The organism is Parafrankia soli, from assembly GCF_001854695.1.
Taxonomy (GTDB): Bacteria; Actinomycetota; Actinomycetes; order Frankiales; family Frankiaceae; genus Parafrankia; species Parafrankia soli.
Window position 1 is genome coordinate 1 of record NZ_MAXA01000058.1, and the last position, 57,671, is coordinate 57,671.

A 57,671-nucleotide genomic window follows, 5' to 3' on the forward strand; every position below is an offset into this window, starting at 1 on the left:
CCACGGGGTGGTCCGGTCGACCTTCTCGGCGCCCGTCGGCATGCGCCACCCCGGGGCGCGGGACAGCCGGATGCGGGCCGGGGTGGTGGTCATACTGCCTCCAGGTCGTGCTGCGCGACGTCGTACCTGACGGAGGGGAAGCGCATCAACGTCATGCCCGACTCCGCTGAGGTGACCACACAGCAGGCGGCTGACTTCCTGACCGTGTCCCGGCCCTATTCGATCAGGCTGTTGGAGTCCGGCGAGATCCTGTTCTGTCTGGTCGGTACCCATCGGCGGGTCAGGTTCCGTGACCTCCACGAGTACCGGAGCCGCGACGACCTGGAGCGCAGGGGTGCGGCCGACGACCTGACCGGGCTGACCCAGGAGCTGGGGATGTACTGACCGATGGCCTTCACGGTGGTCTACGACGCCAGCGTGCTCCACCCGAACACGTTGCGCGATCTGCTGATCCGGATTGCTGGGAGGGAACAGCCGGGCTCACTGCCACCCGGACTTCCACCCCCGGCAGACGCTGGCTGTCAAGGGCCACCGAGAAGGCGATTCTGCTCGCCAGCACCTATCGGGATCAACCGGCCGTCCTGAAGGTACTCACCGACCAGGCACAGCCGTGGCGGGAACGGTTCGCCCGCGAAAGCGCCGCCTACGAGGCGTTCACCGCCGCGCCGCCACCGGTGCACGTCCCGCCGCTGATGCGCTCCTGCGCAGTTCCCCGTTTCACACCTGACTGCGGCAAGTATCGGTGGAAGTGGAAGCCCTGCAACAATGACTTCCTCCCCGGCATTCAACGACTCCACGCTCTTCTCCGACCTTCCGAACGCAACACTGCCTTCGGAATCAGCGGTTATGGAGTGTGGGCGCCCTCAATCAGCATGCCGACCAGGAAGGTCGCGACTGTTTGCTCAAGTGCCTCGGCGAAAGGAACGTGCATGAATGCCAGGCTCGGATCGGCGTCGTAGGCGGCGAGGACGGCGGGGGCGGGATGACTGTGGGTCCACAGGGCTCCCACGAGGATTATGATCATGCTGGCTGCTCGGGCGGAACGTTCTTCCTTGAGCTCGGGGAGTAGGCGTTGGAGGAGCGTGGCAAGTCCGACCAGGCTGTCGCGTGCACCCTGCTTGTACCGGGTTGCGACCTCGATGGAGACGTTGCGCTCCAGCACTCCGGCCTGTGCGCTGAGCAGTTCGCAGAGCATCGGGTGAGTTGCAAACGAGGTGGCGAGTGCGCTGGCCATGGATTGGGCTCTGCTGTGCGGCGGGGCGGATGGGTCGACGTTCGACTGTAGTGCCTCGTCGATCTCTGCCAGGAGTTCGGCGGCGGCGTGGTCGAGGAGGTCGAGGAGCACGGCCTCGCGCGACTCGAAGTAGCGCAGCACGTTGGACTTCGCCAGTCCGACGCGGCGGCTCAGCTCGTTCAGGCTCAGCGCTGCGACGGGCATCTCATCGAGCATCGTGGCGGCAGTCTGGAGGATGCTCTGCCGCCGCACGGTGCGCTGCTCCTCGCTCCTGGCGCGTTGGAAAGCTGTCACACCACCCATTCTAGGAGACCGCCGGTCTCTTGACTATAGACCGTCGGTCTCTTACTCTTCGGGGGGTCGGTGATCCGATCGAGGGTCGAGGGCTGCCGGTCGGAGGCGCACCTCCCGTTGGCGGGCAACGGCAATCGATCGCACGGACCCCTCCCTGCGCGCGGCACGAAGATCGTCGCAGCTGTGCCGTCGGCTACGGCGCCGAACCCTCCTCGCCCCTGCGTCGCGCCCTGTCGGGTCGCGCGTCCAACGCACTCGCGGGGCGCGCTCTCCACTGTTCACCCGCGACGGTTGAGCCGGCTCGAGGGTGCGCGCCCGAAGTCGGGACCCACGTCCCGCCACTGACGACGGCCGACAGGAACCGCCTGCGGCGCCGACCTCGAACTGCACAACGCGATACAGACCGGCGGTCTCTTGACTGGAGACCATCGGTCTCTTACGGTAGAGACCGATGGTCTGATAGATGCTTCCCGACCCGATTGGGTGTCGGCCAGTACCTGCTCGGACAGCGCCCCCGGCCTGGCCGGAGTGCAACACCACGACACGGCGAAAGGAACTGACATGACCAAGAAGGTAGCTCTGGTCACCGGCGCCTCCTCCGGCATAGGCGAGGCCACCGCCCGTCAACTCCATGAGGCCGGCTTCATCGTTTACGGCGCTGCTCGCCGAGCCGACCGGATGACGGCGTTGGCGGCCTCGGGTGTACGTACGCTCTCGCTCGACGTCACCGATGAGACTTCGACCAAGAACGCGGTCGCTGAGATCCTCGCCGCTGAAGGCCGCATTGACGTTCTTGTCAACAACGCCGGGTACGGCTCATACGGCGCGCTGGAAGACGTCCCGATGCGCGAGGCCCGCGCGCAGATCGAGGTCAACCTGTTCGGTCTGGCCCATCTGACTCAGCTGGTGCTGCCAGCCATGCGTGCCCAGCGCAGTGGCACCATCATCAACATCAGCTCCATGGGTGGACGGTTCGCCACACCCATGGGTGCGTGGTACCACGCCAGTAAGTACGCCGTCGAAGGACTCAGCGAYGCGTTGCGCCTGGAGCTCAAGCGGTTCGGCATCGCTGTCCTGCTCATCGAGCCGGGCTCGATCCGGACCGAGTGGGGCGCGATCGCTGCCGAGAAGCTACGCACCACCTCCGGCCAGGGGCCGTACGCCGAGCAGGCAAACGCCATGGCTGCGTCGCTGGAGTCCAGCTCACGCCCTGACGCGAGGATGACTTCACCGACCAGCGTCATCGCCAAAGCCGTCACCAAGGCAGCCACCGCCCGCCGACCCCACACCCGCTACCGCGTCGGCTTCGGTGCCCGCCCGCTCATCTTCCTCAGCAAGATCCTGCCCGACCGGACCTTCGACGCCCTGGTCAAGCGCTCCTCCGGCGTTCCGGCCTGAACCGCCACTGCGGCCACTCCCGCCTGTCGAGCCCGGTTATCGCCCGGGTCCGGGGAGCGGCGCCCGAAGGTCCGTGATCCCGTCCAGGGCGGCGAGGGTGACCAGCGTGCCACCGCCGACGGCCTGGAGCGCACGGGCGCCTGGAGCGGCATCCTGTCGTAGGCGCCGGGCGGCGGGCCGGTGGCGTCCACCCTCCGCCGTGGTGCGGCTGAACCGCGCGACGGCACCCGCCCGCGGGTACGACCCCGCCGGGCACCGGGCCGCGTCAGACCGGGAGGTCGCCCGTCAAGGTGTCGCCGTCCAAGCGAACCCGGCCGCCCGAGGCTTCGACCCGGTCGCGGATTCGCACGGCTCGCCGTTCGTCAACGCCGCTCAGGCCACCGGCCTCGGTCGCCGTGACGCTGAAGTGGACCCGCTGCTCGATCCGGGCCGGCGACGTAGCTCTACCAGCCCAGATTTGAGAACCTCGACCCGGCGGGATGCGGTGGGTGCTCCCGGCGTCGTTATCGCTGAGGCCTGAGGCCTGAGGCCTGAGGCTTGGGGCTTGGGGCTTGGGGCCGCGGTAACCGGCGCCGACTCGGCCGCGCCGGGTGTACGGCCCCACGAACAATTATCCGACATGAATCCGAGTGCGGTGCCGGGAAACAGTGCCGCCCGGTCCCCGCCGAGCTGCGGCGCCCCGCCCAGAACACCCCGGATCACGCTAAGGCGCAGCTCACGGGTACGGCAGTGGCATGGTGTGTCCCTCCACCTTCCGTCTGCGCGCCCGGCTTTCACCTAAGGACCACCCGCTGGCGAGACAATCTCGGTGACAACGTCTGACCTACGCATGGGGGTGAACCTTGCGTAACCGGGAGCACCCTCGCGGTTGTCGAGTTGTTGTGTAGTGACGCCGGGTGTTGGGGAAAGGTTTGGTCGAACGCGTCAACCTAATTACGTCAACCGTCGCTCTTAGGAGGGGGAAACACCCGAACGGCGGCTGGGCTATCTCGGCGCGTGGCGCCGCCGTGGCCAGCGCCTACCAGAGCAGGAGCGTCAATGACGGATTGTTCCGACGGCCCTTCCACCATCCTTTCGAAGCGAACGGTCCCGCCGGATGACGCGACGCGAGGGATCAATCAGGAGGGATCCCATGGATCCCGGCGGCGTCCCACGGCACGTCGGCTGTCCCGCACCCTCGGCAGACTGACGGCACTGGCCCTGACCGGGCTCGTGACCGTGGCGGTCGCCGGCCCGGCGACGGCCGCCGGCCCGGGAAGCGGTGGCGGTGGGAGGCCGGCTCCGAGTGTGGACGGGGTGAGGGTTGGCTGGCTGCCCAGCGGCGTCAGCTTCACCAGCGCCGTGCCGAGCACCCGGATCGAGAGCGAAGTCATCATCGGCACGTTCGAGGGTGGCGGCACCACTGTTCGTCTGACAGTCCAGCGGGATACGCCCGAGGCGACGCTCGATGACGTGGCCAGCGCCTACGCGCAGTACTACCCCAGCAGCCAGCGTGGACGGGTCGCGCTGCGGGACACCGAGGCTGTCACCCTGCTGGCCAGCGGCGGCGGTATCTCCGAGATGACCTGGGTGGAAGGCGACCCGTCCGTCGTGCTGACCGTAAGCGGCCGGGTCGGTGAGAACGGGACCACCCCGCCGGGCCTGCTGCCCGAGGCCGACCTGCTCCGAATCGCCGAGTCGCTCACCGTCGGCCCGGCGCCGACGCCGACGGCCTGGCAGAGGCTGTCGGAGCCGCTGATCCGCGTCGCGTTCGCGGTCGGTCTCAACAGCTCCGAGGCTCCGCCGCGGGTGCCGCTGGCCGCCGTGGAGAACGGCCAGCGCCTGGTCGGCGTGCTGGAGAAGTTCCGCACCACCTACCCGGGGCTGAGCGCGCGGGTCACCGTCAACCAGATCTACTTCTGGGCGCAGGACCACGCCTCGGTCAGGTTTACGGTCGCCTACACCTACCAGGGCCGGTCCGGTTCCATCGGCAGCACCGGCGAGGCGGTCTTCACGCACGGCTCGTGGAAGGTCTCGGAGGAGACCTACCACAGCGTGCTGGGGCTCGCGTCCCTGCTCGGCAGCGCTCCCGCCTAGCCCGTCGACCGGCGGCTCCCCGGAAGCCGCGCGGCCAGGGGGCGCCGCGCCGCCGGAGCCAGTGACTGCCGGCCCGGCCGGCGGCGGCGCCACGGAGAACCCGTGGCGCCGCCGCCGGCAGACTCTCGGCCTCGGCGCGCCCAGCGGGGCGGCGGCTCGCGTCATGGCGGGCCGCCGCCCCATCGACGTGCACGCAGCGGTGCTGGGCGGCGCGGGCCAATCAATGGGGGCATTGGATGGACGAGGCGTCCCACGAGTCGTTCGAGGATTTCGTCACTGCCTCGGCCGACCGTCTGATGAGGACGGCCTTTCTGCTGACCGGTAACCGCCACGCGGCCGAGGACCTGCTCCAGGGCGCCCTGGAGCGCACCTACCAGCGCTGGGGCAGGGAACGCATCATCGCTCCGGAGGCCTATGTCCGCCGTGTGCTGGTGAACGCGGCCTCGAGCCGGTGGCGGTCGCGACAGTTCCGGGAGGAGCCGTTGGACGCGGCGGCCGAACGGGCCGGTGCGGACGGCATGCCGGATCTGGCGATGCGGGACCAGGTGCTGAGGGCCCTGCGCGAACTACCGAAACGGCAACGCGCGGTGGTCGTCCTGCGTTACTTCGACGACCTGCCGGAAGCCGCGGTGGCCGAGATCCTCGGATGCAGCGTCGGCTCGGTGAAGACCCACGCGTCACGGGCGCTGGCCCGGCTGCGTGGGAGCCAGCATCTGGGGGATGTCCGCGTCCGAATCGAGAGGAGGCGTTGATGCCGGCCGACAACGCTTACCCCGGCCCCGGCCCCGGCCCCGGCCCCGGCCCCGATTCCGGGTCCGGGTCCGGGTATACCTCCGCATCTGATCTGGCCTTCGAACAGACGCTGCGCGAACTGTTCGACCGGGCCACACGGTCCGTCGTGGCACCGGCCGACCTGACCGTCAGGGTGTGCGCACCGGCTCCGCCGCGTCATCAGCGAGGACGGCGCAAAGCACTCGTGCTCGTAGCGGCGGCGCTGGCCACGAGCTCGGTGATCATCGGTGGCCTGGCCGTCGAAAGGCACCTCCCTTCCGACCGTGGGCTGAACGTCATCACACCGGCGGCCGGAAGCCCGCTCCCCGGACCGGCCACCGGCGCGACCACGCATCCGGGCGTTCCGCCGGCCGGCGTGGCAACCGTCCCGCCAGCCGCCCCCGCGCCGCCGGACCAGGCCACCGTGGACGAGATCACGACGGCGTTCACCGAGGCATTCGACGGGGACGACAACATCGACGACGGGTTGGCCTACGTCCAGAACGGCGAGCGGTACCGCGACATCACACGGGGTTTCATCCAGCGTTATCCAGGTGTCATCGGCAATCTCAAGATACAGCTTGAGGAAATCACGCCGATCGCCGGCAACCAGGCCCAAGCGACCATCATCCTCACCCACACCGACCCCCAGCTCGGCAGGAAATGGGGGTACCAGATCAGACGAGAGGTGGTAGCCGTCCGCGTCGACGGCCATTGGTTGGTGAGTTCCGGCACGTACTCGTTCCTCGTCGGATCCGCCTGATCGGAAGCGTCCGTACACCAGGGCGCACCACCCGGAATGTGCGCCGGGAATATGCGATCCTGCCGGACATGATGAAGAGAACAAGCACGGGTACGGGTACGGCCGCCGGCTCGGTGACTGCCCTGCGGGTCTGCCCGCTGTGCGAGGCGACCTGTGGGCTGGAGCTACGGATCACGGACGGCCGGGTGACGGCCGCCCGCGGCGACGCGGAACATGTGTTCAGCCGTGGCTACCTCTGCGCCAAGGGAGCCTCCCTGCCGCAGTTACTCGGCGACCCCGACCGGCTTCGCCGTCCGCTGCTGCGCGACCGGGCCACCGGTGAGCACCGTGAGGTCGACTGGGACGAGGCGTTCGCCGCCGTCCACGCCGGGCTGCGGCGGGTGGTCTCCGCCCATGGCCCGGCCGTGGTCGCGGCCTATCTCGGCAATCCGAACGCGCACTCGATGGCCGGCGCCCAGCACAGGCCGGCGTTCACCCGGGCGCTGCGGACCCGCGCCGTGTTCAGCGCCTCCACGGTCGACCAGATGCCCATGCACGTCGCATGCGGCCTCGTCTTCGGCCACCCCTCGCTCATCCCGGTGCCCGATCTGGACCGCACCGACCACCTGCTGATGCTCGGTGCCAATCCGGCGGTGTCCAACGGCAGTCTGTGCACGGCGCCGGACTTCCCCGGCCGGCTGGCTGGAATCCGCGCGCGTGGCGGGCGGGTCGTCGTCGTCGACCCACGCCGCACCCGCACGGCCGCCCTCGCCGACGAGCACCTGCCGATCCGGCCCGGGACGGACGCGCTGTGGCTGTTCGCGATCGTCAACGTCCTCGCCACCGAAGGGCTCGTCCGCCCCGGCCCGCTCGCCGCGCACCTGTCCGGAGCGGACAGCGTCGCCGAGCTTGCCGCGCCGTTCACCCCGGAGCGGGTCGCCGCGAGCTGCGGAATCCCGGCCGAGACGACCCGGCGGACTGCTCGCGAGCTCGCCGCCGCGCCGCGAGCCGCCGTCTACGGGCGGATGGGCACGACCACGGTCGAGTTCGGCACCCTGACCAGCTGGCTGACGATCGCCCTCAACGCGATCACCGGCAATCTCGACGTCCCGGGCGGCGCCATGTTCGGTCGGGGTGCGCACGGCCGCGCCGACCGGGTGCCCGGCGGGCGGGGCGGCGGGCGCGGGTGGCGCACCGGGCGCTGGCACACCCGCGTCCGCGGTCTGCCGGAAGTGATGGGCGAGCTGCCGGCCGCGGCGCTGGCCGAGGAGATGGACACCCCCGGAGACGGCCGCCTACGGGCGCTGTTCACCATCGCGGGCAACCCGGCGCTCTCCACACCGGACTCCGCCAGGCTCGCCGCGGCACTGGCCCAGCTGGACTTCATGGTGAGCGTCGATCCGTACCTCAACGAGACGTCCCGGCACGCCGACGTGGTGCTGCCGCCGGCTGATCCGGCCCGGGTCGGGCACTACGACTTCGCGCTCGGCGCGCTGGCGGTGCGCACCGTGGCGACCTATTCGCCGCCGGCGCTGCCGCCGTACCCGGGCGGGATGGCCGAGCACGACATCCTGGCCCGCCTCACCCTCATCGCACTGGCTCTCGCCGCCGAGCCGGCCGATGCCGACGCGACAACCGACGCGGAGCTGCCGGTCGAGGACCCCCGGCCAGCCGATGCCGCGGTCTGGACCGACACCGCCGTCGCGGCCTTCCACGAGTACCTGATCGAGGAGGCACTGCGGCGGGCGGTCACGGAGCCCGGCTCACCTGTCGCCGGGCGGGACGTCGCCGAACTGGGCGCTCTCGTGGACGGCGACGGCGCACCGGAACGCCTGCTCGACATCGCGCTTCGCACCGGGCACTTCGGTGACGCGTTCGGTGCGCGGCCCGGCGGGCTGAGCCTGGCCACGCTGTGGGCGAACCCGCACGGGATCGATCTGGGACCGCTCGAGCCGCGGATCCCGGCAATGCTGCGGACGGCCAGCGCGACGGTGGAGCTGTGCCCCGACCCGATCGTGGCCGACGCCGCCCGCCTGCGCGCCGCCCTCGACGCCCACGAGGCGGCTGAGGGCCGCGAGCCCTCCATGACCCCGGGTTCCCCAGAGGCACCGGAGAGCCCGGGACTGACCCTGATCGGCCGGCGTCACCTGCGGACGAACAACAGCTGGCTGCACAACGTCCCGGCGATGGCCCGGGGACGAGATCGCTGCACCCTGCTGGTGCACCCCGACGATGCCGCTCGCCACGGCGTCCGCGACGGCGGGTCCGCCCGGATCACGTCCACCGCCGGCTCCCTCGACGTCCGGGTGCAGGTCAGCGACGAGATGATGGCCGGTGTCGTGTGCCTGCCGCACGGCTGGGGCCACGGCCTCGCCGGCACCCGGATGTCGGTCGCCGCCGGACACCCCGGAGTGAACACGAACATTCTCACCGACAGTTCGCGGATCGACCCGCTCTCCGGTACCGCCGTGCTCAACGGCATCCCGGTGTGGATAGGACCGGTGGGCTGAACGCCGGAATCCGGCTGCCGTCCTCGGTCCGGCGCACACCCGGCACACCGGTGCGGGCCGTGTGCGTGACGCCGCGGCGTTAAAGTCCAGACACGTCTCTTTACGGCGGTGGATGTCCGGCTCGTTTTCTGCGCGGCGGACGTCCCGGCGGTGGCCGGCGTCGGTACCGCGGCCGGCCCGGGAATCCGTCGACCGGCGGATGGCACCTGGGGAGCATGGGATGGCTGACGCGCGCGAACCGGTCGACCGTGACGGCGGGACGATTCTCATCCTGACATTGGGATATCTCATGTTGGCCGCGATGCTCGCCGTGGTGGTCACCGACGTGTCCGCGCTGTATCTCGCCCGTCGGTCCGTCGCGTCGGCCGCCGACGGTGCCGCCCTCGCGGCCGTACAGCGTATCGACGAGAACGCGATCTACACCGCCACCGAGGATTTCGAGGCACTGCCGTTGTCGGACATCGTCGACGCCGTCGACGAGTACGAGGCGCAGGCGGACCCGTCCGGCCGGACCGCCCTGGACGCTTCTCTCGTCGACACGACGACCGTCCGGGTGGAGGGCAGCCGGACGGTGGAGCTGCCGGTGGTCGGTTTCCTCGGTGTCGGCCCGGTGACGGTGCGCGCGGGCGCGCAGGCCCGATCGCTGGTCAGACCGCCCGCCGGGCCCTGAGCTCGCCGGCCCTGAGCCCGCCGAGCGCCGAGTCCGCCGAGCGCCGAGTCCGCGGTCCGGGCCGCGGCTCAGAGGTCCTTGCGGCCCGACATCATCTCGGCGCGCGGCGACGGGACGGCCGTCGACCCGCCGGCGTGGGGCAGGGCCACGTCGTGGCAGGTCTCGTCGCCGGGGCTCGGTGCGGCTGCCGGGAGCGCGATCCACCCGGCGGTGGCCGCCACGAGATCGTCGAAGCCGTGACCTGTCCGGATCTCGGCGAGGTCGGAGACGTCGCGCACCAGGCGGGCGACCCACTCGGCCGGCCGGCGGGCGGCCAGGGCGACCGCGTCGGAGGCGTGCTCGACCGCCTCGTCCCGGTCCGGGAAGTCGCGGGCGATCGCGGCCCGCGACTGAGCCATCCGCACCGAGACGATCATGCCGGTCTGGCCGCTGCGGGCGATGAGCGACGCGGCCCGGTCGAGGTAGGGAGCCGCCTCGTCGGCCGCGCCGACGGTGGTGAGCGCTTCTGCACAGGCGAGGGCCAGGTCGGCAGGTGAATAGGTGTCGAGGCTGAACCCGGGACGTCCGTGCACGTCCTCACCGAGCTCCGCCATGGTGGCCCAGGCCCGGGTCACGGAGTCGCGCACGCCCGCGGCGTCACCGGCGGCGGCACAGGCGCTGGCGGCGACCTTGCCCGAGATCAGGGCCCGGGTGGGGCTGCGGCCGGCGATCCGCGCGGCCGAGCCGGCGATCTGCAGGGCGACGGCCGGGCTGTGCGGGCGCACCACCCGGGCGCGCAGTGCCAGTGCGCGGGCGGCGAGCGGGCCGTCCCCGGCCGCGCGGGCCAGGGACGCGGCGCGGTCGGCGCGGGCCGCGGCTTCGCCGTGCCGGCCCCGGTCGTACGAGGCGGCGGCGGCAGCGGTGGTGACCGCCGCGTGCAGCCACATCCAGTCGATGGCGGCGCGCCCCCGCAGCCGGTACTGCTGCGGGATGGTCCGACTGGTCTCCTCGAGCGGCTCGAGGGTGGACGCGGTGGTGGCGAGATCGACGGTCTCGTAGTTCGCGACGGCCGCGCGCAGTGCCCCGAGGCACGCGTCATGCAGGCTCGAGGCGGTCTCGTGACCGGCGGCCGGTGTCGGGCTCTCGGGGCTCATCGGGACCACGGCCAGTACGCCGGTCGTGAGCAGGACCGCACGTCGATCGACGCCAATCGACACGAGGGGACCCTCCGTTCGCAATCCGCTCGCCCGTGCCCGCTCGGGTGTCTTCCGGGCGTCGGCGGCCGGCTGTTGCGAGTGCGCATATCCGCTGACCTCACGTCTGTCGCCGTTGTGTCGTCTGCATGTCCCGTCGCCGGTGACGGAGGCGCCGCGCCATGACGGGGCGCCGCCGGTGGCCGCCGACCGATGCCGGCTGCCGATGCGGTAGGTCTGTTGTCGCCGGCCGCTGCCACTGTCGTCGGACGGCGCCGTCGCGGACGGCGCCGCCGTCCGAAAACGCGGCGCTGTCCGAAACACCTGGCGTCCCACAATGCCGCGAGAACCCACGATGTCGCGAGAAGGAAGGGTCGGCGTCATCCTCGACGCATTGGCCGATTCGGCGGCTTCGTCGCCGCCAGGGCTTCGTCGCCCGTGCACGATGCCGTCACCCACCGGAACGGTGCCCGCGGCGGTGCAGGCATCAACCGGCGCGGGCTCCCCCCGGCACCATGTCGCCCGGCGGTTCCGTGGGCCCGCGGACCTCGTTGTCCACCGGCTTGGGAACCGCCGCGCCGTGCGTCGCCCGGGTGGGCCCGGAAGGCTGCCCTGATCCGTTCGGATCTGATCCGTTTGGACCATCTGCCGAGTCGGACCGAGGCTCCACCAGCTGTACCCGGGCTTCTCACCGCGCCGCGATGCAATCGACGATATCGCTTCGCGCTGTCTCGGGAGTGGTTCGGGTGCGGGGCGTGATGTGGAACGCACCTTGCCCGTTGCCGTCCAGGAAACATCGCGCTCGATTTAGTGCGCTTGATGTGACCTCGGAGCCGCGATGTTAACCGAATATTTCGGCGTGCCGTTGCATGTTTCTTCCCCGTGACCTGCTTCTCGGGGTGTTCGATGGTTCGAAAGGCGGTCCCAACGGACCGTCCGTCCCGGCGCGACGGGACCGCCGACGGGCGGTGGTACCGCCGCGCGACGGCGCGGAGGCGGTGCGTCCCGCGGCGGTGCGGAGTCGGCACCGCGGTGCGGGTCCGGCCCGGTGGTGCCGCCGGTCCCGCGCGTGGGAGACGCGGGAGAGCCGCTCCGGGCCGAGGCGCCGGCTGATCGCGGCAGCCCGCGGGCGGGCTGGTGGAGGGCCCGGATCAACCGTTCGTCGGCTCCCGCGTGCACGCCGGTAGGCTGGGTCACATGGCCGTCGACCTCTCCGAGGAGATCAAGAATCTCGACGCGACGCTGACAGGTATCGCGACCGTGCTCGATGTCGAGGGTCTGCGTCGCCGCGCTCAGGCGCTGGAGCAGGAGGCGGCCGACCCGGACCTGTGGAGCGACCAGGATCGCGCCCAGGCGGTGACGAGGCGGCTGTCCGCCGTGAAGGGTGACATCGGCCGGGTGGAGGGCCTGCGCCGCAGGCTCGACGACCTCATCGCCGCCCTCGACCTCGGCGACGACGACCTGCTCACCGAGGCGGCCGCCGACCTCCCCGCGCTGGCGCGTGACATCTCCACGCTCGAGGTCCGCACCCTGCTCTCCGGCGAGTACGACGAGCGTGACGCGATCGTCCAGCTCTCGGCTGGCGCGGGCGGGGTGGACGCGGCCGACTGGACCGCCATGCTGCTGCGGATGTACCTGCGCTGGGCCGAGCGGCACGGGTACGCCACCGAGGTCTTCGACACCTCCGAGGCGGAGGAGGCCGGTCTGAAGTCGGCCACCTTCCAGGTCAAGTGCCCCTACGCCTACGGAACGCTGCGCAGCGAGCACGGTGTGCACCGGCTGGTGCGCATCTCGCCCTTCGACAACCAGAACCGGCGCCAGACGTCGTTCGCCGGCGTCGAGGTGACTCCCGCCGTCGAGGTCTCCGACCACGTGGACATCGACGAGAAGGAGCTCCGGATCGACATCTTCCGGTCCTCCGGACCGGGTGGCCAGGGCGTCAACACYACCGACTCCGCCGTGCGGATCACGCACCTGCCCACCAACATCGTCGTGACCTGCCAGAACGAGCGCAGCCAGCTGCAGAACAAGGCCGCCGCGATGATGGTCCTGCAGGCCAAGCTGCTCGAGCGGCGCCGCGCCGAGGAGGCCGCGGAGAAGCAGCGCCTCACCGGCGGCCCGCAGGATGTCTCCTTCGGTTCACAGATCCGGAACTACGTGCTCCACCCGTACCAGATGGTCAAGGATCTGCGGACCGAGGTCGAGACGTCGAACACGAACGCCGTTCTCGACGGGGATATCGACGACTTCATCGACGGTGAGATCAGGTGGCGCAGGGCCACCGAAAAGCAGGGCTGACTGGTCTTTTCCGTGGCTTCCGGCCATGATTCGATAATCCCACCGGTCGTTATCGGTCGGAAAGCTGCGGACTTTTCCCGGCCAATCCCGTTCACTGGCGTGAACAGATCGGTCACCGCACGGGAAGCGGATCTTTGGCCGGCCACGTTTGCGTACCGGACCATTACCCTCCACCCTGTCGAGGTGGACATCGAGGGATTGGCTCTCCGGCCCTGCGCGTGTAGAGTGACGCTCCGTTTGGCGTCATCGCTCGACGTGGTTCCCTCGGACCGGTCGGTAGGCGCGGGATGGGGGCATCACGTGGATTCGCGGTTCTGCCGCTCGTGGCACACCCGGTCGAAGTACTGTCGTTCCACGTACTGCCGACTGAGCTTCTTCGACGATACGGCGGGTGGAATGTCCGAACTCACGGTAGTCGCTTCGGGGCGTGACAACCGATGACCGGGATGTCGACGGCCACGGCGGCTTCGCCGGACGGAACGTGGCCCACAAGCTCCCCGGGCGACGGCTCGCCGTCGGCGCCGTGCCGGTCCGCGCTCCCCGTGCTGATGTACCACAGCATCGGTGACTCGGTGAGCGCCGACTTCCGCAGGTGGGAGGTGCCCGCGGGGGTCTTCGCCGAGCAGCTCGGCAGCCTCGTGGAGCACGGCTACACCGTCACCAGCCTGTCCGACGCGCTGGCGAACCCGCGGGAGCGCCAGGTCGCGGTGACCTTCGACGACGGCTTCGAGGATTTCGTCACCAGGGCGCTGCCCGTTCTCGCCGAGTTCGGCGCGGCGGCGACCCTGTACGTACCGACGGCCTACGTCGGTCAGCGGGCGCGCTGGCTGGAGGCGTACGCCGAGCGTGAGTTGGCCCTGCTCGACTGGCCCGCGCTGGCCGCGCTGGCCGACCGGGGGATCGAGATCGGCGCCCACGGCCACCGGCACGTGGAGCTGGACGTCGTGCCGCCCGCGATCGCGCGTTACGACGTCACGGCGAGCATGCGCACGATCGCGGAGGAGACCGGTCACCGTCCGGACAGTTTCTGCTATCCGTTCGGTTACCATTCACCCGGTGTCCGACAAATCGTCGAAAGTGCCGGATTCGGTTCGGCGTGCGAGGTCGGATACAGAATCCATCGCCGGAGCCGTTCGCGTTTCCAGGTCAGCCGCCTGATCGTCGGCCGGTCAGTCGGCGCGGCCGACATTCTGCGGCTCGTGACGGAGGGGCATCGCGACGCGGCTCTCGCCGCGCGGCGCAGGCTCCGGGCCGGATGGCGTGCCTACCGTTCGATCCGGTGGCGCCTGGGTGTGGAAACTGCGTGAGCGCGGGCCGCCCAGAACGACGGTCATCGTCTGCTGTCATCTTGTCGAGCGATGGGACCTGCTGATCCGGGCGCTTGATTCGCTCGCGGCTCAGGAACACCGTCCCGATCAGATCGTCGTCGTCGACGGCGATGACGATCTGTACGACCGAATCATCGCGCGAGGCGGGCCGGAGTTGTCACACCCGCTGCCGGTGCGGCGACCGGTCGCCGCCGAGGTCGGCCAGGACGCACACTGACCACACGGCCTCCGCGGCCGGGCCACCGCGCCCGGTCCGCAACGTGACGCGGCGCGACGCCCGGTGGGGCAACGCGGCGCGGGGCGACACGAGGTGGGACGACGCGAGGTGGGGAGTGGGCGTGGACGCACAAGCGGGATGGGTAGCGCTTGTCGGAGGCGGGCCGGGCCGGGGTGATCTGATCACGCTGCGCGGCCTGCGCCTGCTGCGGCGCGCCGACGTGGTCGTCGTCGACCGCCTCGCCCCCCGTGAGCTGCTGGACGAGCTACGGCCGGACGTCGAGATCGTCGACGCCGGCAAGGCACCGCACGGCCACAACCTCACCCAGGACGAGATCAACGCCCTCATCGTGGAACGGGCGCTGCGTGGCCTCGGGGTCGTCCGTCTCAAGGGCGGCGACCCGTTCGTCTTCGGCCGGGGCGGTGAGGAGGCGCTGGCCTGCACCGCCGCCGGCGTGCCGTGCGAGGTGGTGCCCGGGGTGACCAGCGCGGTAGCCGTGCCCGCGATGGCCGGGATTCCGGTCACCCACCGCGGCATCACCCAGGACGTGGCGATCGTCAGCGGCCACCTCGACCCGTCCCACCCCGGTTCGACGGCGGACTGGGACGCGCTCGCGACCGGTCCCGGCACCGTGGTAGTGCTCATGGGGGTCGCGGCGCTGCCCCGGATCAGCGCTGAGCTGATCAAGCGCGGGCGGTCACCGCAGACCCCGACCGCGGTGATCCACGCCGGCGGCACGGAACACGAACGGCTGGTGACCGGCCCGCTGGGCGAGATCACCCGGCTGGCGCTGGCGGCGGACGTCTCCTCGCCGGCCGTGATCGTCATCGGCGAGGTCGTCGCCCTGCGCGACCAGCTCGCCGTGGGTCGCATCCCGGATCGCGCGGACGACGGCCCTGCCCGGGACGACGGCCCCGGTCAGGTGGGGTGAGCAGGGCTCACTCGAACCGGATCTCGGTCAGGCGGGCGGCCTCCTCGCGGCTGATCCCGCGCGCGAACGTCCAGCCCTCCCGGGCCAGCGACCCGTCCTGCAGGGCGGCGCGCATCCGGGCCCACGACCGTTCGTGCCGCCGGAACGACCGGTGGGGGACGACCCGTCCGCGTGCGTGTTGCCCGGCCAGCGCCGCGGCCGGCGAGGTCTCCAGGAAGACCAGGTAGGCGGGACGGTGGCGCAGCCGTGCCAGGGCGGCCACCGTGCGCCGGGCCCACGTCCGGGTGCCGCACTCGTGGATCACCAGGTTGCGGCGCGGACCGGCCGTCCAGGCCGCGATCCGCCAGTAGTGGACGGTGTGCACGACCGGTCGGTAGAGCGCGTACGGGAGATGCCCGAGCCGCCGGGCCAGCGCGGCCCGCACCTGCGCGGAATCCAGCACGAGCGGGTCGCCCGCCCGCCCGCCCGCCGGCCCGGCACCGCGGCCGGGGGCGGGGGCGGGGGCACCGTGGTACAGCCGTTGGATCAGTGTGCTCTTGCCCGCGCCCGGGATGCCCGCGACGACCAGGACGCCGCCGGCTGGAACGACCATCGACCATCCGGTGCCCGGGTCGTGATCGGATGCCGCGCTGGCGACGCGCTCGCTCATCTCAGCGACACGATCCGGTCGTCGCCGGTGGCGGGCCTGCCACGGCCGTCGGTGTTGGACGTCGTCAGCCACAGCCCGCCGTCGGGCGCCGTCACGATCGTGCGGAGCCGCCCGAGCTCGCCGGCGAGCAGCGCCTTCGGCTCGCCGGTGACCCGGCCGTCGGCGAGCTCCACCACCCACAGCCGCTCCCCGCGCAGCGCGGCGACGTGGAGGATGTCGTCCCGGATCGCGATCCCGCTCGGGGACGCCTCCGCGGTGGTCCAGGTGACCTGCGGGTTCGTGTAGCGGCCGCCGTCGGTGTCACCGGTTCCCTCGACCACCGGCCAGCCGTAGTTCGCGCCCGGGGTGATCAGGTTGATCTCGTCGAAGGTGTTCTGGCCGAACTCCGATGCCCACAGCCGGCCGCCGGCATCCCAGGCGAGGCCCTGCACGTTGCGGTGCCCGAGGCTGTAGACCAGCGAGGACGGCGTCGGATTGCCGGCGGGCACCGCGCCCTCCGGCGTCATCCGCAGGATCTTCCCGTTCAGGCTGGACGGGTCCTGCGCGGCGCCCGGGTTCCCGGCATCGCCGACGGCCGCGTAGAGGAGGCCGTCCGGCCCGAAGGCGATTCGCCCGCCGTTGTGGTTCGGCGCGGCGCGCAGACCGGTGAGCACGTCCTCGACGGCGCCGGTGCGGGCGCCGTCGAGGCGGAAGCGCGCGATGCGGTTGTCCGATGCCGAGGTGTAGTAGGCGTAGACGAGGCCGTCCGTCTCGTGGTGTGGGGAGATCGCGAGGCCCAGCAGACCGCTTTCGCTACGGTGCGTCACGGGCAGTGTGAGGATGTCCACCGGGGTGCCGCCGCCCGCGGGCACCAGCAGGACGCGACCGCTGTCGCGCTCCCCGACCAGGGCCCGCCCGTCGGGCAGGAACGCCAGGCCCCACGGCGCCGCTAAACCGGTGACCACCGGTGACGGTTCCCCGAGCCCGCCCGCGCCGCCCGCGGACGCGGCCGGGGGAGCCGCAGCCGAGGCTCCACCGGCGGGCCCGGTCGCGGACGGCTCCGGTTCCCCCGGGCCGCCCGCACCCACCGGCCCGTCCGTGCCCGCGGAACCGCAGCCCACCAGCAGAGCGAGCACGGCGACGACCGCCGCGAGCAGCCGTGGGGCACCGGACGGAACGCGCATGATGCTCCTGACGGCGGTATTGGCCTGACAGCGGTATCGGCGGGCGGGCTCTACACCTGAAACGGTCACCAGCCGCCGAGCGTGCCCGCCCGGCCCCGTGTGCCACATCGAGCGACCGGACCACCGCTACGGACGGCGACGTCCCAGGGCAGGCCGACCGCTACCGCCGAGCGGGCTCAGACGCGGTAGCCGGCCAGGAGCATCAGCGCGAGCAGCACCGTGAGCAGGGCGATCAGCAGCTGTGGCGAGACGGTGAACGAGGAGTGGTGCAGGGACTCGCGGGCGGCGCGGCACGCCGGGCAGCGCCCCTCGGCGACTGGAGCGGCACACCTCGMGCAGACCAGGTCATCGCAGCACATGCCGTCCTCCTTCGGCCCGGTCCGGCAACCGACGGCCCAGCGCACGCTGGTCCGTCACCGGCTGGACGCGATACGACTCCACGGTACGCCCGGCTGATGCGCTGCGCCGCCGTAAGCCACCGGGCGGGACGGGCCACCACGGACGCGCGCGCCCCGAGGTGCGGGACCTGGCCCATCCGACTACGTATCGTGATGGGTCTGCTGCGCTGAGGATGGGGAGGTCCTGATGATCCGGTTGGCCTCCGTGACCAAGCGCTACGCCACCGGGAGCCGACCTGCCCTCTCGGACGTCACCCTCGAGATCGGCGTGGGGGAGTTCGTGTTCCTGGTGGGCCCCTCCGGCTCCGGTAAGTCGACCCTGCTGCGGCTGCTGCTGCGCGAGGAACGGGCGACCGCGGGCCTGGTCGAGGTCGCCGGGCGGGACGTCGCGCGTATCCCCGACCGCAGGGTCCCCCAGCTGCGGCGGACCGTCGGCTGCGTCTTCCAGGACTTCCGGCTCCTGCCGGACCGGACGGTCGCCGGGAACGTCGCCTTCGCGCTCGACGTCGTCGGCCGGCCTCGGCATGTGGTCCGAACCGTTGTCCCCGAGGTGCTCGAGCTGGTCGGCCTCGCCGGCAAGGAGAAACGCTTCCCGGACGAGCTGTCCGGCGGCGAGCAGCAGCGGGTCGCCATCGCCCGGGCGTTCGTCGGCCGCCCGCGGGTCCTGCTCGCCGACGAGCCGACCGGCAACCTCGATCCGGCCACCGGCTCCGAGATCATGGAGCTGCTGGAGGACGTCAACCAGGCCGGCACGACCGTGCTCATGGCCACGCACAACGCCGGCCTGGTCGACGCGATGCGCCGCCGGGTCCTGGAGCTCGACGCCGGCACGCTCGTCCGCGACGAGCGCCGCGGCGGCTACGACGCGGGGCCGGTCACCATCCCCGACCAGCGGACCGAGCCCGTCCGCCCGGCCGGTGGGGCGGCGGGCTGATGCGGCCCGGCCCGCTCCTGGCGGCGCTGGCCACCAGCCTGCGCCGCAACCTCGCGATGACCTGCGCGGTGGTCGTGACCGTGACGATCTGCCTGGCCCTGCTCGGCGCCGGCCTGCTGCTGCGCGCTCAGGCACGCACCGTCGACCGGTTCCTGCTCGACCAGATCGAGGTGGTCGTGGATCTGCGGGACGGCCTCACCGACGCCAACCGTTCCGCGCTGCGCGCCGAGCTCGCCGCCGACCCGTTGGTAACGAAGGTCACCTACGAGACCAAGAAGGACGTCTACGAGCGGTTCCGCCGTGACTTCCGGAGCTCCCCGGACGTCGTGGCCGGGATCGGTCCCGACGACCTCCCGGCCTCCTTCCGGCTGACCCTGGTCGATCCCCGGGATGCCGAAGAGATCGTCTATGCGTACACTGGCCGGGACGGCGTCGAGGCCGTTCGGGATCAACGTGCCCTCCTCGGGCCGCTCTACCGCTTTCTCGACGCGTTCACCCTGGGGGCCTTCGCCCTGGCGGCGGCGCAGGCCGTGGCCTCGTTCACGCTGATCTACACGATGATCCGGATCTCCGCCCACGCGCGCCGGAAGGAGACCGCGATCATGCGGCTCGTCGGCGCGACCAACGCCACGATCCGGGCGCCGTTCGTGCTGGAGAGCGCCCTCGCCGGCCTGCTCGGCGGGCTGCTCGCGGCAGCCGTCCTGGTGCTGGCCAAGATATATCTGGTGGACGGACGATTCGCCCATCAGACAATGTTCCCTCTGTTCGGATGGGACGCGGTGTGGACGGCGGTCGCGGTGGTGCTCGCCGTCGGGGTGGCCGCCGCGGCGGGGATGGCCTCCGTCGCGCTGCGCCGGCACCTGCGGGTGTGACGGCGTCCCACGACACGGCGCCCCACAATGGGACGACGGACGGGAACGTTACGGACGGGAAGCAGGGCTGAGGAGCAGTGCCGAAGGAGACCGGGCGCAAGTTGATCGCGCAGAACAAGCGCGCCCGCCACGACTACGAGATCCTCGACACCTACGAGGCCGGACTGGTCCTCATGGGTACCGAGGTCAAGGCGCTGCGCGCCGGCCGCGCCTCGCTGGTGGACGGGTTCGCGCAGATCGCCGACGGTGAGATCTGGCTGCACAACGTGCACATCCCGGAGTACACCGAGGGCACGTGGACGAACCACGCCCCGCGGCGGCGGCGCAAACTGCTGCTGCACCGCGCCGAGATCGAGAAGCTGATCGGCAAGACCCGTGAGGGCGGCCTCACCGTCGTCCCCCTCTCGCTCTACTTCAAGGACGGGCGGGCGAAGGTCGAAATCGCGTTGGCCCGCGGCCGCAAGAACTACGACAAGCGCCACGCCCTCGCCGAGCGGGACGCGGCGCGTGAGATGAGCCGGATCATGGGCCGGCAGGCGAAGGGCCGTGTCTGACCGACCCGCGGCGCCGGACCATGACGGCGAACAGACGGCCCGTCCGCTCGCCACCTTCGACGCGCTGCTGACCCCCACGGGAGCGGAGCTGCTCGCCGCGGCGGCCGCGGCGCATGCCGACGGCACGGAGCTGCGCGCCGGCTCCCGGCTGCGCGCCGCCGGCCATCCCCCCGACCTCGTCGCCGCCGCGTTCGCCCAGGCCGAGCTGCGGGCCCGGGCCGCGGCGAAGTTCAGCCAGGCCGAGCGGATGTTCTTCACCCGTGATGGGCTGGAGCAGGCCTCGTCCGAACGGGCGGCGGCGCACCGGGCGGCGAGGTTCGCCGGCCTGGGCCGCCTCGCCGACCTGTGCACCGGCATCGGCGGTGACCTCCTCGCCCTGGCGGCCGAGCACCCGGTCCTCGCCGTCGACCGCGACCCACTGCACCTGCGGATGGCCGTCCACAACGCGCACGCGCTCCGGGACGGCGGGTGGGAGGGTGGGTCCGGTGGGGTCGAGGCCCTTGCGGCGGACGTCCGGGATGTCGGCCTGACGGGTGTCGACGGCGTCTTCGTCGATCCCGCGCGGCGGGGCGGCGAGCGGCGGATGTCCGCCGGCGCCGGTGAGCCCCCGCTGGCCTGGTGCTTCGGGCTGACCGAGCGGGTCGAGGCCGTCGCGGTCAAGGCGGCTCCGGGGCTCCCGGTGGAGCTCGTCCCGCCAGGCTGGGAGATCGAGTTCGTCGCGGACAGACGTGGCCTCAAGGAGTCCGTGCTGTTCTCGCCCGCGCTCGCGACGGCGTCCCGGCGGGCGACGGTGCTGCTCGGCCCGGGTGACCGGTCGGTGCCCGGGACCACCGGGCCACGGGTGGTGACGCTGACCGGTGAGCCGGACCCCGTCGGTGACGACCGCGACCACGGCCGCCCGGGTGGCGGTCACAGCGGCGGTGGCGGGCCCGTCCCGCTCCCGGTCCGGCCGCCGGGGGAGTACCTCTTCGACCCCAATCCCGCCGTCACCCGCGCCGGGCTGGTCGGCACGCTCGGCCGCCTGGTCGGCGGGTGGCAGATCGACCCGAGGATCGCGTTTCTCGGCGCTGACCGGCCGCTGGCGACCCCGTTCGCGCGGACGCTGCGGGTCGAGGCCGAGATGGCCTTCGACGTGCGCCGGGTGGCGGCGGCCGTGCGCGAGGCCGGCATCGGCGCACTCGACGTGCGCCGGCGCGGACTCGCCGGGGATGTGGACGCCATCCGGCGGCGGCTGATGCCGGCCCGGCGGTACCTGGTCCCGGGGGGCCGCACCATGACGGTGGTGATGACCCGGGTGCGGGACGAGCCGTGGGCTCTTCTGTGTACCGACGTCACGCAGGCCGCTCGGGCGGATCAAGCCGATCGGGCTGATGCGGCGGATCGGGCTGATGCGGCGGATCGGGCCGGGCGGGCGGATCCGCCGGATCTGGCGGACCGGACGGCTGGGGCCCGGGGCGGTCCGGCCAGGGACTGAACGCGGAGCCGGCGGTGGCGAGCGCGAGGTTGAGCGCCACCAGCGTCAGCCCGGCGTACAGCGGCAGCAGCGGCGCCACGCGCAGGAAACCCAGCGCGCCGGCGCCGGCGCTCGCGAACATCACCACGGGCCCGGCCAGCTGCCGGGGCCCACCCGACCCCCGGCCCCCACCCAGCCGGGTCTGGACGGCGGCGGTCACCGCTCCCAGCCAGAGCCGGGGGCGCCGGCCGAGCCGGGTACCGACCCGTCCGCCGGCCAGCGCCCCGAAAACAAAGCAGCCAAGCGAGGTCAACGACAGGATTCCGGGAGATCCCGGTGGCCCCGGCCAGCGAGAAGCCGAGGACGACGACGTTGCCCGTCATGTTGGCCACGAAGACCTCGCCGAGCCCCAGGAAGGTCAACGAGTCCACCAGACCGGTCAGCGAGGTCATCGCGAGGAGGAGGACGACCGTCCGTCGCTCGGAGCCCGTCGCGCGCTCGCCTGCGGGGGGCACCCGGCCAGTGTCCTGAACCCGCGCCGGGCCCGGGCCGTGACGCGCGGTGACCGCCGGCGCCCGGGCCGCTCAGAGGCGGAGCGGACGGATGGGCGCCGCGATCAGGGCGGGGTTGCCGCGCCAGTCGACCCCGGGCACGTCGATGTACAGCTCGATCTCGTTCCCGTCCGGGTCGGAGATGTAGAGGCTGTGGGTGACCGTGTGGTCCGACGCGCCGACGAGCCGCACACCGGCCCGCTCGATGCGCTCCAGCGCCTCCCGAAGCTCGTCGTCGCTGTCGCCGACCTTCAGCCCGAAATGGTAGAGCCCGACGCGCCGACCGGGCGGCAGCGCGGCCGCGTCCGCCCCGACCTCGATCAGCAGCAGCTCATGGTGCGTGCGGCCCGAGGAGAACGCCGCCGCGGGGATGCCCAGACCGGCCGGCCCGCCAACCTCGGGGAAGACCTGCCGCCAGCCGAGGACGTCCCGGTAGAAGGCGACGGAGCGCTCGAGTTCGCGCACGTACAGCACGAGGTGTCCCAGTTCCTTGATCTCCATTGCGTTCCCCCTGATCACATTGCCTCTGTCTTGAACGTTCAACTATATGGACGGCTGGTCTGTTCCGTCCTCCCGCCGCCCGTTCGCTGCCCGTTCCGGTCGGCCGTCGGTGGTGGTGCGCTCGCCCGGCCCGCGGGCGAGCGGCGGTGCCGCCCGCGGGCCGCCGCGCCGAGCCGTAATCGGGTGGTCGAGCCGCGGCGCCGTGTGGGAACATGTGGTCGGCGGTCGACGTTGGACCGTCTGGGCACGCTGGCGAGTCGTCGGCGGGTCCGGCTGGCACAGAACAGCACGCATGCACCAACACGGCACATACCAGGGGGTGACCGGCTTCGACTCCGGACGTCGAGGCAGGGGAAGCGGGCCGAGGATGAGCGGTTATCTCGTTAACGATCCGTTCAGAACACAGCTGCCACTAAGACGCAGCCTRCTAGCTCCACTTTCGCCCTCGCGGCCTGAGTAGAGACCAACTAGCCGTCAGCCTGGGAGTTCCTCCGGCCCAGGATCTGGCGTCAACAGGAGGATCACCGTCCCACCCGGTCGCGGGGTAGGTCGGGAAATCTAACAGCGACTGAGCCTGCGCCGGCTTGCCTGCGGGACCGGCGGGGCTGAGAAAAAACAAGCAGGCTGCGCCCGGAGAAGCCCTGTGTCGGGGCCGGAGGACGCGGGTTCGATTCCCGCCACCTCCACCGACGCCGAGAGGGGCCGTCCACCTTGGACGGCCCCTCTACCAGTGGAAACGCCAACCGCCTCCGCGATCCCGCCACCTTCGCCAGCGCTGGTGCGGACATGGTGCGGACGAACCGTTTTGCGAGGGATGGCCGCGGCGACCGTCTCCGCCGCCGCCTGTCCGGTCGACCGCAGCAGATGCGCGTAGGTGTTCCCCGTCATCGACGTCGAAGAGTGACCGAGGATCTTCGAGACGGTCGTGATGTCGATGCCCTCACCGAGCATGATCGACGCCGAGCCGTGGCGGAGGTCGTGCAGCCGCTTGGGGGAGAGCAGTCGCTCGCCGATCTCGTCTCCTACCTCCAGGTCGAAAGGCAGAGGCTCGGCCAGGCGCAGTACCGACCGGGCGCCCTGAACCATGACGCCGAGCACAGTCACCTGTCCGAGAAACGGGCAGCACCTCTGCAGCTTGCGTCTTCTGGTCGTAGGACCACGGTTCTGGTCGTTTTTTCTGGTCGTTGTTCAGCCGCCAGCTTTGAGTATCTCGTAGAGAACGGTCCAGTTCTCGGTGCCGCGGCCGGCGCTGACGGCCTGGTCGTAGTGCGCCTTGACGGCTTTGGGTAGCCGTGTGTCGATGCCCGCCTTCTCGCTCGTCCACACGATGTGGTCTGCTGTGGCGCCCATCATCCGCGCTGTGCTGAGGTCGCCGGGGTGTTCGCCGGCCTCCAGGCGCCGGGCGAGGTCCCACCCGTCTCCGATCATCGCCGGGATAGCGGTGAGGATGTTCAGCGCGCCGGGCAGGAAGTCGGCGGCCGGGACACCGGCGGCGGTGACGAGCGCGGTCGCGTGGAGCAGGCTCGACAGGGCGGTGAGGAAGACGTCGAGGTGCGCCTGGTAGAAGAGCTGGGCCAGGCCTGGGTCCTCCCCGAGGTACCTGGGCTCGCCGATCAGTCCGAGCATCGGTTCGTGGACGTCGAACACCGCGCGCGGCCCGCTGTAGAACACATACGCCCCGGAGCCGCCCACAGCGGGCGCGGGCACCATCACGCCTCCGGTCACGAAGGTCGCCCCGTGTCTGGCTGCCCATGCCGCCGCGTCCCGGGAGGCGTCGGGCGTATCCGAGCTGAGATTGACCAGGACCTTGCCGTCAAGAACACCGGAGGGCCCCGAACTCTCGGCGACCGGGCCGAGGATGTCGTACATCGCCCGGTAGTCGGTGAGGCTGAGGATGGTCAGCTCACTGGCGGCGACCGCGGCCGTCGGGGTGGGTGCGAGCGTGGCGCCGCCGGCGACGAGGTCGTCGGCGCGCCGCGCGGTGCGGTTCCACACCGTCACCGGATGGCCGGACCGCAGCAGGGACGCGGCCATCGCTCGGCCCATCGGCCCATCGGGCCAAGGCCGATGACCGTCACAGGAGACAGGCCGTCCTCGCCGCTCATCGGGACTTCCTGAGCTCTTCGAAGATGCGGGCGGTGCCCTGCCGACCGTAGCCGGCAGCGATCTGCCGGCGAACGATGTCGTGGACGGGCCGCAGCACGTCGACATGGACGCCCGCTTCGAGGCTGGCCGTCACCAGTGAGGCCAGTGCGGCTTCGGTGAACTCAAGGCTCTGCTGGTCCGCCCCGGCGTAGTCCTCGGCGTCCACTGTGGCGGCGAGACCGGCCAGCTGGCCGGTCATGGCGGCGAGGAAAGGTGTCTGCCGTCGGGCGAACTCGGCAGCCGACACCCCTTCGGCACCGACCATCGCCGCGCCGTGCAGAAAGCCGGCGAACATCGTGTACATCCCGACGAGCATCGCCATGTCGCGGAGCGAGGCCATACCGCGGTCGGTCCCGAAGTAGTCGCTCTGCCCCCACAGATCGAGCAGTTCCCGGTTCTCTTCGAAGGCGGCCTCGGCACCGCTGTAGAAGATCACCGCATCCGGACGGCCGATCATCTCAGGTACGGCCATGATCGTGCCGTCCAGGTAGGTGATGCTGTGCTCCGTCGCCCAGGCCGCGAGCTCGCGGGCCTGGTTCGGTGTTGTTGTCGTCAGATTGATAACGGTGCGCCCGGTCAGGCTGGCGGCGACCGGATCGATCACGGCGTGCACCGACTGATGGTCGAGCAGGCACAGGATGATCAGTCCATCGCCGGTGATCGCCTCGTCGACGGTCTTGGCGATGGTGGCGCCGCGCTCGCCGAGTGCTCCTGCTCTGCCCGGGGTGCGGTTCCACACCACGGAGGGTCGGCCGGCGTCGAGAGCCGCGGCGGCGAGYGCGCTGCCCATCGCGCCCAGGCCCAGGAAGGTCGTACGGGTCGTCATCAAATCGTCCCTTGCTCCGCTCGGTGGTCTGACTGGCGCGCTGTCCCGACCCTCCCCGCTAACCTTTCCCACCGGCAAGTACCTACTATTTTGTTCAATACTTACCCGGAAGTTAGTGTCCAGCTGGGGCGAGGTGGAGGGTCTGATGGTGACGAGCACGCGGCGCGGTCCCTACGTCTGCGGCATCGATGCCGGCATGGACGTGGTGTCAGGGAAGTGGAAGTCGCTGATCCTCTGGGAGCTGAACAACCACGGAATCCGGCGGTTCGGAGAGCTGCGGCGCGGCCTTCCTGGCGTCAGCGAGAAAATGCTCATCCAGCACCTGCGCGAGATGGAGGAGGACGGCCTGGTCCACCGCGAGATGTATCGCGAGGTGCCTCCCCGGGTCGAGTACTCCCTCACCGAGCACGGCACATCGCTCAACGAGGCCCTCCGTCCGCTGGGTGAGTGGGGGACGCGACGTCGCGAGCGCCTCGCCGCCGAGGACGCGCTCACATCCACGTCACCAGCCGCGCCTCGCCAAGCGTCACCCACCATGCCGGTGCACCCGGGTCAGGCGATCGTGTGATCCGTCGGTCACGGGCTTGACCTTGACATGGTGATAGGGCTTCCACTGGGTACCGGAGGTGGTCCTGATCAACACGACAAGCGGAATCCCGCTGAACACCCGCGTGGCCAGTGCTCTGGGCGCCAAAAACTCGTCGGTCCGGCTTCAGGCGGCCCTGGAGGTCGGCTCGAACCCCGACCCCGGCCTCCTGGAGACGCTCGTCGAGCGGTGCGCGGTCGAGCCGGACTTCTTCGTGCGAGACATGCTGTCCTGGGCGCTGACCCGCTTCTCGCCGCGGATCACCCTGCCCCGGATCCGCCAGGAACTCGACTCCGAGCGTGCTCAGGCCCGCAGTCAGGCGTTGCACACGCTCGGCAAGATCGGCGACAAGGGTGCGTGGGCCTGGATCACGCGCGACATGCTGCGCGACGCCGACGACGAGGTCGCGCGGACCGCGTGGCGCGTCGCGGTCGCCCTCGTGCCCGAGGGCGAGAAGAAGGCCCTGGCCGACGAACTGGTTGTGCAGCTCGGCCGCGGCGACCGCAGTGTGCAGCTGAGCCTGAGCCGGGCACTCGTCGACCTCGGCGACGTGATCGAGCCCGCCCTGGAGAAGGCCGCGGCGAATCCCGACCCGGCTGTGGCCGCGCATGCCCGTGCCACCGAGTTGCTCCTGCGGGACCCGGAGACCGGTTTCAACGTGGCCATCGATGAGGCGAGGCGGGTCATCGCACTCGGCCCGGAACGAGCCGCTGCCGCTGCTGCCGCTGCCGCCGCGGCCGCGGCGGGAGTCGCCGAGCCTTCGGAGGTTGCCGAGCCTTCGAATGCTGCCTGCGTCGCGGCGATCGGCGAGCCCACGGAGACGACCGAATCGACGGGGGCTGTGGATGCCGTGGAGGCCGTGGATTGCTGATCGGCGACGTGTCCCGCCACTCGGGGGTGAGCACCCGGATGCTTCGGTACTACGACGCCCTCGGCCTGGTGCGACCGACCGGTCGCACCCTCGGCGGCTACCGCGAGTACTCCGCCGAGGACGTCCGGAGGATCTTCCACGTGGAGAGCCTGCGGTCCCTCGGGCTCTCGCTCAAGCAGATCGGGCGTGCGCTGGAGGATCCGGCCTTCACACCGTCCGCCCTGGTCAGCGATCTCATCCGGTGGACCGAAGACCGTTTGGAGCGGGAACAGGAGCTGCTCGAGCGGCTCCGCGCGATCGACGCGTCGGCGCCCACCGGCTGGCAGGACGTCCTGCGCATTGTCGAGCTCATCCAGGGGCTCGACTCGACCAGCGCTGCGCGCAGGCAGCAGTCCGTACTGGCCCGACCGGAGGGCGTGTCCGTTCCCGCCGAACTGCTGGTCAAGGCGGTCCTGGCCGAATCCGACCCCAACGTCGCGGGCGCTCTGCGCTGGGCGCTCGCCCGATCGGGCGCCGACGGCGTGGCAGCGCTGGCCGCCGGCGTGCACTCGGAGGATGTCGGCATCCGGCAGCGCGCGGTGCGGGCGATCGCCGAGATCTCCGAGGCCCCGGATGCGACCGCTGCGCTTGCGGACGCGCTCGGGGATCCGGACACAACGGTGCGCAGGCACGCCGCGCTGGCGCTGGGCAGGCGCGGCGGGACCGCGGCCGTGCCGGTACTCGTCGGCATGGTGGTCGAGGGCGTCAACGACGTCGACGCGGCGGAGGTCCTGGGAACGCTGTCCCTGGACCCCGGCTGCGCGGACCGGATCATCAGCGCGCTGGTAGACGAACTCGCCGCGCACGCTGCGGACTCCGCGGTGCGGATACGCCTGGCCCAGGCGCTGGTCGAGCTGCCGGGGACCGCCGCGCGGGAGGTCCTGCGCCAACTGACCCACGACGGCGACCGCACTGTCGCCCTCGTCGCCTCGGTCTTCGTCGAAGCTGTCGAAGAACGGTCCCCTGAAGGCCGAGGCGACGAGGATTCCTGAAAGCGCGCGACCGAGGTGTGGACCGGAATGCCCAGAACCCGTCTGGCAGGTCGCCAACCGTGGTCCGGCGGGTTGCCGCAGACACCGCACCGCCGGTCGGCAGCGCAATGCCCGGCGCGGGTCAGGCGTTCTCGGTGGTGGGGTGGCCGCCGGGGCCGTTCCAGTCGACGAGCTGGACGATGATGCCGTTGGGATCGCGGACCTGGAAGGCACGCTCTCCCCATTCCTCGACCGTCAGTGGCATCGTGATGGCCACGCCTTCGCCCTGAAGTCGGGCGAGTTCACCCTCCAGGTCGTCCACCACGAACGCGAGGATCAGCCCTGTCGCGTGGTCGTCGCGCTGGTCGGCGGGCAGGGTCGGCAGCCCGCGACGCAGGTAGACGACGTTCATGCCGGCGTCATCGCGGCCGAGGGAGGCGAAGCCGTCGGCCGCCATCAGTTCCGTGAAGCCGAAGTGCCTGGCGAGGAAGGCCGCCGAAGCGGCGACGTCGTCGACGTTCAGCGACACCGCGAACGAACTGATCTTCATGGGGGATCCTCCGAGACCTGGTGCGAATAACTCTGTACGCAGTACATAATACATAGTACAAAGTTTCGCGGACGATGATGGCTACGTGACGGCTGAACGATCGGGCGCCGGTGATCCGGCCCGCACGCTGGCTCTGCTGTGGGGAGAGGCGTCGACGGCATCCCGCCGGSGGCCGAGCCGGGCGCTGGACCTCGCCGCCGTGGTCAGGACCGCCACCGATCTTGCCGACCAGGAGGGCCTCGCCGCGGTGACGATGCGGGCTGTCGCCCGTGCCTTGGGCGTGGTCCCCATGACGCTCTACACCTACGTGCCGGGCAAGGAAGAGCTGCTGGACCTGATGCTCGACGCGGCCTACGCTCGGATGTGGCGTACGGACACCGCCGGCGCGCCGTGGCGGGAGCGGCTCACCGCCGTCGCCGACGAGAACCGCGCCCTGTTCGCCGCGCATCCCTGGGCGGCCGAGGTCTCCACCCTGCGCCCTCCCTTGGGACCGGGCCTCATGGCCAAGTACGAGCATGAACTGTCCGCCTTCGACGCCCTCGGCCTCTCCGACACCGAAATGGACGACTGCCTGACCTACCTGCTGTCCTTCGTCCAGGCCAACGCCCGTGCGGCCCACGAAGCGACCGGCGCGGCGGCTGGCCCCGACGGTGACGACACGCGGTGGTGGGCGCGGGTCGGCCCCCTCCTGGCCCGCGTGCTGGACGAGCAGCGCTATCCGCTCGCCAGCCGAGTCGGCACGGCCGCAGGCCAGGCACGCGGCAGCGCCCACGATCCCGACCACGCCTACCACTTCGGCCTTGCCCGCCTTCTCGACGGCCTGGCCCCCCTCATCGAACGCTGCTGACACACCGGACCAGGCCGGCCTCGCTCGGAATTACGAGGTTTGCCGTAGTGGCCGGTGATGAGGGGTTCGGCGCTGACCGGACGGCCCCCGCTGGTCCGCCGTACAGGGTGAGGTGGCGTGCGCCGAGGAGGGCGATGGCGGAGAGGTCGACGGCGGGTGCGACGAGGATCGMGATGTAGGTGGGGACTCCGAGGTGGATGTCGAGTGTGGTGACGTTGCGGAGGCCGAGGAGGAACGTCAGGCCGACCACGATCACGGTGGCGATGCGGATGGTGCCGTTCGGGCCCCGTTCAGACTTCCGCGGTGACGTCGCGCGGGCGCCACGGCCAGCTGGTGTCGATGACGGCGTCCGGCCGCCCGCCGCGGCGGCGCAGGTACGACTGGTAGTCCTCGGCCCAGCGGCGGTGCGCGTCAGCCTGCCAGCCCTGGAGCGCGGTCAGGCCCATCGCGGCCCAGTCGGGATGCATCCGCGGGAGACGCCAGGCGATCCTGGCCGTGGTCAGGCAGTCCGCGAGCGCGTCGTGGGCGCCGTCCTGGCGGACGCGGTAGTGGGTGGCGAGCGCGGTCAGCGTGCGCTTGCCGGGCCGGCGCGGATCAAGCTCACGGTCGATCACCATGGGGTCGAGGACGAGCATGTCAACCTCGGCGAGGCCGYGGCCGTGGTGGCGGCGCAGCTCGCGGTCGAGGAGCGTCAGGTCGAACGAGCTGTTCATGATGACGACGGGGATGCCGTCGCGCCACACGCCCTCCAGCGCCTGGCCGACCCGGCCGAGCACCTCGGCGGGATCACGACCCTCGCGGCGGGCACGCTCCGTGGTGATCCCGTGTATGCGCGCCGCCGCCTCCGGGACGTYGACGCCCGGATCGATGATCTGGCAGAGCTGGTTCAGCACCCCGGTCGGRCCGACTTTCAGGAGCGCGACCTGAACAGCCCGGTCGGTCTCCACGTCGGTTCCGGTCGTCTCGAAATCGAGCACGGCCATCGGGCGCTGCCACCACGCCATCGTCCGGTCGTCTCCTCGGAACAGCCCGGGGACGCCGTCACACCGGGGCCAGGGGGTGAACACCGTCATTCCACCGGACCGCGCGGGCCCGGAGCAGGGGATTGGTGGTTCCCTGGGCCTTCGCTGTCGCGGTGTTGTCGCCACCCCGGCCAGTCTGCCCGGAAGACGTCACTCTCACTCGGTCAGGAGCGGCCGGCCGGCCCGGGGTCGGTTCCGTCAGATCGTCACGGCGCCGGTGTCGGTGTCGGCGCCAGGGGGGACGCCGTGAGGGCGGCCGCGGCGGCAGCGGCCTCCTCCGCACCGAGCGAGGACCAGAAGTCCGCCCCCGGTGTGGCCTCGGCGTGTGTCCTGCGGCCGTCGTCCCAGGCCGCGTCGAAGGACAGCCGCCAGGAGTGCAGGAACGTCCGGGTCACCGGCGCACGGTCGAACAGCGGGTCGCCTTCGATGGGATGTCCGACCCAGGCCAGGTGGACCCGGATCTGGTGGCGCCGTCCGCTGATCGGGTACGCGGCGACCAGGGTGTGCTCCGCGCCCTCCCACACCCGGGCGATGCGGGTGACGGACGGGTAGGACCGGACGTTCGGGAACGTCCGGGCGGCGGGCACCGTCCAGCTCGCGGGGCCGCGGGCGCCGCTGCCGGCCGGGCCGTCGGAGCCGGGGGCGCCGTCGGAGCCGGGCGTGCCGGCGGGGCCGTCCGGGGTGGGTGTTCCGGCGGGGCCGGGCCAGGCGACGATGTCGGCCCGGTTGGCAGCGATCCGCACCCGGTTCTTGCGCCCGACGCTCAGCGGGAGGTCGATCGTGGCCAGCGCCGGCAACCCGCGGGTGCGGGTCAGTGCCAGATAGGTCTTCTCCACCGTGCGCCGGTTGAACTGCCGGGTCAGGTCGCCGTGGAAGCGCAGCTCCTTCGCGAACAGGACGACGCCGGAGGTGACCTTGTCGATGCGGTGCGCGGGGAACAGCTCCTCACCCGCGTCCCGTGCCATGGACACCAGGTCGGTGTCGTGGCGCTCGCCCATGACCGAGACGCCCACCGGCTTGTCGAGTGCGAGCACCGCCTCGTCCTCGAAGATCTTCCGGCTCTCCCGGATCGTTGTCCACTCCGTCACGAGACCGCCCGCCCCCACAGTGCCGATGCTCACAATTCAAGTATTCGCCACACGGAGAGCCGGCGGACGGGATCCTCCCGAGGTAGGCGGTCCGCTCTGCCCGACGCGGGCGTCCTGTCGATGTTTCCAGGCGGCCCTGGGAGCCTGGCTCCGGTGCCGATCGCCGGGCCGGATCGGCGCCGCGGCCGGCTACCCGGCCGGCCGTGCGCAACCCGACGTCGGAAATCTTCCTTGTTTCGTGTAATAAGCCCAGTACCAGCTACTTCGCCCGTAGCAGAAGGGACCATCATGACTGCCGGCCCCCGTCAGCCTGACCGCACGTCATCCGCAGCCGGCTCGACGTTCATGCCCGGGAAGACCGCCGCGGTGCCCCGCCAGCCGTCGGCCGTGTCCGGGGGAGGCGAGGCCCGTGCCCGAACCGGGGCTCCCGCCGAGGTGGGGACACGCGCGGGGAGCGCTGAGAGCGCGCGCGGCGCCGAAAGCGCGCGCCGTGCCGAGGACGGCCCGGGCGGCAGGCCCGTGGAAGTGGCGGCCGGGCCCGGTGAGGTCACGGGGAGCACACACGCGCCGGCCGCCGGCAACGGGATCCTGGGCGGTGCGCCGCCGATGGCGCGGCCACGGGCCGCCGCCGGGGCGCTCTTCTTCGACGAGGAGGGCCGGGTCCTGCTGGTTGAGCCGTCCTACAAGCCGGGGTGGGACATCCCCGGCGGCTTCATCGAACCCGGCGAGTCGCCGTACGCGGCGTGCGTCCGCGAGGTCGAGGAGGAGATCGGCATCGTCCCGCCGATCGGACCGCTGCTGGCGGTCGACTGGGCCTCCGACGAGATCGCCGGAGACATGCTGCTGTTCGTGTTCGACGGCGGACTGCTGCCGGAGCCGTGGCGGGAGCGGATCCGGGTGGACATGGACGAGATCATCAACTGCGCCTTCACCCCGATCTCCGAGGTCGATGACGTCCTGCCCGTCATGCACGCCCGGCGGGTCCGGGCCGCCGCCGAGCGGCGCGGGCAGGGCGACGGCGCCGGCTATCTCGAGCGCGGGTACCTGGTGCCGTCCGATCCGGCGCTCGCCGCGGACGGCTCCGGGGAGTAGCCGCATCCGCGGCGACGGTCCCTCCGCGTGTGGAGATGCCGGCCGGGCCGCGGGGGGCGATGATGCCGGCACGGGACGGCGTTCGCCACGCGTGGCTGACGGTTGTCAAGCTGGCCCCCAGGGCACCGGGCCAGCTCGCGGACGGTCGGCAGGCGGCCGCCTGCACCCGGCCAGCGCGGCTGACAGGGGTGACGCATGTCCAGGACGATCCGAGCGGCGCTTGTCCAGGCGCGGTGGACGGGCGACCGGGAAACGATGGTCAAGGCTCACGAGGAGCACGCGCGGTCGGCCGCCGCGCTGGGCGCACAGGTCATCTGCTTCCAGGAGCTCTTCTACGGGCCCTATTTCTGCCAGGTTCAGGACGCCGCCTTCTACTCCTACGCGGAGTCGGTGCCGGGGCCGATCGTCGACCGGTTCGCTGCGCTCGCCGCCGAGCTCGGGATAGTGATGATTCTGCCGGTCTACGAGCAGGAGCAACCCGGGATCCTCTACAACACGGCGGCGGTCGTGGACGCCGACGGCTCCTTTCTCGGCAAGTACCGCAAGACCCACATCCCGCACGTGACCGGATTCTGGGAGAAGTTCTACTTCCGGCCCGGGAACCTCGGATATCCGGTCTTCGACACGGCGGTCGGCCGGATCGGGGTCTACATCTGTTACGACCGTCATTTTCCGGAGGGCTGGCGCGCGCTCGGCCTGAACGGGGCCGAGCTGGTGTTCAACCCGTCCGCCACCTCCCGCGGCCTGTCGAACTACCTGTGGAAGCTCGAGCAGCCCGCGGCCGCGGTCGCCAACGAGTACTACGTCGGCGCGGTGAACCGGGTGGGTGTCGAGGACCTGGGCGACGACGACTTCTACGGAACCTCCTACTTCGTCGACCCCGAGGGGACGTTCGTCGACGGCACCGCGGACGCACACGAACCGGAGCTGCTGGTCCGGGACCTGGACATGAGCCTGTTGACCACGGTGCGCGACCGGTGGGCGTTCTATCGTGACCGACGGCCGGACACCTACGGCGACCTCACCGCGCCGTGACCGGTCGCGTGCCGTCCCGACCCGGGTCGGCAGCCAGGTGGGAAGCAGGTCCGGTGAAGGGGCAGACGACGTGAGGACGCTGATCACCGGCGGGACGCTGGTCGGCCCGCTGGGCGCGACGCCCACCGAGATCCTGGTCGACGGCGAGACCGTCACGGCTCTGTTCGTGCCCGGCAGCCTGCCAGAAGACCTGCGCGGCAGCCTGCGCGACGGCCCCGACTCCTCGGTCGACCGGGTCATCGACGCCACCGGGAAGTACGTGATCCCGGGCGGCGTCGACGTCCACACGCACATGGAGCTGCCCTTCGGCGGCACCTCGGCGTCCGACACCTTCGCCACCGGGACGGCCGCCGCGGCCTGGGGTGGCACCACGACGATCATCGACTTCGCGGTGCAGCGCACCGGCGAGGTGGTCGAGGAGTCGCTGGCCGCCTGGCACGCGAAGGCCGAAGGTCAGTGCGCCATCGACTACGGCTTCCACATGATTATCGGCGGTGTCGACGACCAGGCGCTCAAGGCGATGGACTACCTCGTCGCCAACGAGGGCATTTCCAGCTTCAAGCTCTTCATGGCGTACCCCGGAGTGTTCTACAGCGACGACGGCCAGATCCTGCGGGCTATGCAACGGGCGGCCGAATCCGGCGCGATGGTCATGATGCACGCGGAGAACGGCATCGCGATCGACGTCCTCGCCGCCCAGGCGCTCGCCCGCGGCGGGACGGGCCCTGTTCACCACGGTTACACCCGTCCACCCGAGCTGGAAGGGGAGGCGACGAACCGGGCGGCGGTGCTGGCCCGGGTCGCCGGAAACTGCCCGCTCTACTTCGTGCACATGTCGGCGTCCGAGGCGCTGGCGGTCGTTTCGGCGGCCCGCGGCGCCGGCCACAACGTGTTCGCCGAGACCTGCCCGCAGTACCTGTACCTCAGCCTCGAGGAACATCTCGGGGCCCCCGGCTTCGAAGGCGCGAAATACGTCGCCTCGCCACCATTGCGGACGAACACGGCCAGCCATCACGACGACCTGTGGCGCGGTCTGCGTACCGACGACCTCGCCGTGGTCTCCACCGACCACTGCCCGTTCTGCTTCCGGGACCAGAAGGAGCTCGGCCGCGGCGACTTCACCAGGATCCCGAACGGGATCGGCACCGTCGAGCACCGCATCGACCTCGTCTACCAGGGAGTCGCCAGCGGGCGACTCTCCCTGCCACGCTGGGTGGAGACCTGCGCGACCACCCCGGCGCGGATGTTCGGCCTCTACCCCCGCAAGGGCGTCGTCGCCCCCGGCTCGGACGCCGACATCGTCATCTACGACCCGGCGGCCAGCACGACCATCTCCGCGTCGACGCACCACATGAACCTCGACTACTCCGCGTGGGAGGGCTTCCAGGTCGCGGGAAAGGTCGACACCGTCCTCTCCCGCGGCACGGTCGTCGTCGCCGGCGGGGAGTTCCACGGGCGGGCCGGGCACGGGCGCTACCTGCGCCGCGGCCTGTCCCAGTACCTGCGATGAGCGTGACGGTGGCGGGCGTGCCTGCGATGAGAACGCCGGTGGCGGGCGTGTCGGTGGCGAGTCGGAAGGCAGGTCCCTGATGGATGTCGGAGTGGTGCTGCAGACCAACCCGCCCGCGTCCCGGGTGGTCGAACTCGCCCGGCAGGCCGAGACGCTCGGCTTCAGCCACGTGTGGACCTTCGACTCCCACCTGCTGTGGGAGGAGCCGTTCGTCATCTACAGCCAGATCCTCGCGGCCACCCGCAAGGTCAAGGTCGGCCCGATGGTCACCAACCCGGCGACCCGCGACTGGACGGTCACCGCCTCCCTGTTCGCGACCCTCAACGAGATGTTCGGCAACCGCACGATCTGCGGGATCGGCCGCGGCGACAGCGCCGTCCGGGTCCTCAACGGCCGGCCGACGACACTGGCCACCCTGCGCGAGTGCGTCGCCGTCGTCCGCGCCCTCGCCAACGGGCGGGAGGCGGAGGTGAACGGCGCGAAGCTGCGCTTCCCGTGGGGCACCGACAGCCGGCTGGACGTCTGGATCGCCGCCTACGGCCCGAAAGCGCTGGCGCTGGCCGGCGAGATCGGCGACGGGTTCATCCTGCAACTCGCCGACCCCGACATCGCCGCATGGACCATCCGGGTGGTGCGCGAGGCCGCCGAGAAGGCCGGCCGCGACCCGGCGTCGGTGCGGTTCTGCGTCGCCGCGCCCGCCTACGTCGGCGACGCCGACCCACTGTCCCTCGCCCACCAGCGCGACCAGTGCCGCTGGTTCGGCGGGATGGTCGGCAACCACGTCGCCGACCTCGTCGCCCGCTACGGCACCCCGGCCGCGGCCGGCCCTGTTCCGGCAGGCGGCACGGCGCTGCCGTCAGCCCTGACGAGTTACATCACCGGCCGCCACGGCTACGACTACAACGAGCACGGTCGCGCCGGGAACACCCACACCGACTTCGTCCCCGACGAGGTCATCGACCGGTTCTGCCTGCTCGGCCCGCCCGCGGCGCACATCGAGCGGCTCACCGAGCTCGCCGGCCTCGGCGTCGACCAGTTCGCGGTCTACCTCCAGCACGACGCCAAGCACGCCACCCTGGAGGCCTACGGCGAGACCGTCATCCCGGCGATCAACGACGCCGTCCAGGCGAAGGCGCGATGACCGAGGCCCCGTCCGCGGTGACCGAGACCCTGCCGACCTGCCGTGCCGACACCCGGCCGGCCGCAACGGTGGCGACCGGCCGGGGCACGGCCGGTCGCCGGTGTCTCAGGTCAGGGCGCCGGAACGCCGCAGCAGACGCGACACCTTCGCCCGTTGATCCGGAGCGAGCGAGGGCTCCGAGGCGCCGAGGGAACGGTGGAGCAGATCGTCGGCGCCGTGCTCGTCCCCGGCGGCGCGGATCACCTCCGCCACCCGCCACAACACGGGGCCGCTGTCCGGTGCGTCCCGCAGCGCCATCGTCGACTCGCCGGATGCCTCGGTGACCCGGCCGAGGCGGGCCAGCGACAGTGCCCGCGCCGCCCGCAGCTCCGCCGCGCCTGCCGCGGCCGAGAGCCCGCCCGCCGCTGAGACCCCGCCTACCGCTGACACCCCGCCCGCCTTCGTGGACGTCGTGCGGGCGAGCCGGTCGAAGTCCTCGATCGCCCCGGTGTCGTCGGCCAGCTCGACCCGCAGCTGGGCCCGTCCGGCCAGCGCCGCCACCGCGTCGGGGGCGATCGTGAGCACCGCCGAGAAGATGGCCGCGGCCGCCCACGGCTGACCGGCCCGCCAGAGCGCATGCGCGAGGTCCGACTGGACGTCCGCGTCACCCGGCAGACGTTCCCCGGCGGCCTGCAGCTCCTCCACCGCCCGCCCGACCTGGCCGGCGTCCAGCAGGAGCCGGCCGAGAGCGGCCAGCACCCGCCCGGAGGCCTCGGTGTCCGACAGCGACTCGTAGATCTCGGCAGCCTCGCGGTGGCAGGCCTCGGCCTGCTCCAGCCGTCCCTCGGCCTGGAAGAGCTGTGCCCGCAACGCCTGGGTCGCGGCCCGGGTGAGCGAGGGCGCCGGGTCGCGCCGCAGCGCCTCCTCGACATGGGCGCACGCGGTGGCCACGTCGCCGTCCGCGAAACTCACCTGCGCCGCGCGGAGGTAGTCGTCCGCCCCGACCTCGGCGGCCGGTCCGCTGGCGCCCGCCCACGGGGTGGATGTCCGCTGCAGTGGTTCGAGCAGCCGGTCGTCGAAAAGCTCGAAACGGCGGGAGCCGGACAGGTGCTCGCAGCGCAGCACATAGCGCTCGGTCAGGGCGTCGAGCACCGGCGTGGGCATGCCGGCGGTTGTGGTGAGACCCTCGTCGACCACACCGCGACGCCCGCGCTCGGTCACGAACGTCCGGGTGAGCCAGGCCCGCAGCTCGTCCTCGTCGAGATCGTGCTCGTGGGCGATCGTGACCAGCGTCCGGGTCAGGTAGTCCTCGAGGACGGCGGTGACGTTCCCGACCGGGCCGAGCCAGGAAGCGGTCACCGGAACGTCCGCCACGGGCCGGGACCGCCACAGTGCCGTCGCCACGAGCTGCAGGAACACAGGCTGGACGGTCTCCGCGACCAACAGCGACTCGGTGCCGGTCGCGTCGACGGTCCGGCTGGTCGTGAGATCGTCGACGCAGGCCGTGGCGGCGCCCGGGGCGAACCGGATCCCGGCGGCGCGCAGCGGCTCGACGAGGGCCGTCACGGCGCACTCCGGGCTCAGCGGGGCGACGGCGACCTCGGTGACCGGCACGGCTGATTCGTAGCCGGCCTGATCGGCGCAGGCCGCCAGCAGGGTCCGCCGGTACGGCAGCAGCGCCGTGCGATGGTCGGAACGCAGCACCAGCAGGATCCGCAGGTTCGGCAGCTCCGCGGCCGCCCCGGCGAGCGCCTCGACGAACTGCGACCGCAGCGGAGCCAGCCGGGGCGACCGCGGCGAGAGGAACTCCTCGAACTGGTCGATGGCCAGCAGAACCGGCCGGGACGGGCCGCGCGGGCGCCGCCGCTCCGCCCGCTCCCGGAGCGCCTCCAGGAGGGACAACGACTCGTCGTCGTGGGCCCAGCACCGCAGCAGCGCCCGGGTGAACGGGTTACCGGGCCCGACCACCGGTTCGAGCCCGTCGAGACTCGCGGCCGTGAGGCCAGGGCCGGTGATCCGCCCGACCGGGAGGACATCGGCGTCCGCGCCGACCAGGTCCGGCAGGACGCCCGCCCGCAGCAGAGATGTCTTGCCGGCCCCGGCCGGGCCGTGCGCGATCACGAGACGGCTGCGCAGCCACGCGGCTGACAGGGAGCGGGCCTCGGCGTCCCGCCCGAAGAACGACCCGGCCTCGTCCTCCTCGAACGGGCGCAGCCCGACGTAGGGGAGATCGGCCCGCAGCTGGGTCACCATCCGCCGGCCCGGCCCCACTGGCGCCGTGACGACCCGCCCACGGGGCATGTCATCTCGGGACGTATCGGCTCCGAGGACAGTTGGCGCCGGGCAGCCGCGAGTATGCCGCCGGCGCCGGCGCCGAGTGGGCTTGCCGACGGCTGATTTGACGTCGTGGTCGGCTGGTCTGGGGAGATCCGAGTGCTTCCTGTGCCTTTTGGCGGAAATTTGGCGGCGAGGGTTGGATAGTAGGTATTCAACAGTGCTGATAGCCTTTCGGCGTTGACGCGACCGTGCCCGCGAATGGTATCCACCTGGCCCGGCCCGGCTCTGCCGCCGCGCGGTCCTGGACCGTCCCCATCATTCTCCGCCATATGGCGGCTACTGTGGGCCGACCTCGCCAGTTGGCAAGATTTTCGCAGTACGAGGAGTCGTCGCAGTCGCGGGCTTGGCCGGGGCGGGACAGCCCGGGTGATCGCGTGTGGGTACGCTTCGCCGCCCTCGTTCCGGAGTCGACCCTCCCGATCGGTGGGCATATTCCGGACTGGCCGGAAGCTGCCGGTGGGCAAGGTGCCGGATCGCGGTATCCGGCAAGCGGCCGGGCGCTGGTGGGCCCGCCTCGTCGGCCATGGATCAGGCGGCTTGGTCCGGAGGGAAGGTGGCTCCGCCGGTCCCGCGCCGGCCGGCCGCCGGCGTGCCCACCGTCGGCGCGGCGCTCCCCGACCTGCCCCGGAAATAGCTTCTGACCTGCGGAAACATGCAGTTCGGGAGATGCTGTGGAGTCATTAGGACGTCGTGGGCCGACGTGTACGGAGGTGTCGGTCGAGGAGCCATCATGTGGGCCTGGATGCCCCGGTCGTTCACCATTGAGGGTGGAGGTGTCGTGCGTCCGACATTCGGGCCGGGCTTTGGTAGGTTGGCCTGGGCCGGAAGAAGGTCGGGCGCATCGCCCGACCGACTCGCGGGCGGGCCTGCGGAATGGCGCCAGAGCCACTGGCCGATGTTATCATCAGGTGCGCCGCCGAAGATTTTGCGGCGCGCCGGCCAGATGTGTACGGGGCGAGGTGTCTGCGGCTCGTATGCTCGGCGGCTGTTCTGTACCGACGGGCGGGCGGGGGCGGRGGAACGTGGCTTCGGTGGTGGAGTTCGACTCGGCGAGCGGGCCAAGCCGAGGCGTTCCGATGATTTGGGGTGGTGTACCCCAGCGGAACAAGAACTTCACCGGGCGAGAAAGCCAGCTCGCCGAACTCCGTCGCCGTGTCTCCTCCGAGCAGACCGATGTCACTGCCGTCCTACCGCACGCCCTCCAGGGCCTGGGCGGTGTCGGGAAGACCCACCTCGCCATCGAGTACGCGTACCGGTACCAGTCGCACTACGACCTGATCTGGTGGATCCCCGCCGACCAGCCGGCGCTCGTGCGCTCCAACCTGGCCGCGCTGGCGCCACGTCTCGGTCTGTCCGAGGGCGGCCTGCTGCGGGTCGAGGACTCGGTCGCCGCCGTTCTCGACGCCCTGCGCCGAGGCGAGCCCTACCACCGGTGGTTGTTGATCTTTGACAACGCCGACCAGCCGGAGCTGATCCGCAGCCTGATGCCGCACGGCCCCGGCCATGTGCTCGTCACCTCGCGTAACCGGCGCTGGCAGAGCATCGTCGACACGATCGAAGTCGACGTCTTCGCTCGCCGGGAGAGCCTGGAGTTCCTCGACCGCCGGGTTCCCGGTATCGCGCAGGCCGACGCCAACCAGCTGGCCGACGCGCTCGGGGACCTGCCACTAGCGCTGGAACAGGCCGGGGCGCTGCAGTTCGAGACCGGCATGGGCGTCCAGGAGTACCTGCAGCTGCTGGGGGAGGCCTCGAGCCGGCTGCTGGCGGAGAACCCGCCGTCCGACTACTCCAAGCCGGTGGCGGCCGCGTGGAGCCTGTCGGTGACCCGGCTTCGGGACCAGGCGCCGTTCGCGCTCGAGCTGCTGCGGCGCTGCGCCTTCTTCGGCCCGGAGCCGATCTCGCTGGAGATGCTCGACCGCGGCAAGTACACCCTGAGCTCCGACTTCGGCCGGTCGATGCAGGACCGGCTGCTGGTGAGCCGCGCCATGCGCGAGCTCGGCCGCTACGCGTTGGCAAAGATCGACACCAGCCGGAAGACGGTGCAGGTGCACCGCTTGGTCCAGATGCTCATCCGCGACGAGCTCCCGGTGGAGGAGCAGGCACGCATGCGGGATGAGGTGCATGCGCTGCTGATTGCGGCGGACCCCGGAGACTCCGAGACCAAGAACCGCGCTGCGTTCGAGAACCTGCTCCCGCACATCGTGCCGTCCGGTGTCTTCGAGTCCAGCGAAGTTCAGGCTCGCCAGCTCATCGAGCACCTGATCAGGTACCTGTACAACGTCGGTGATTTCACCACGGGGCTGAACGAGGCGGACCGCGCGCTGGAGCGGTGGGAGGAAGTCTCCGGCGAGCGCGATCCGGACGTGCTCGTGCTGAAGGGCATCAAGGCGGACATCCTCTGGACGCTTGGCAGGCATCAGGATGCCTACGACCTGCGGCGTCCCACACTGGAAGCGATCACCGAGGTCCTCGAGCCGGACCACGAGGAAACCCTTATCATTCTGAACGGCCACGGCGCCGACCTGCGCGCCCGTGGCGATTTTCGGGCCGCGCTCGAGCTGGACGAGGATTCCCTTCCTCGACACGAACGTACCTTCGGTACTTATGCCCAAGAAACACTTCTCGTGGCCAACAACCTCGCGGTGGACTACAGCCTCAACAGCTCCTACGAGCGTGCGCTGCAACGGGATCAGGAGACTCTCGCTGGCAGAAGAGACCTGTGGGGCGGTGACGCCAACCCCTGGGTGGCCGTCTCACTCGCCGCTGTCGCGCGTGACCTGCGGCAGGCGGGACAATATCTGAAAGCCCGGGATGCGGCGGAACACGCTTACCGAGTTTATGAAGATCTTGTTAACAACGGGCTTCTCGCCGCCGATCATCCGTGGGTTCTTCAGCAGGCTAAGGATCTTTCGGTTGCCCGACGGAAAGCCGGATACTTCCCTGAGGCGCTGGAACTCGCCGAGCAGGTATACGGCCGGTACACGGATAGTCGGCAGTTCGGGAGGGAACACCCTGACGCCCTCGCCGCCGCGATCAATCTGGGAAATGCGCAGCGGGTCGCTGGGGATCCCAATGACGCGGCGGAACGCATCGAGAAGACTGTCGGCCGTTATCAGGACGTCTTCGGTGCCGATCATCCTTACGCCTATGGGTGTTATCTGAACCTCGCCCTCGTCCATCGCCAGCTCGGCCGGGTCGACGAGGCCGAGCGTCTTCTCAAAAACGCGCTTGCCGGTCTGGACGACAGGCTCGGTCCGGACCATCACTTCACGCTCACCTGCCTGGCGAACCTGGCCACCGCCCGGTCCGCGCAGGGCGCGGCCGATGAGGCCCTGGAGATGGGGGAGAGAGGTCTAACGCATTTCCGGGATCTCCTCGGACCCGACCATCCGCATACTCTGGTCTGCGCGACGAACGTTGCGCTGGACCTGGCCCAGCTCGGCCGGGACGAGGAGTCCCAGAAGCTCGCCGCCGACACCGTCGCTCGTTACCGCCGGGTCCTGGGACCCGAGCATCCCGACGTCCGGGCTGGTGAGCGGGGCGAGCGGCTCGACTTCGACTTCGAGCCGCCGCCGCTGTAGCCCGGCGGAGACTCCCCACGGTAGGCAGCGGTGGATCCGCTTCTTCCGGGCTGGTCAGGACGCCGGTTCGGGTAGCCAGGAGGCGAGGACGTCCGGATCGGCGCGGATCCCGGCTAGCTCCTCGATTCTCCTGTGCAACTGGTGGACCACCTCCGGACGGGCGGCCAGGGTGCGAGATCCCGGCGACAGCTGCTGCCCCCGGCACAGTGCTAGTCCGGCCCACGAGTCGAGTCGGTCGGGCTCGTGGCCCAGTTCTTCCTTGTAGGTTCGTGCCGCGGCCCGGACGTCCCCGAAGGCCAGGGCCTGATCGGCGACCGAGACAGCGGCGTCGAGTACGTCAGGAACGCCCTGCCGGGCGGCCTCGAATCGTTTCGGATCGAGCAGGCGAAGATGGGTGAGCAGAAGCCGTGAGCTGGTGACCAGGCCGCGGTTCCCTGGAAGGACGCGGGTGGGGATCCGCGTGACCGGTGGCGGGCTGCCCTCGATCCAGGCCCGGGCCAAACGCGTGATCTGCGCTGGCGCGGGTTCGGTGTTGCGGAGTCGCCAGGCGATTCTCGTATCGTCGCAGGCCTGGCGCGCGAGCCGACGGGGGACGTCGGGAACGGGTTTCTGCCTGTAAGACCACATTGTGGTTTTCATGCCGTCCAGAAAGCGCAGCCCGAGCGACGTCATTGCTCCGGAGAGACGGAGAGTGCTGAGGACGCGCCACACCTCGTCTCGCCACCGCGCGAACTCGAAGTGCGCGAACTCGTCCCCGTTCTCCGCGAGCCGCCGATGATCCCAGAAGCCGGTCAGCCCGAGATAGGCGTAGGCGCCCTGCAGGAGACCCGGCAGGGGCCGTGGGTCACGTCGCCACGGCGCGTAGAAAAGCCGTTCGTCGGCGGGCTCGAGCAGGGCGACCAGGTCGAGCAGGGCTGACAGCTTCGTGTGCTGGAACTCGTGGACCAGCGCCGCGGCGAAGGAGAGCCCGTCTCGGGGAAGCGTGAGGGCCACCGCGCCGAAAGCCTCCCCGGACGAGGCGCTGAGTTCCTCGGCCCATGGCGACGAAGCCAGCGGAAAGATTGTTGCCAGCCCGGCGGCGACGGCTTCCGCGACCAGTGGGTCGTAGTCGTCCAGGATGCGCCAGCCGTCGTCGAGACGTTGCTGCCAGACGTCGACGTCCTCGGTCGCTGTGTCGGGTGCCATCGGTAGATCGAGCAGCCGCCGGGCCGGGTCGACGTCGTCGAGTAGCAGAGCGATGCGTCGGCCGTTCGTGACGCTGACCAGCTCCGGCACCGTGCGCCATCGGCCGTCCTGCGACCGGGCCCGGGACGGAGGCGTTGCGGCTGTGTCGATCAGCGGTTCCAGGATGATGGTCTCGGACTCCGCGTTGCCGGCATCGCCCGTGGTCAACCGCAGGCACGTCCCCTCGATGTGGACCGTGGCCCAGCCGGTCAGGCCAACCTGGCCCCGGCCGACAGCCGGTATGAGCAGGTTTCCCTCCCGGAGCGGAACGGTCACCGTGGCGTGCAGACTGGCGCGCAGTGCGGCGGTAACGGCGAAGGTCCCAAGGATCCCGAGATCCTCCTCGAGGGGAGTGGACGGGCTGGCCTTCCCATGCAGCCGACGCAGGCAGTGCATTGCCCAGAGACCGAGTCCCGGTGACAGCAGGATTGCCTCGATCTCTCCCGGAGCCTGTCGCTGGGCCGCGGCGATCACCTGGTAGGCGTTCGTCAGACCACTGGCGACGGCGGCCTCCGAAGCGCGTTCGGTAGCGTCCGTCATAACTGCGTGCAGCGCGAGAAGCCGCTTGCTCAGCTGCGTCCGGCGCAGGGCGAGAACGAGCCCGGCGCGGCCCCCGCCGGCCGCTAGGTCGTCGAAATCGGCCAGTGCGAGCCGATGAAAGTCAATTGTCACCCTGCGGTTTTGCCTTCTCGACGTCGGCCTGGACCTGTCTGCTGATTTTTTTGATCAATGCGAACAGATCCGGGCAGTATACGGATCTGTTCCGAAAGCCGCTGCCGGCGCGATACCGGTGGGGGTAGTAGCCACCTCCGCAGACACGGTGCACCGGGCATCGCGTGCATTCGGGACCGAGCGCGGCAGAGCCGATCTGGCGAGCGACGATACCCGGATGGCGCAACGCCTCGTCGAGCTCGTTCCGCTGCACGGTGAGGCCGGTGGCGGCCGCGCCATGATAGGCAGATTTGAGCGCGTCGACCTGTTCGATCGAGCCGTCGGTCTCGATGACGACGACGGACGAGGGGGAGAGCCCGACCGTCTCGATGTGGCTGTGGCCGCCGAGGAGCAGTGAGATGATTTCCATGAACAGGCGCACGTCTGTCTCGTGCCCGGGGGCCCTGTACCAGCGATCGAACACGGCACCGAGCCACGCGGCATAGGGCGTCGACGTCCCGTCGCTGTCGAGGGCGGGCGGGCGGGTCGTCCAGTTCCCGTGGGGAAGCAGAAAGTCGATGCTAGGCGGTCCCCAAGCCAGCAGGCTCTCGTACACCTCCTGTGGATTGCTTTCGGGGTCGATCACGCAGAGTAGTCCGGCGAAGTTCGGGCGGAAACGTTCTGAGCTGAGCAGGCGCAGCGCCCGCGCGATCTCGGTGTGGCTCCCACTTCCGTTCCGACGGATCCGTCGCCGGTCGTTGACCGCCAGATCGCCGTCTACGCTCACCCCGACCTGGATGTCGAGTTCCCGACAGAGGTCGAGGAACACCTCATCGATCAGGGTGCCGTTGGTCTGGAGGCCGAACTCCACGGCGGTGTCGGTGCCGACCGCGGTGAGCAGGCGTTCCACGAGGTCGCGGAGGTAGCCGTGACCGGCCAGGAGCGGCTCACCGCCGTGCAGGATGATCTGCATCCGCTGGAGTTCGTGTCTCCTCGCGTGCGTTGCGACCCTCCGGGCCGTGGCCTCGACCACCCCCGGGCTCATCGTGACGGGCTGCCCCCGCCAGTTCTGGTCGGCTTGGTGGTAGACATAACAGTATGTGCAGGATAGGTTGCACCTGCTGTTGACCTTGAGGACGATCTGACGGAAGGGTGTCGGCTGCCATCCCGCCGCGGTCAGCCGGTGAAAGTCGAGCTCGCTGGCCGGCCATTCGGCCGCCGGATCTCCGTAAGTCGTGCCGAGGAGGTCAATCACACGAGCTCGCTGTTCTGGCTTTAGAAAGCTGCGGGGATGGAAGACGAAACCCCAGCCGGCGGCTGCTGAAATTCTGGGGAGTCCTGTCCGGCGTGAAGGTCGGTCCGTGCGATCCGACTCCCCGGTATGCCTGCCTCGTCAAATGCCGCGGCGCTGGACTGAAATCCGGCAAGGGGTAGACCTGCTCCCGAGGCCTCTCTGGCCAGACGGCGGGCAACTTGCCGTAGAGTGCGGTTCCCCGTTGCGGCCACCTCGTCGAGTCGGAACGCGCCCAGGTTGGGCAGAAGCGTCTCGATGTCGGAAGACGAGTCGTCCATCAGGTGTCCTCCTCCGTCGTCCCCGGTCCTCCAATCTAGCCGGTGCCGCCCGCAGGCGCTTCGATCCTGCTGAAGTCCGCCGTTTCCGTGGGCGTTCCACGCGCGCGTGGATGACGGAAGCGATCCCGTCCTTTGCTGGTTTCGTAGTCTATCGGTGTCGCGCTTCGGGGAAGGCTCGCTCCCGGTCATGGGGGACTGCGTCTTCTGTAGCGGTCGAGCGACAATCCGCGGTCGGTGTGTACCCGGGAGACGACGTAGAATCTGTTCTCGCCCGTCGGAGGATGGAGCCGGCCAACTGCACCCTACTTGTGCCGGCGTACGCAGCGCGGCCACGGCGGGCCGCGGGAGAGGGGCCACTCGGTGTCGGGGGAGAGCGTCGGCGGGGAAGTTGCCGAGGACCGGTCCCAGACGGACGGCGAACCCGAGGGGTTTCGCCGCGTCACGCAAGCGCAGGCACCTGCATCGGCTGACACCGGCCGGCATGCCTGAGGCCTGGGACGCGGGGCCGCTGTACTTCTTTTTCAGCTATGCCCGGGTGGACAGCCGTGACGACCCCCTGCTTGAGCAGTTCTTCCGCGATCTCAGAGCGGAGGTACGCCGCCATGCGGGCCATCCGGACGCGGACAGCGTCGGCTTCCTGGACCTGAGCAGTATCCAGCCGGGGGAGGCCTGGTCGGCGGAGCTGGGTGCGGCGCTCTGCCGGTGCAGAACCTTCGTGGCGATGTGCTCACCCTCGTTCTTCGCCAGCGAGTACTGCGGGCGGGAATGGGGGATGTTTGACGGTCGGTTACGCGCCGCCGCCGCGGCGGGCCGGGAGTGTCCGCCGGCGCTGCTGCCCGTGATCTGGACCCCCTTACGAGATCCGCCGGAGCTGCTCGCCCGGTTGCAGTATGATCACAGCGGCCTGGGGGAGACGTATGCGCGGTTCGGTCTGCGGTACCTCCTGCAGCTGAAGCGTAATCATGACGAATATCAGGAGTTCCTGCTGACGTTAGCGGTTCGGATCGTCCAGCTTGCCGAGGACTCGCCGCTGGCCCCGCAGCCCGAGATCCCAGCGCTCCATCAGGTTCCCAATGCCTTCCGCGTGCTCACTGGACCGGCATCCATGCCGGACGAGGGAGATCCGCCGACGGTCGAGGAGCCGGGAGCGGTTGCACCCACCCCGTCGATGACCGATCAGGTCAAGGTCGAACTCGAGGTGGGTAACAGGTCTGGAGAGCCGCGAGCGCCAACTGGCTCGCCGCCGACGCTGCCCGGCAAGCTCCAACAGGCGCCGGGGCCTGTCGCGGGCGGACCCGGCCGCATTACCTTCGTGCTGGCCTCGACGTCGGCCGAAGAGATCGGTACGTTGCGGAGCCAGCTTGACTGCTACGGCAGTACGTTCGACGAATGGATGCCATACAAGCCAAAGAACCACGGTCCCGCCTGTGTGATCGCGCAGATGGTTGCCGCGAGACAGGGCCTCATCTCGAAAATTGTTCCCCTTGACGGCGGAGTCTCCGACCTGCTGGAGAAATCCAGGGTGCACAACGAGATCGTGATACTCGTCGTGGACATGTGGGCGGCCAAGCTGGAAAATTTTCACCGGGCGCTGGTCGCGTACGACGGTCGTAACGAGCCGACGTCTGGTGTCCTGGTTCCCCTGAATCCGGATGATACGGAGACCCATGCGAACTCCGAGCATCTTACCGAGGTCCTGGCAGCCACTTTGTATAACAACTTCGTTCGCCAGGACAAGCTGTTCCGCATGAATGTGCGGACACATGAGGAGTTCGATCTGGCGCTGGTACAGATCATCGCCGAGTCGCAGGYGCGCATTTTCGAGCATCGGCGGGTCCTTCGGCGGACCGGAAATAACCCACGTCGCCCTCCTCGCCTTGACGGCCCGTAGGCGGCGTCGGTGTCTGGTACAGATCTCGGGACCGTCGTCACCTTCTACTCCTACAAGGGGGGCACCGGTCGTTCCATGGCTCTCGCCAACACCGCCTGGCTGCTGGCAAGCAGTGGTTTCCGGGTGCTGGTTGTGGACTGGGACCTCGAGGCGCCTGGCCTCCATCGGTACTTCCACCCCTTCCTCCATGATCCCGACCTCCGGTCGACCCCTGGGATCATGGACATGATCTGGGAGTTCACGGTGACGGTGATGTCGCCGCCGGAGCCGGGCGATGAGGACTGGTTCCGGCGGTCCACCACGATCACGCCGTACGCGACGTCCCTGAACTGGCCGTTCCCCAACGGCGGAACCRTTGACTTCGTCTGTTCCGGCCGGCACGACGCCGCCTACGCCCAGCGTGTCGGTACCTTCGACTGGAACTCCTTCTATGCGGACAAGGGCGGCGGCGACTTCATCGACGCACTTCGTCAGGATATGAGGGCCTCTTACGAGTGGATCTTGATTGACAGTCGAACGGGACTGAGCGACACGGCCGGAATCTGCACCGTCCAGCTCCCGGACACCGTGGTCAACTGCTTTACCCTCAGTGCGCAGAGCATCGAGGGTGCCGTTGCGGTGTCCCGGTCCATCGCGGCGCAGAGCGAGGACCGGGAGATCCGGCAGCTGCCGGTGCCGATGCGGGTCGAGGACGCCGAGCAGCGAAAAGCGGAACTGGGTCGTGATGTCGCCCGGTTGGCATTCGACTTGTTTCTGCGCGGATTCGACAAGCGAATGAAGGAGCACTATTGGGGTGACGTCGAGGTCCCCTACAAGCCCTATTACGCCTACGAGGAGATCCTGGCCGTCTTCGGTGACCGACCGCTCCAGGAGGGAACCCTGCTGGCCGCGTACGAGAGGCTCGCGTCCTATCTGACGGACGGCGCGGTCGTCGCGCTTCCCCCACAGGACGAGTCCCGGCGCCGACGCACCCTCGCGGCATTCGAGCGTACGAGGGTGTCGATCCCGACCGACATGGTTGTCAGCCATGCCGCAGCCGACCGCCCCTGGGCTGAGTGGGTCGGCGCCGAGCTCGAGGCCGCCGGATTCCACGTGACACTCGAACAGGTCGATCAGCCTGCAGCCGAGCGGCTGGAGGGCACGGAGCCGGACCTGACCCGGCGGATGGTGGCGATCGTGTCGGCCGCCTATCTCCGTTCGCCCGAGGCGATGGAGCGGTGGCGGACGACCGTGACCTTCGATCCGGACGGGGTCCAGCGGCTCCTCGTCCCTGTCCGGGTCGAGGAGGTCCGCATGCCACCGGAAGGCGCCACCCGTGACCATGCGGATCTCGTCGGCCTCGCCGAGGTGCCCGCCCGCCGTGCGCTGGTGACGGCGGCCGGCAGGCCGTCCCAACCGGCAGCCCCAGCGCGCACGCGGTCCGGAGAACTGGAGGAGGTTCGCTATCCGGGCTCCCCCCCGAAGATCTGGGAGGGTGTGCCCGCGCGCAACCCGATGTTCGTCGGCCGTGACGCGCTGCTGATGGACATGCGGAACCGCTTTGTGGGCCAGGACGCGCCCGCCGTCCACACCCTGGTGCTGCAGGGACTCGCGGGGGTGGGCAAGACCCAGCTGGCGGCCGAGTACGTCTTCAGGTTCGGCTCCACCTATGATCTCGTCTGCTGGATCGGATGCGACCAGGCGGCGCTGGCGCGCAGCGACATGACCCGGCTCGCCCACACCCTTGGCCTGCCCGCCAGGCAGGGGCGTGACCTGGTAGACAGCCTGATCGATGCCCTGCGTAAAGGGGTGCCGTACCGCCGCTGGCTCCTCGTGTTCGACAACGCGGACACCCCGGACGAGATCCTGCCGCTGATTCCGAACGGTCCCGGGCATGTGGTTATCACCTCCCGGAACCAGCGCTGGCGGGGGCGGCAGTCCCCGGTCGAGATCGACGTCTTCAACCGGGAGGAGAGCATCGAGCTGCTCCTGCGAAGAGCGCCCGGGCTGACGGCCGCGGTCGCGACCCGGCTGGCCAAGGCTCTCGGGGACCTTCCCCTCGCGCTTGAGCACGCCGGCGCCTGGYACGCGGAGACCGGGATGCCGGCGGAGCGGTACCTGCAACTGCTCGAGAGCAGCCCCGGCCCGTTGCTGCTGGAGGGCGAGGTCCCGACCTACCCGCGCCCTGTCGCCAGAACCTGGCTGCTGTCGATGGAGCGCCTGCGTTCCCGGGCTCCCACCGCGGCACGACTGGCGCAGATCTGCGCCTTCCTCGGACCGGAGCCGATCAGCCTCGACCTGTTCGCGGGGGACGGCCTTGCCGAACTCGCTGACGTTACGGACCAGACCCTCCGCGACGATCTCACGCTGGGTGAGGCAGTGCGGCAGATCAGCGAGCATGCGCTCGCCCGGGTGGATCCCATCGACCGAAGCCTGCTGATGCACCGTCTCGTGCAGACCGCGATACGTGACGAACTGACCCCCACGGAGCGGGCCGGTGTCCGGGCGCGGGTGCACGCAATACTCGCGGCCGCTGATCCGGGAAACCCAGACGATCCCGAGAACTGGAAGCGTTACACCCTGATCCGTCCGCATCTGGAACCCACCAGGGCCCCGACGGCGCGTAGCGAGAAGGTGTCGCGCCTCGTCCGCAACCAGGTGCGATGTCTGTACATGCAGCGTGATCACGATGGTTGCCGTGATCTCGCCAGCCGGACGCTCGTCCTGTGGCGAGAGCGTTTCGGTGACGACGACGAGCGGACACTGGAGCTCGCCCTGGATCTCGCGGACAGCCAGCGGGCCCTCGGCGACGCCGAGCAGGCACGGGTGCTCGATCTCCGAGCGCGGGACCGGCTGGTCCTCCTCCTCGGCCCGAGCCATCCGCTTGCCCTGCGCGCCGCGATGGCGCTGGGCGGCGACTACCGCGGCATCGGTGACTACGAGTCGGCCCGGCAGCTCGACGAGGACACCTACTCCCGCTACCGGGAGACGGCCGGCCTCGACAACGAGGAGACGCTCAAGGCGGCGAACAACCTCGCTGTGTCGCTGCGCTTCCTGGGTGATTTCAAGCTTGCGCTCGAGATGAGCGAGGAGGTCTATGAACGGCACCGCAGGCTCAGGGGGGACGACAACATCTGGACACTCCTGTACCTGGACGGCCATGCCCGGGACCTTCGGGAGAACGGGAGGTACTCCGCCTCGGTCGCCCTGCTAGAACGCGCACTCGAATGGTCTCGCCAGGTGCTGGGCGAGGCGTACCCGGACACGCTGCGGATGAAGACGAACTACGCGGTCTCGCTCCGGTGGGCCGGACAGCCGGGCCGCGCCCGGGAGATCGCCGAGGACGTCCATGCCAGGTTCCGCGCCCGCGCCGATCCCGGGCAGCCAGAGGCACTCGCCGTCGCCACCTGCCTGGTTGGCGTTCTCCTGCAGATGGGGGAGACCGCGGCGGCCCGGAGGCTGGCGGACGAGACCCACCGGCGGGCTCGGTCCAGACTGGGCGACAGGAACATCTACACGTTGGCCGCCGCTAACAGCCTGGTCATGGCTACCCGCCGGGGCGGCGAACCGGCCGCTGCGGAGGCACTCGGCCAGCAGACGCTGGACGGCCTGCGGTCGTCACTCTCCGCCGGGCACCCCTACACGGTCTTCTGCTCGATGAATGTGGCTAACTGCCACGCCGACGCCGGGCGGATCGCCGCCACCCGCGAGCTCGATCAGGAGGCCTGGAACGTCCTGCAGGCCAAGCTGGGGGAGGACCATCCGGCGACGCTGATCGCCGCGGTGAACCTGGCGGGGGATGAGCAGCGAAGCGGTGATCCGGCGAACGCTCAGGCACAGCGGTCGGGCCTGCTCCGCAAGCTAACGGACAGGCTGGGCGCGGAACATCCCATCGTTGTGACGCTGCAGCAGGGCCGAAGGATCGACATGGGCATCGATCCTCCTCCCTCCTGAGTATTCTCCCCACCCGGTGGGCTTCGGGGGAAGCGTCACCAGACCTCGATCGACGGGCCGGTGGCGGCCGGCTTACCGGCCTCCGTTGACTGGGCTGGGTGGGCGCTCGAGGAGAATCCGGCCCAGGAGTTGCCCGGGCTGCGCGCCTCCTGCCGGAGTCGTTCGGCGGCGCGGAGGAGGGTCGGGATCTCGAGACTGTCGAGAGCGTCTAGATCGAGACCGCAGAGGTCGGGCAGTGCCGACTCGATCTCGATCGGTCCGTCGCCCATGTCTTGCTCGCTTCCGTCCGTTCCGGCTCGAATCACGTGGATACCGCGCCTGGTCCGGGGGTCCCCTGCGCCAGAACGAAGCCTACGGCTGCCGGATTACCGCTCTCGTCACGCCGTCCGAGTTACGCCGAGCGAGGAGAACGCCCGCCTGCTCCAGCCAGTGGACGGGATGAGCCATCGCCGCGGCCTTCCCGCCGGCGAGGTCGGCGAGCGCGAGTGCGTCACCGCCCGCCGGCGGGCGGGCGGCGATCTGACCAGCGACCACCACCAGGGGCAGCCTGGCGCCGGCTGCCAATGCAGACACCGCGCCGACCACCTTCCCGGCCAGGGACGTGTGGTCGAAACGACCCTCGCCGGTGATCAGCAGGTCCGCGCCGGCAAGGGCGGCCGGCAGCCCGGCCTGGTCGGCGATGGTGGCTGCGCCGGGCACCAGCGCAGCGCCCAGGGCGGCTGCGAGCCCGTAGGCGGTGCCGCCCGCCGCGCCGGCGCCGGGCAGCGTGGCGAGGCCCGTCGGCGCGCCCGCCCGCTCCATGATTTCGACCAGCCGGGCCAGGCCCGCGTCAAGGACGGTGATCTCCGCCGCCCCGGCGCCCTTCTGCGGTCCGAACACGGCGGCGGCCCCGGCCGGCCCCAGCAGGGGCGCGTCGACGTCCACCAGGCAGCGGACGCTGTCGGGAGGAACGGCGCGCAGGCCGGCCAGATCCACTGCGGTCAGCGAGCGGAGGCTTCCGCCGCCGGAGGGCAGCGGCCGGCCGGCGGCGTCGAGGAAGCGGGCGCCGAGCGCGGTCAGCAGTCCTGTTCCGCCGTCCGTGGATGCGGAGCCGCCGAGTGCGACGAGGATGCGCCGGCTGCCCGCGTCGAGGGCGGCGGCGATGGTCTCGCCGAGCCCGACGGTGTGGGCATTCAGCGGATCCAGGTCCGCCATGAGGGGAAGGCCGCTCGCCTGGGCCAGCTCGACCACTGCTGTCCCGCCGGGCAGCGCGAGCCACCCGGCGGTCACCCGCCGGCCGTCGGGGCCGGTGACGTCCAGTGTGTTCCTGACGGCTTCCGGGACGGCCGCGCTGAAGACGTCGAGCGTGCCCTCGCCGCCGTCGGCGATCGGAACGGTGAGCACGACGTCGTTCGGGCGTACGGTGCGCCAGCCGCGGGCCAGCGCGGTCGCCGCCTCCGTGGCTGAGAGCGAGCCCTTGAAGGAGTCGGGCGCGATGACGATCCGCAGCGGGCCGCCGGATGCCGCGGTGGGCGGGACGGGTACCGCGTCAGGTGAGGGGATCATGACACTCCGGGAGGGACTTGAACCGATGCTCGCCTGCCGCGAGCGGTCCGGCCAGGCTGGACAGGCAGGGCCGGACCGGGTTGGGCCGGTGGCGGGAAATCGGGCTGGTGGCGGGAAATACTGCCTGGCAGCTGGCGCGGGGACGGCCGCCGCGAGCCGGGTCGGTCCGCAGACAGGGAGACGATGATGACGCAGGCGAGCTCGGCCCACACGGAGAACCGCGAGCACGTGTTCTACTCCTGGGCGGCGCAGGAGACGTCGCACCCCCTCGTGGTGGCCGGGGCCGAAGGGAGCTGGTTCTGGGACGAGGGCGGCAAGCGGTACCTCGACTTCTCCTCCCAGCTGGTGAACGCCAACATCGGTCACCAGCATCCGGCGGTGGTCGAGGCGGTCGTGGCGCAGGCCCGGGAGCTGACCACGGTCGGGCCGCAGCACGCCCACGCCGTGCGCTCTGAGGCGGCGCGGCTGATCGCCGAGCGCGCTCCCGGCGATCTGGACCAGGTGTTCTTCACCACCGGGGGAGCGGAGGCGACGGAGAACGCCGTGCGGCTGGCCCGGCTCGCCACCGGGCGGAACAAGATCCTCGCCGCCTACCGGTCGTACCACGGTTCGACCGGCGGCTCGATCACGCTGACCGGGGAGCCGCGGCGTTGGGCGAGCGAACCGGGCATCCCCGGTGTGGTGCACTTCTTCGGCCCCTATCCGTACCGGTCGTCGTTCCACGCCGCCGACGCGGCGCAGGAGGGGGAGCGGGCGCTCGCGCACCTCGCCGAGGTGATCGAGCTGGAGGGGCCGTCGTCGATCGCCGCGGTGATCCTCGAGCCGGTCGTCGGTACGAACGGGATCCTGGTGCCGCCGGACGGGTACCTCGCGGGCGTCCGGGAGTTGTGCGACGCGCACGGAATACTGCTGATCGCCGACGAGGTGATGTCGGGTTTCGGGCGGTGCGGGGAATGGTTCGCGATCGACCACTGGAATGTGGTGCCTGATCTGATCTGTTTCGCGAAGGGCGTCAACTCGGGTTATGTGCCGCTCGGCGGGGTGATTATCTCCCAGCGGATCGCGGACCTGTTCGCGCGGCGGCCGTATCCCGGCGGGCTGACCTATTCGGGGCATCTGCTCGCGTGCGCGGCGGCGGTGGCGTCTGTCAGGGCGTTCGAGGCCGAGGATGTTCTCGGCCGGGCCCGCGCGCTCGGTTCCGAAGTGATTGGGCCGCAGTTGGAGAAACTCGCCGAGCGGCATCCCAGCGTGGGTGAGGTGCGCGGGCTCGGGGTGTTCTGGGCGGTCGAGCTCGTCCGTGACCGGGTTACCCGGGAGCCGTTGGTCCCGTTCAACGCGGCGGGTGCCGAGGCCGCGCCGATGACGGCCGTGACGGCGGCCTGCCGGGAACGCGGCCTGTGGCCGTTCACCCATTTCAACCGGGTGCATGTCGTGCCGCCGTGCACCACCAGTCCCGAGGACGTCTCCCTCGGCCTGTCGATCCTGGACGAGGCCCTGGCCGTCGCGGACGGCTACTACACCGGGTAACCCGCGCCCGGGGTGTCGGCCGGCCCGCCTCCCCCGTCCCCGCCGTCGGGGGCAACCAGGCCGGGCCCCCGAACGGCGGATGCCCGGCCTGGTTCGCCCCTGTCAGAGGGCGAGCCAGGCCGGGCACCGGCTGGCGAGTCAGGACCAGCGAGTCCGGCCAGAGCGCCTAGTGGGCGCGCTCGGGCTCGGTGGCGTCCCGGCCGTCGGCGGGGCCGTGCGGCTGCGCGGGAACGGTGTCACCGACCGCGTCCGCGGGCAGCGGCGTGTGGCGGATCTCCTCGATGTCCTCCGCGGACTCGACGGAGACCCGTGGCAGGACCCGGTCGAGGCCCTTCGGCAGCCACCAGTTCGCACGGCCGAACAGGTGCATGAGGGCCGGCACCAGAACCGTGCGGATGACGAACGCGTCCAGCAGGATGGCGAGCGCCAGGCCGAGGCCGAACAGTTTGATGACCCGGTCGTCGCCGAGGATGAACGAGGCGAACACCAGGGTCATGATTGCGCCCGCGGCGGAAATGACGCGGCCCGTCTCGGCCTGGCCCAGGGAGACCGCGATGCGGTTGTCCCGCCGGGCCGTCCACTCCTCGTGCATGCGGCTGACCAGGAACACCTCGTAGTCCATGGAAAGCCCGAACAGGATCGCGAAGAGCATGACCGGAAGGAACGACTCGATCGGCCCGGGGCTGATGCCGAGCAGGTCCGACAGCCAGCCCCACTGGAACACGGCCACCACGGCGCCGAACGCCGCGCCGACTGCCAGCAGGTTCATCAGCGAGGCCGTCAGCGGAATGAGCAGGCTGCGGAAGACCACGACCAGCAGCAGGAACGCGAGGACCACGACGATCCCGATGAACAGCGGCAGCTTGCTCGACAGCACTCCGGAGAAGTCCTCGAAGACCGCGGTGATGCCGCCGACGTAGACCGGCGAGGCGGCGCCCTCGGTCGCCGCCGGGATGACGTCGTCGCGCAACCGGTCGAGCAGGGTGGCGGTCTCGGCCGCCTGCGGGCTCGTCGTCGGGTAGAGCGTGGCGATCGCGGCGTGGCCGTTCGGGCTCTGGCGCGGCGGGGTCACCGAGGCGACACCCTCCGCCTTGCGGGCCGCCTCGACGGCCCGGTTCATGGTCTGCAGGTCGGCCGGCGAGTCGATCTCGGTGACCAGCATGAACGGGCCGTTGAAGCCGGGGCCGAAGCCGTCGGCGAGCAGGTCGTAGCCGCGCTTGCTGGTCTTGGTGTCGGCGCCGTTCCCGAGGTCGGACGAGCCGAGCCGCAGCGACAGGAACGGGATCGCGATCAGGACGATCACGCCGGCGCTGAGCACCGCGAGTACCGCCGGGCGGCGCTCCACACCCTTGGCCCACCGCCACCAGAACCCCGAGGGCTGCTCCGGCTCGGGGCCGTGCTCGGCCATCCGGCGCCGCTGCCGGCGGCTGAGGACCTTCGACCCGTAGAAGCCGAGCAGGGCGGGCAGCAGGGTGACCGAGGCGAGCATCGTCATCGCGACGGTCAGGGCCGCGGCGAGGGCGACCCCGTAGAGGAAGGTCACCCCCAGTGCGAACAGGCCCAGCAGCGCGATGCAGACCGTCATGCCGGCGAAGATCACGGCGCGGCCGGAGGTGTTGACCGCGGTGACCGCGGACTCCTCCGGCGTGCGGCCGGCGCGCAGGCCGATGCGGTGGCGGTTCACGATGAACAGCGCGTAGTCGATGCCGACGCCGAGGCCGATCAGCGTCGCGAGCATGGTGCTGAACTCGGCGACGGTCGTCAGGTGCGAGACCTGGACGATGAGGGCCATGCCGACGCCGAGCGCCATGATGGCGGTGATCAGGGGCAGGGTCACCGCGAGCAGGGAGCCGAAGGCGAGGAAGAGGATGACCGCGGCGGCGACGACGCCGATGAGCTCGCTCGCGCTCTGCTGCGGCTGCTCGACGATCGCGACGACCTGCCCGGTGAGTTCGACCTGCAACGCGCCGCCGTCGTAGGAGCGGGCCGTGTCGACCAGGCGCTCGATGTCGTCGAGTGGCAGCTCGTTGCCGGGCAGGTCGAGCGCGACGGTCGCGAAGGCGGTGGTGCCGTCGGGGTTGGTCTGGCCCTCGCCGTCGGCGGTGAACGGGCTGATCACCTCGGCGACGTGGGGCAGGTCGGCGATCTTCGCCAACATCTCCGTCGCCCGGGGCTCGACCGCGGGATCGCTCAGCGCACCGGTGCGGGAGTGCAGCACGATGGACGCGCTGTCGCCGGACTGCGCCGGGAAGTCGCGTTCGAGGATGTCGATGGCCCTCTGGGAGTCGGTCCCAGGCAGGGAGAAGGCGTCCTTGTAATCGCTGCCCGTCACCCGGCCGAGCGCCGTCAGCCCCACGAGGGCGGCGATCCACAGGAACAGGACGAGCCGGCGGTGCTGGAAGCACCAGCGCGCGAGCGTTGCCACGATTTCCCCTCGGAGATGCTGGTTGTGCCGGTCTGTGGCTGGTCTGCCACTCGGCCTACTGATCGGCGGCGGCGTTCGTCGTGCACCTGATCGAGGTGGACCTGATCGGGGGGATCTGGCCGCCCGCCAACTTACCGATCGTTCAGTAGGTAGGAGTCAGAGTAACATTCGCGGCTGACTCGTCCTCTGGGGGTGCAGAGCTGGTGGTCGCTGGGCACGTGCGTCCGCAGGGGGTGGACACTCGCGCGCGGATCCTGTCGGCCGCTGTGGAGCTCTTCGCGGAACGAGGGTATGCGGGCACCTCGGTCCGCGACATCTCTGAGCGACTCGGAGTGACGAAGGCCGCGCTTTACTACCACTTCTCGTCCAAGGAAACGATCCTTGACGCGCTGATCTCCCCGTTCGTCTCCAGGTTGGAGCAACTGGTCGAGCTCGCCCGCCAGGATCCGGCACCGCCGCCGCGGGCGATCCTCGAGGGCATGGTCGCCCTGCTGGTGGAGACCGGGGGAGTGCTCTGCGCCTTCGCGAACGATCCGTCGGTGYTGCACCGGCGAATCGGAAAGGACG

45 protein-coding genes, 1 other RNA gene and 3 pseudogenes (1 of these 49 running past the window's edge) are annotated in these 57,671 nt (G+C 70.6%); 29 read left to right on the forward strand and 20 right to left on the reverse strand.

What is annotated here, in order from left to right; translation table 11 throughout:
* Positions 1-153: 153 nt before the first annotated feature.
* Positions 154-384, forward strand: a complete 231-nt coding sequence (locus BBK14_RS38770) for an excisionase family DNA-binding protein (protein ID WP_083390777.1) — start codon at positions 154-156, stop codon at positions 382-384.
* Positions 385-844: 460 nt separating this feature from the next.
* Here the strand turns inward: BBK14_RS38770 and BBK14_RS06865 are convergent, their stop codons facing one another.
* Entirely contained in the window at positions 845-1,537 is a 693-nt protein-coding gene (locus BBK14_RS06865) for a TetR/AcrR family transcriptional regulator (RefSeq protein ID WP_198541197.1), read from the reverse strand.
* Between the two features lie 474 nt (positions 1,538-2,011).
* On the opposite strand from BBK14_RS06865, the gene BBK14_RS06870 reads away from it, so the two are divergent.
* The 6 genes from BBK14_RS06870 (at position 2,012) to BBK14_RS06895 (ending at position 9,695) form a co-directional block, all read left to right on the forward strand.
* Positions 2,012-2,926, forward strand: coding sequence for an oxidoreductase (locus BBK14_RS06870; protein ID WP_241831241.1), 915 nt, complete (start codon positions 2,012-2,014; stop codon positions 2,924-2,926).
* A 1,296-nt stretch (positions 2,927-4,222) separates the two neighbouring features.
* Positions 4,223-5,002: an MTB12 C-terminal domain-containing protein gene (locus BBK14_RS06875; protein WP_241831243.1), complete on the forward strand. Its 780-nt coding sequence runs from the start codon at positions 4,223-4,225 to the stop codon at positions 5,000-5,002.
* Between the two features lie 236 nt (positions 5,003-5,238).
* A complete protein-coding gene (locus BBK14_RS06880) occupies positions 5,239-5,754 on the forward strand; it encodes a SigE family RNA polymerase sigma factor (protein ID WP_020463251.1) in 516 nt (171 codons plus the stop codon).
* Entirely contained in the window at positions 5,754-6,536 is a 783-nt protein-coding gene (locus BBK14_RS06885; RefSeq protein WP_071060350.1) for an MTB12 C-terminal domain-containing protein, read from the forward strand. Before BBK14_RS06880 ends, BBK14_RS06885 begins: the two co-directional genes overlap by 1 nt.
* Positions 6,537-6,604: 68 nt before the next feature.
* Positions 6,605-9,025, forward strand: a complete 2,421-nt coding sequence (locus BBK14_RS06890) for a molybdopterin-dependent oxidoreductase (RefSeq protein WP_071060351.1) — start codon at positions 6,605-6,607, stop codon at positions 9,023-9,025.
* A gap of 220 nt (positions 9,026-9,245) precedes the next feature.
* Positions 9,246-9,695 (forward strand): pilus assembly protein TadG-related protein, encoded by a 450-nt coding sequence (locus BBK14_RS06895; RefSeq protein WP_071060352.1) that lies wholly within the window; start codon positions 9,246-9,248, stop codon positions 9,693-9,695.
* 68 nt (positions 9,696-9,763) lie between these two features.
* Here BBK14_RS06895 and BBK14_RS06900 read toward each other — a convergent pair whose 3' ends face one another.
* Complete coding sequence (locus tag BBK14_RS06900) at positions 9,764-10,891, reverse strand: hypothetical protein (protein ID WP_071060353.1); 1,128 nt, start codon at positions 10,889-10,891, stop codon at positions 9,764-9,766.
* Between the two features lie 1,173 nt (positions 10,892-12,064).
* Here BBK14_RS06900 and prfB point away from each other — a divergent pair.
* On the forward strand, positions 12,065-13,165 hold the full coding sequence (gene prfB, locus BBK14_RS06905) for a peptide chain release factor 2 (RefSeq protein WP_071060442.1): 1,101 nt from the start codon (positions 12,065-12,067) through the stop codon (positions 13,163-13,165).
* A gap of 406 nt (positions 13,166-13,571) precedes the next feature.
* Here the strand turns inward: prfB and BBK14_RS39700 are convergent, their stop codons facing one another.
* Entirely contained in the window at positions 13,572-13,727 is a 156-nt protein-coding gene (locus BBK14_RS39700; protein ID WP_241831266.1) for a hypothetical protein, read from the reverse strand.
* A gap of 10 nt (positions 13,728-13,737) precedes the next feature.
* Between BBK14_RS39700 and BBK14_RS06910 the strand changes: the two genes are divergently transcribed.
* The 3 genes from BBK14_RS06910 to cobA all read left to right on the forward strand — a co-directional run bounded on the left by BBK14_RS06910 (position 13,738) and on the right by cobA (position 15,641).
* Positions 13,738-14,472, forward strand: coding sequence for a polysaccharide deacetylase family protein (locus BBK14_RS06910; RefSeq protein ID WP_373693963.1), 735 nt, complete (start codon positions 13,738-13,740; stop codon positions 14,470-14,472).
* A complete protein-coding gene (locus BBK14_RS06915; protein ID WP_071060354.1) occupies positions 14,456-14,710 on the forward strand; it encodes a glycosyltransferase family 2 protein in 255 nt (84 codons plus the stop codon). Before BBK14_RS06910 ends, BBK14_RS06915 begins: the two co-directional genes overlap by 17 nt.
* A gap of 115 nt (positions 14,711-14,825) precedes the next feature.
* Entirely contained in the window at positions 14,826-15,641 is an 816-nt protein-coding gene (gene cobA, locus BBK14_RS06920) for a uroporphyrinogen-III C-methyltransferase (protein ID WP_071060355.1), read from the forward strand.
* A gap of 7 nt (positions 15,642-15,648) precedes the next feature.
* Here the strand turns inward: cobA and BBK14_RS06925 are convergent, their stop codons facing one another.
* From BBK14_RS06925 to BBK14_RS06935, 3 genes are all read right to left on the reverse strand, one after another.
* A complete protein-coding gene (locus tag BBK14_RS06925; RefSeq protein WP_071060356.1) occupies positions 15,649-16,290 on the reverse strand; it encodes an AAA family ATPase in 642 nt (213 codons plus the stop codon).
* Positions 16,287-17,453, reverse strand: coding sequence for a PQQ-dependent sugar dehydrogenase (locus tag BBK14_RS06930; protein ID WP_083390778.1), 1,167 nt, complete (start codon positions 17,451-17,453; stop codon positions 16,287-16,289). The genes BBK14_RS06925 and BBK14_RS06930 overlap by 4 nt, the downstream gene beginning before the upstream one ends.
* 176 nt (positions 17,454-17,629) lie before the next feature.
* The gene (locus tag BBK14_RS06935) at positions 17,630-17,812 is read right to left on the reverse strand and encodes a hypothetical protein (protein ID WP_071060446.1); all 183 of its coding nucleotides are present in this window, start codon (positions 17,810-17,812) and stop codon (positions 17,630-17,632) included.
* Between the two features lie 226 nt (positions 17,813-18,038).
* Here BBK14_RS06935 and ftsE point away from each other — a divergent pair, with 226 nt between their 5' ends.
* The 4 genes from ftsE (at position 18,039) to BBK14_RS06955 (ending at position 21,685) form a co-directional block, all read left to right on the forward strand.
* Positions 18,039-18,785: a cell division ATP-binding protein FtsE gene (ftsE, locus tag BBK14_RS06940; protein WP_020463239.1), complete on the forward strand. Its 747-nt coding sequence runs from the start codon at positions 18,039-18,041 to the stop codon at positions 18,783-18,785.
* Entirely contained in the window at positions 18,785-19,657 is an 873-nt protein-coding gene (gene ftsX, locus BBK14_RS06945) for a permease-like cell division protein FtsX (RefSeq protein ID WP_071060357.1), read from the forward strand. The genes ftsE and ftsX overlap by 1 nt, the downstream gene beginning before the upstream one ends.
* Before the next feature lie 77 nt (positions 19,658-19,734).
* On the forward strand, positions 19,735-20,211 hold the full coding sequence (gene smpB, locus BBK14_RS06950) for an SsrA-binding protein SmpB (protein WP_071060358.1): 477 nt from the start codon (positions 19,735-19,737) through the stop codon (positions 20,209-20,211).
* On the forward strand, positions 20,204-21,685 hold the full coding sequence (locus BBK14_RS06955; protein WP_071060359.1) for a THUMP-like domain-containing protein: 1,482 nt from the start codon (positions 20,204-20,206) through the stop codon (positions 21,683-21,685). Before smpB ends, BBK14_RS06955 begins: the two co-directional genes overlap by 8 nt.
* A gap of 326 nt (positions 21,686-22,011) precedes the next feature.
* Here the strand turns inward: BBK14_RS06955 and BBK14_RS39705 are convergent.
* Positions 22,012-22,116, reverse strand: a pseudogene (locus BBK14_RS39705) (DUF1275 family protein); the annotation flags it as partial.
* A gap of 132 nt (positions 22,117-22,248) precedes the next feature.
* Positions 22,249-22,716 carry a VOC family protein gene (locus tag BBK14_RS06965; RefSeq protein WP_071060361.1) on the reverse strand — a complete coding sequence of 156 codons (468 nt, stop codon included), beginning with the start codon at positions 22,714-22,716 and terminating at the stop codon, positions 22,249-22,251.
* Positions 22,717-23,031: 315 nt separating this feature from the next.
* On the opposite strand from BBK14_RS06965, the gene ssrA reads away from it, so the two are divergent.
* Positions 23,032-23,405, forward strand: a transfer-messenger RNA (tmRNA) gene (gene ssrA, locus BBK14_RS06970).
* Positions 23,406-23,634: 229 nt separating this feature from the next.
* Here the strand turns inward: ssrA and BBK14_RS41615 are convergent.
* The 3 genes and pseudogenes from BBK14_RS41615 to BBK14_RS06980 all read right to left on the reverse strand — a co-directional run.
* Positions 23,635-23,802 (reverse strand): annotated as a pseudogene (locus BBK14_RS41615) (recombinase XerD); the annotation flags it as partial.
* Positions 23,803-23,904: 102 nt separating this feature from the next.
* Positions 23,905-24,821, reverse strand: a pseudogene (locus tag BBK14_RS06975) (NAD(P)-dependent oxidoreductase).
* Positions 24,818-25,846: an NAD(P)-dependent oxidoreductase gene (locus tag BBK14_RS06980; protein WP_241831246.1), complete on the reverse strand. Its 1,029-nt coding sequence runs from the start codon at positions 25,844-25,846 to the stop codon at positions 24,818-24,820. Before BBK14_RS06980 ends, BBK14_RS06975 begins: the two are co-directional and overlap by 4 nt.
* On the opposite strand from BBK14_RS06980, the gene BBK14_RS06985 reads away from it, so the two are divergent.
* From BBK14_RS06985 to BBK14_RS06995, 3 genes are read left to right on the forward strand one after another with little or no spacing between them, the layout of a single operon-like run.
* The gene (locus tag BBK14_RS06985; protein ID WP_071060448.1) at positions 25,833-26,255 is read left to right on the forward strand and encodes a winged helix-turn-helix transcriptional regulator; all 423 of its coding nucleotides are present in this window, start codon (positions 25,833-25,835) and stop codon (positions 26,253-26,255) included. The two genes, BBK14_RS06980 and BBK14_RS06985, sit on opposite strands and share 14 nt — an antisense overlap.
* Positions 26,256-26,313: 58 nt before the next feature.
* The gene (locus tag BBK14_RS06990) at positions 26,314-27,144 is read left to right on the forward strand and encodes a HEAT repeat domain-containing protein (protein ID WP_071060363.1); all 831 of its coding nucleotides are present in this window, start codon (positions 26,314-26,316) and stop codon (positions 27,142-27,144) included.
* Positions 27,138-28,175 (forward strand): HEAT repeat domain-containing protein, encoded by a 1,038-nt coding sequence (locus BBK14_RS06995; RefSeq protein ID WP_071060364.1) that lies wholly within the window; start codon positions 27,138-27,140, stop codon positions 28,173-28,175. Before BBK14_RS06990 ends, BBK14_RS06995 begins: the two co-directional genes overlap by 7 nt.
* A gap of 121 nt (positions 28,176-28,296) precedes the next feature.
* On the opposite strand, the gene BBK14_RS07000 is transcribed toward BBK14_RS06995, so the two are convergent.
* Positions 28,297-28,704, reverse strand: coding sequence for a VOC family protein (locus tag BBK14_RS07000; RefSeq protein ID WP_071060365.1), 408 nt, complete (start codon positions 28,702-28,704; stop codon positions 28,297-28,299).
* A gap of 85 nt (positions 28,705-28,789) precedes the next feature.
* Here BBK14_RS07000 and BBK14_RS07005 point away from each other — a divergent pair, with 85 nt between their 5' ends.
* Positions 28,790-29,551 carry a TetR/AcrR family transcriptional regulator gene (locus tag BBK14_RS07005; RefSeq protein WP_071060366.1) on the forward strand — a complete coding sequence of 254 codons (762 nt, stop codon included), beginning with the start codon at positions 28,790-28,792 and terminating at the stop codon, positions 29,549-29,551.
* A gap of 290 nt (positions 29,552-29,841) precedes the next feature.
* On the opposite strand, the gene BBK14_RS07015 is transcribed toward BBK14_RS07005, so the two are convergent.
* Together BBK14_RS07015 and BBK14_RS07020 are read right to left on the reverse strand one after the other, a co-directional pair.
* A complete protein-coding gene (locus BBK14_RS07015) occupies positions 29,842-30,555 on the reverse strand; it encodes a 3'-5' exonuclease (protein ID WP_083390786.1) in 714 nt (237 codons plus the stop codon).
* 224 nt (positions 30,556-30,779) lie between these two features.
* Positions 30,780-31,661: a pseudouridine synthase gene (locus BBK14_RS07020; RefSeq protein ID WP_071060452.1), complete on the reverse strand. Its 882-nt coding sequence runs from the start codon at positions 31,659-31,661 to the stop codon at positions 30,780-30,782.
* A gap of 288 nt (positions 31,662-31,949) precedes the next feature.
* On the opposite strand from BBK14_RS07020, the gene BBK14_RS07025 reads away from it, so the two are divergent.
* From BBK14_RS07025 to BBK14_RS07040, 4 genes are all read left to right on the forward strand, one after another.
* Positions 31,950-32,753 carry an NUDIX domain-containing protein gene (locus BBK14_RS07025; RefSeq protein ID WP_235015086.1) on the forward strand — a complete coding sequence of 268 codons (804 nt, stop codon included), beginning with the start codon at positions 31,950-31,952 and terminating at the stop codon, positions 32,751-32,753.
* Between the two features lie 195 nt (positions 32,754-32,948).
* Positions 32,949-33,788, forward strand: a complete 840-nt coding sequence (locus tag BBK14_RS07030) for a nitrilase-related carbon-nitrogen hydrolase (RefSeq protein WP_071060368.1) — start codon at positions 32,949-32,951, stop codon at positions 33,786-33,788.
* 70 nt (positions 33,789-33,858) lie between these two features.
* On the forward strand, positions 33,859-35,298 hold the full coding sequence (gene hydA, locus BBK14_RS07035; protein ID WP_071060456.1) for a dihydropyrimidinase: 1,440 nt from the start codon (positions 33,859-33,861) through the stop codon (positions 35,296-35,298).
* Between the two features lie 79 nt (positions 35,299-35,377).
* Positions 35,378-36,439 carry a TIGR03842 family LLM class F420-dependent oxidoreductase gene (locus BBK14_RS07040; protein ID WP_071060369.1) on the forward strand — a complete coding sequence of 354 codons (1,062 nt, stop codon included), beginning with the start codon at positions 35,378-35,380 and terminating at the stop codon, positions 36,437-36,439.
* Between the two features lie 105 nt (positions 36,440-36,544).
* Here the strand turns inward: BBK14_RS07040 and BBK14_RS07045 are convergent, their stop codons facing one another.
* Positions 36,545-38,719, reverse strand: a complete 2,175-nt coding sequence (locus BBK14_RS07045; protein WP_241831247.1) for an nSTAND1 domain-containing NTPase — start codon at positions 38,717-38,719, stop codon at positions 36,545-36,547.
* Between the two features lie 1,067 nt (positions 38,720-39,786).
* On the opposite strand from BBK14_RS07045, the gene fxsT (BBK14_RS07050) reads away from it, so the two are divergent.
* Complete coding sequence (gene fxsT, locus BBK14_RS07050) at positions 39,787-42,336, forward strand: FxSxx-COOH system tetratricopeptide repeat protein (RefSeq protein WP_338045434.1); 2,550 nt, start codon at positions 39,787-39,789, stop codon at positions 42,334-42,336.
* A 54-nt stretch (positions 42,337-42,390) separates the two neighbouring features.
* Here the strand turns inward: fxsT (BBK14_RS07050) and BBK14_RS07055 are convergent, their stop codons facing one another.
* Both BBK14_RS07055 and BBK14_RS07060 read right to left on the reverse strand, forming a co-directional pair.
* On the reverse strand, positions 42,391-44,232 hold the full coding sequence (locus BBK14_RS07055) for an HEXXH motif domain-containing protein (RefSeq protein WP_071060371.1): 1,842 nt from the start codon (positions 44,230-44,232) through the stop codon (positions 42,391-42,393).
* On the reverse strand, positions 44,222-45,466 hold the full coding sequence (locus tag BBK14_RS07060; protein ID WP_071060372.1) for an FxsB family cyclophane-forming radical SAM/SPASM peptide maturase: 1,245 nt from the start codon (positions 45,464-45,466) through the stop codon (positions 44,222-44,224). Before BBK14_RS07060 ends, BBK14_RS07055 begins: the two co-directional genes overlap by 11 nt.
* Before the next feature lie 798 nt (positions 45,467-46,264).
* Between BBK14_RS07060 and BBK14_RS07065 the strand changes: the two genes are divergently transcribed.
* Together BBK14_RS07065 and fxsT (BBK14_RS07070) are read left to right on the forward strand one after the other, a co-directional pair.
* The gene (locus tag BBK14_RS07065) at positions 46,265-47,674 is read left to right on the forward strand and encodes a TIR-like protein FxsC (RefSeq protein WP_116430011.1); all 1,410 of its coding nucleotides are present in this window, start codon (positions 46,265-46,267) and stop codon (positions 47,672-47,674) included.
* Between the two features lie 9 nt (positions 47,675-47,683).
* Entirely contained in the window at positions 47,684-51,607 is a 3,924-nt protein-coding gene (gene fxsT, locus BBK14_RS07070) for an FxSxx-COOH system tetratricopeptide repeat protein (protein ID WP_071060374.1), read from the forward strand.
* Positions 51,608-51,642: 35 nt separating this feature from the next.
* Here fxsT (BBK14_RS07070) and BBK14_RS07075 read toward each other — a convergent pair whose 3' ends face one another.
* Both BBK14_RS07075 and BBK14_RS07080 read right to left on the reverse strand, forming a co-directional pair.
* Entirely contained in the window at positions 51,643-51,876 is a 234-nt protein-coding gene (locus BBK14_RS07075; protein WP_071060375.1) for a hypothetical protein, read from the reverse strand.
* Positions 51,877-51,958: 82 nt separating this feature from the next.
* Positions 51,959-53,152: a glycerate kinase gene (locus BBK14_RS07080; protein WP_083390779.1), complete on the reverse strand. Its 1,194-nt coding sequence runs from the start codon at positions 53,150-53,152 to the stop codon at positions 51,959-51,961.
* Between the two features lie 186 nt (positions 53,153-53,338).
* Here BBK14_RS07080 and BBK14_RS07085 point away from each other — a divergent pair, with 186 nt between their 5' ends.
* A complete protein-coding gene (locus BBK14_RS07085; protein ID WP_071060376.1) occupies positions 53,339-54,679 on the forward strand; it encodes an aspartate aminotransferase family protein in 1,341 nt (446 codons plus the stop codon).
* A gap of 166 nt (positions 54,680-54,845) precedes the next feature.
* On the opposite strand, the gene BBK14_RS07090 is transcribed toward BBK14_RS07085, so the two are convergent.
* Positions 54,846-57,104 (reverse strand): MMPL family transporter, encoded by a 2,259-nt coding sequence (locus BBK14_RS07090; protein ID WP_071060377.1) that lies wholly within the window; start codon positions 57,102-57,104, stop codon positions 54,846-54,848.
* A gap of 233 nt (positions 57,105-57,337) precedes the next feature.
* Between BBK14_RS07090 and BBK14_RS07095 the strand changes: the two genes are divergently transcribed.
* On the forward strand, positions 57,338-57,671 hold the beginning of the coding sequence (locus tag BBK14_RS07095) for a TetR/AcrR family transcriptional regulator (RefSeq protein ID WP_275078452.1). Its footprint extends 518 nt past the window's final position; the window shows 334 of its 852 coding nt (coding positions 1-334); the start codon lies at positions 57,338-57,340; its stop codon lies beyond the right edge, outside the window.

Bases quoted from the DNA above. Each gene is read 5' to 3' on its own strand.
- BBK14_RS07030 (WP_071060368.1), top strand. From the start codon at position 32,949: ATGTCCAGGACGATCCGAGCGGCGCTTGTCCAGGCGCGGTGGACGGGC.
- BBK14_RS07085 (WP_071060376.1), top strand. From the start codon at position 53,339: ATGACGCAGGCGAGCTCGGCCCACACGGAGAACCGCGAGCACGTGTTC.
- BBK14_RS06885 (WP_071060350.1), top strand. From the start codon at position 5,754: ATGCCGGCCGACAACGCTTACCCCGGCCCCGGCCCCGGCCCCGGCCCC.
- BBK14_RS06895 (WP_071060352.1), top strand. From the start codon at position 9,246: ATGGCTGACGCGCGCGAACCGGTCGACCGTGACGGCGGGACGATTCTC.
- BBK14_RS06865 (WP_198541197.1), bottom strand. From the start codon at position 1,537: ATGGGTGGTGTGACAGCTTTCCAACGCGCCAGGAGCGAGGAGCAGCGC.
- BBK14_RS06985 (WP_071060448.1), top strand. From the start codon at position 25,833: ATGGTGACGAGCACGCGGCGCGGTCCCTACGTCTGCGGCATCGATGCC.
- BBK14_RS06930 (WP_083390778.1), bottom strand. From the start codon at position 17,453: ATGCGCGTTCCGTCCGGTGCCCCACGGCTGCTCGCGGCGGTCGTCGCC.
- BBK14_RS07040 (WP_071060369.1), top strand. From the start codon at position 35,378: ATGGATGTCGGAGTGGTGCTGCAGACCAACCCGCCCGCGTCCCGGGTG.
- BBK14_RS07045 (WP_241831247.1), bottom strand. From the start codon at position 38,719: ATGCCCCGTGGGCGGGTCGTCACGGCGCCAGTGGGGCCGGGCCGGCGG.
- BBK14_RS07000 (WP_071060365.1), bottom strand. From the start codon at position 28,704: ATGAAGATCAGTTCGTTCGCGGTGTCGCTGAACGTCGACGACGTCGCC.
- BBK14_RS39700 (WP_241831266.1), bottom strand. From the start codon at position 13,727: ATGCTGTGGTACATCAGCACGGGGAGCGCGGACCGGCACGGCGCCGAC.
- BBK14_RS38770 (WP_083390777.1), top strand. From the start codon at position 154: ATGCCCGACTCCGCTGAGGTGACCACACAGCAGGCGGCTGACTTCCTG.
- BBK14_RS07080 (WP_083390779.1), bottom strand. From the start codon at position 53,152: ATGATCCCCTCACCTGACGCGGTACCCGTCCCGCCCACCGCGGCATCC.
- BBK14_RS07025 (WP_235015086.1), top strand. From the start codon at position 31,950: ATGACTGCCGGCCCCCGTCAGCCTGACCGCACGTCATCCGCAGCCGGC.
- BBK14_RS06890 (WP_071060351.1), top strand. From the start codon at position 6,605: ATGATGAAGAGAACAAGCACGGGTACGGGTACGGCCGCCGGCTCGGTG.
- BBK14_RS07075 (WP_071060375.1), bottom strand. From the start codon at position 51,876: ATGGGCGACGGACCGATCGAGATCGAGTCGGCACTGCCCGACCTCTGC.
- ftsE (WP_020463239.1), top strand. From the start codon at position 18,039: ATGATCCGGTTGGCCTCCGTGACCAAGCGCTACGCCACCGGGAGCCGA.
- ftsX (WP_071060357.1), top strand. From the start codon at position 18,785: ATGCGGCCCGGCCCGCTCCTGGCGGCGCTGGCCACCAGCCTGCGCCGC.
- BBK14_RS06965 (WP_071060361.1), bottom strand. From the start codon at position 22,716: ATGGAGATCAAGGAACTGGGACACCTCGTGCTGTACGTGCGCGAACTC.
- BBK14_RS06880 (WP_020463251.1), top strand. From the start codon at position 5,239: ATGGACGAGGCGTCCCACGAGTCGTTCGAGGATTTCGTCACTGCCTCG.
- BBK14_RS06925 (WP_071060356.1), bottom strand. From the start codon at position 16,290: ATGAGCGAGCGCGTCGCCAGCGCGGCATCCGATCACGACCCGGGCACC.